The organism is Streptomyces sp. NBC_01017 (assembly GCF_045162795.1).
In the GTDB taxonomy this organism is placed as follows: domain Bacteria; phylum Actinomycetota; class Actinomycetes; order Streptomycetales; family Streptomycetaceae; genus Streptomyces; species Streptomyces machairae.
In genome coordinates this window covers 630,794-688,464 of the sequence record NZ_CP108683.1, presented here as the reverse complement: position 1 = coordinate 688,464, position 57,671 = coordinate 630,794, and the positions used below count along the sequence as shown (strand labels likewise).

42 protein-coding genes and 6 pseudogenes (2 of these 48 running past the window's edge) are annotated in these 57,671 nt (G+C 67.7%); 21 read left to right on the top strand and 27 right to left on the bottom strand.

Going from position 1 to position 57,671, the window contains the following annotated elements:
• Positions 1-355 (bottom strand): IS5 family transposase gene (locus tag OG331_RS03400; RefSeq protein ID WP_406209671.1). Its coding sequence is split into 2 segments (ribosomal slippage): positions 1-22 and positions 21-355, totalling 831 coding nucleotides; it reaches 474 nt to the left of the window's first position; the frame shifts between segments, so codons are not numbered across the junction.
• A 373-nt stretch (positions 356-728) separates the two neighbouring features.
• On the opposite strand from OG331_RS03400, the gene OG331_RS03395 reads away from it, so the two are divergent.
• Positions 729-1,919: an RNA-guided endonuclease TnpB family protein gene (locus OG331_RS03395; protein ID WP_406191429.1), complete on the top strand. Its 1,191-nt coding sequence runs from the start codon at positions 729-731 to the stop codon at positions 1,917-1,919.
• Here OG331_RS03395 and OG331_RS03390 read toward each other — a convergent pair.
• A pseudogene (locus OG331_RS03390) lies at positions 1,809-2,390 on the bottom strand (alpha/beta hydrolase); the annotation flags it as partial. The gene OG331_RS03395 and the pseudogene OG331_RS03390 overlap by 111 nt on opposite strands.
• A 325-nt stretch (positions 2,391-2,715) precedes the next feature.
• Here OG331_RS03390 and OG331_RS03385 point away from each other — a divergent pair.
• Entirely contained in the window at positions 2,716-3,000 is a 285-nt protein-coding gene (locus OG331_RS03385) for a WhiB family transcriptional regulator (protein WP_406191427.1), read from the top strand.
• Between the two features lie 450 nt (positions 3,001-3,450).
• Here OG331_RS03385 and OG331_RS03380 read toward each other — a convergent pair whose 3' ends face one another.
• Entirely contained in the window at positions 3,451-4,122 is a 672-nt protein-coding gene (locus OG331_RS03380; protein WP_406191425.1) for an HAD family hydrolase, read from the bottom strand.
• A gap of 72 nt (positions 4,123-4,194) precedes the next feature.
• Between OG331_RS03380 and OG331_RS03375 the strand changes: the two are divergent.
• From OG331_RS03375 to OG331_RS03350, 6 genes and pseudogenes are all read left to right on the top strand, one after another.
• A pseudogene (locus OG331_RS03375) lies at positions 4,195-4,770 on the top strand (IS607 family transposase).
• A complete protein-coding gene (locus tag OG331_RS03370; protein ID WP_406191423.1) occupies positions 4,689-5,267 on the top strand; it encodes a zinc ribbon domain-containing protein in 579 nt (192 codons plus the stop codon). The pseudogene OG331_RS03375 and the gene OG331_RS03370 overlap by 82 nt, the downstream one beginning before the upstream one ends.
• 1,396 nt (positions 5,268-6,663) lie before the next feature.
• Positions 6,664-7,857, top strand: coding sequence for an acyltransferase family protein (locus OG331_RS03365; RefSeq protein WP_406191421.1), 1,194 nt, complete (start codon positions 6,664-6,666; stop codon positions 7,855-7,857).
• Positions 7,858-9,054: 1,197 nt separating this feature from the next.
• Positions 9,055-10,899: a stealth family protein gene (locus tag OG331_RS03360; protein WP_406191419.1), complete on the top strand. Its 1,845-nt coding sequence runs from the start codon at positions 9,055-9,057 to the stop codon at positions 10,897-10,899.
• 1,453 nt (positions 10,900-12,352) lie between these two features.
• A complete protein-coding gene (locus tag OG331_RS03355; RefSeq protein WP_406191417.1) occupies positions 12,353-14,431 on the top strand; it encodes an N-acetylmuramoyl-L-alanine amidase in 2,079 nt (692 codons plus the stop codon).
• A gap of 329 nt (positions 14,432-14,760) precedes the next feature.
• Positions 14,761-14,964, top strand: coding sequence for a cold-shock protein (locus OG331_RS03350; protein ID WP_406191415.1), 204 nt, complete (start codon positions 14,761-14,763; stop codon positions 14,962-14,964).
• 693 nt (positions 14,965-15,657) lie between these two features.
• Here the strand turns inward: OG331_RS03350 and OG331_RS03345 are convergent.
• The gene (locus OG331_RS03345) at positions 15,658-16,104 is read right to left on the bottom strand and encodes a DUF402 domain-containing protein (protein ID WP_406191413.1); all 447 of its coding nucleotides are present in this window, start codon (positions 16,102-16,104) and stop codon (positions 15,658-15,660) included.
• Between the two features lie 907 nt (positions 16,105-17,011).
• Between OG331_RS03345 and OG331_RS03340 the strand changes: the two genes are divergently transcribed.
• Positions 17,012-18,004: a DUF3048 domain-containing protein gene (locus OG331_RS03340; RefSeq protein WP_406191411.1), complete on the top strand. Its 993-nt coding sequence runs from the start codon at positions 17,012-17,014 to the stop codon at positions 18,002-18,004.
• Positions 18,005-18,492: 488 nt separating this feature from the next.
• Here OG331_RS03340 and OG331_RS03335 read toward each other — a convergent pair whose 3' ends face one another.
• From OG331_RS03335 to OG331_RS03320, 4 genes are read right to left on the bottom strand one after another with little or no spacing between them, the layout of a single operon-like run.
• On the bottom strand, positions 18,493-19,773 hold the full coding sequence (locus OG331_RS03335) for a TIGR02679 family protein (RefSeq protein WP_406191409.1): 1,281 nt from the start codon (positions 19,771-19,773) through the stop codon (positions 18,493-18,495).
• Positions 19,770-23,879, bottom strand: a complete 4,110-nt coding sequence (locus OG331_RS03330) for a TIGR02680 family protein (protein WP_406191407.1) — start codon at positions 23,877-23,879, stop codon at positions 19,770-19,772. The genes OG331_RS03335 and OG331_RS03330 overlap by 4 nt, the downstream gene beginning before the upstream one ends.
• The gene (locus OG331_RS03325) at positions 23,876-25,102 is read right to left on the bottom strand and encodes a TIGR02678 family protein (protein ID WP_406191405.1); all 1,227 of its coding nucleotides are present in this window, start codon (positions 25,100-25,102) and stop codon (positions 23,876-23,878) included. The genes OG331_RS03330 and OG331_RS03325 overlap by 4 nt, the downstream gene beginning before the upstream one ends.
• The gene (locus OG331_RS03320; RefSeq protein ID WP_406191403.1) at positions 25,099-26,709 is read right to left on the bottom strand and encodes a TIGR02677 family protein; all 1,611 of its coding nucleotides are present in this window, start codon (positions 26,707-26,709) and stop codon (positions 25,099-25,101) included. Before OG331_RS03320 ends, OG331_RS03325 begins: the two co-directional genes overlap by 4 nt.
• 155 nt (positions 26,710-26,864) lie before the next feature.
• Between OG331_RS03320 and OG331_RS03315 the strand changes: the two genes are divergently transcribed.
• The 3 genes and pseudogenes from OG331_RS03315 (at position 26,865) to OG331_RS03305 (ending at position 28,799) form a co-directional block, all read left to right on the top strand.
• On the top strand, positions 26,865-27,029 hold the full coding sequence (locus OG331_RS03315; protein ID WP_406191401.1) for a type II toxin-antitoxin system VapB family antitoxin: 165 nt from the start codon (positions 26,865-26,867) through the stop codon (positions 27,027-27,029).
• Positions 27,026-27,388: pseudogene (locus tag OG331_RS03310) on the top strand (VapC toxin family PIN domain ribonuclease). The gene OG331_RS03315 and the pseudogene OG331_RS03310 overlap by 4 nt, the downstream one beginning before the upstream one ends.
• Positions 27,389-28,094: 706 nt before the next feature.
• The gene (locus tag OG331_RS03305) at positions 28,095-28,799 is read left to right on the top strand and encodes a L,D-transpeptidase family protein (protein WP_406191399.1); all 705 of its coding nucleotides are present in this window, start codon (positions 28,095-28,097) and stop codon (positions 28,797-28,799) included.
• Positions 28,800-28,828: 29 nt separating this feature from the next.
• Here the strand turns inward: OG331_RS03305 and OG331_RS03300 are convergent, their stop codons facing one another.
• Both OG331_RS03300 and OG331_RS03295 read right to left on the bottom strand, forming a co-directional pair.
• Positions 28,829-29,128 carry a reverse transcriptase domain-containing protein gene (locus tag OG331_RS03300; protein WP_406209669.1) on the bottom strand — a complete coding sequence of 100 codons (300 nt, stop codon included), beginning with the start codon at positions 29,126-29,128 and terminating at the stop codon, positions 28,829-28,831.
• A 330-nt stretch (positions 29,129-29,458) separates the two neighbouring features.
• The gene (locus tag OG331_RS03295) at positions 29,459-30,382 is read right to left on the bottom strand and encodes an NADP-dependent oxidoreductase (protein WP_406191398.1); all 924 of its coding nucleotides are present in this window, start codon (positions 30,380-30,382) and stop codon (positions 29,459-29,461) included.
• Between the two features lie 132 nt (positions 30,383-30,514).
• Here OG331_RS03295 and OG331_RS03290 point away from each other — a divergent pair, with 132 nt between their 5' ends.
• Positions 30,515-31,558, top strand: a complete 1,044-nt coding sequence (locus tag OG331_RS03290; RefSeq protein WP_406191396.1) for a GlxA family transcriptional regulator — start codon at positions 30,515-30,517, stop codon at positions 31,556-31,558.
• On the opposite strand, the gene OG331_RS03285 is transcribed toward OG331_RS03290, so the two are convergent.
• Together OG331_RS03285 and OG331_RS03280 are read right to left on the bottom strand one after the other, a co-directional pair.
• On the bottom strand, positions 31,544-31,972 hold the full coding sequence (locus OG331_RS03285; protein WP_406209666.1) for a zinc ribbon domain-containing protein: 429 nt from the start codon (positions 31,970-31,972) through the stop codon (positions 31,544-31,546). The two genes, OG331_RS03290 and OG331_RS03285, sit on opposite strands and share 15 nt — an antisense overlap.
• A 106-nt stretch (positions 31,973-32,078) precedes the next feature.
• A complete protein-coding gene (locus OG331_RS03280; RefSeq protein WP_406191394.1) occupies positions 32,079-34,889 on the bottom strand; it encodes an AAA family ATPase in 2,811 nt (936 codons plus the stop codon).
• A 106-nt stretch (positions 34,890-34,995) separates the two neighbouring features.
• Between OG331_RS03280 and OG331_RS03275 the strand changes: the two genes are divergently transcribed.
• Positions 34,996-37,650, top strand: a complete 2,655-nt coding sequence (locus OG331_RS03275) for an ATP-binding protein (protein ID WP_406191392.1) — start codon at positions 34,996-34,998, stop codon at positions 37,648-37,650.
• A gap of 448 nt (positions 37,651-38,098) precedes the next feature.
• Here the strand turns inward: OG331_RS03275 and OG331_RS03270 are convergent, their stop codons facing one another.
• The 4 genes and pseudogenes from OG331_RS03270 to OG331_RS03255 all read right to left on the bottom strand — a co-directional run bounded on the left by OG331_RS03270 (position 38,099) and on the right by OG331_RS03255 (position 41,455).
• Complete coding sequence (locus OG331_RS03270; RefSeq protein WP_406191390.1) at positions 38,099-38,629, bottom strand: PleD family two-component system response regulator; 531 nt, start codon at positions 38,627-38,629, stop codon at positions 38,099-38,101.
• Between the two features lie 905 nt (positions 38,630-39,534).
• A pseudogene (locus OG331_RS03265) lies at positions 39,535-39,675 on the bottom strand (DUF4158 domain-containing protein); the annotation flags it as partial.
• 143 nt (positions 39,676-39,818) lie between these two features.
• A complete protein-coding gene (locus OG331_RS03260) occupies positions 39,819-40,295 on the bottom strand; it encodes a hypothetical protein (protein ID WP_406191388.1) in 477 nt (158 codons plus the stop codon).
• 2 nt (positions 40,296-40,297) lie between these two features.
• Entirely contained in the window at positions 40,298-41,455 is a 1,158-nt protein-coding gene (locus tag OG331_RS03255; protein WP_406191386.1) for an RNA-guided endonuclease InsQ/TnpB family protein, read from the bottom strand.
• A gap of 25 nt (positions 41,456-41,480) precedes the next feature.
• Here OG331_RS03255 and tnpA point away from each other — a divergent pair, with 25 nt between their 5' ends.
• Positions 41,481-41,909: an IS200/IS605 family transposase gene (tnpA, locus tag OG331_RS03250; protein WP_406191176.1), complete on the top strand. Its 429-nt coding sequence runs from the start codon at positions 41,481-41,483 to the stop codon at positions 41,907-41,909.
• A 137-nt stretch (positions 41,910-42,046) separates the two neighbouring features.
• On the opposite strand, the pseudogene OG331_RS03245 reads toward tnpA, so the two are convergent.
• Positions 42,047-42,163 (bottom strand): annotated as a pseudogene (locus OG331_RS03245) (hypothetical protein); the annotation flags it as partial.
• A 95-nt stretch (positions 42,164-42,258) separates the two neighbouring features.
• A complete protein-coding gene (locus tag OG331_RS03240) occupies positions 42,259-43,053 on the bottom strand; it encodes a hypothetical protein (RefSeq protein ID WP_406191384.1) in 795 nt (264 codons plus the stop codon).
• Between the two features lie 294 nt (positions 43,054-43,347).
• Here OG331_RS03240 and OG331_RS03235 point away from each other — a divergent pair, with 294 nt between their 5' ends.
• The 3 genes from OG331_RS03235 to OG331_RS03225 all read left to right on the top strand — a co-directional run bounded on the left by OG331_RS03235 (position 43,348) and on the right by OG331_RS03225 (position 45,484).
• Complete coding sequence (locus OG331_RS03235; RefSeq protein ID WP_406191382.1) at positions 43,348-43,692, top strand: group II intron maturase-specific domain-containing protein; 345 nt, start codon at positions 43,348-43,350, stop codon at positions 43,690-43,692.
• A gap of 395 nt (positions 43,693-44,087) precedes the next feature.
• A complete protein-coding gene (locus OG331_RS03230; protein ID WP_406191380.1) occupies positions 44,088-44,747 on the top strand; it encodes an ANTAR domain-containing protein in 660 nt (219 codons plus the stop codon).
• Positions 44,748-44,752: 5 nt separating this feature from the next.
• Positions 44,753-45,484: an ANTAR domain-containing protein gene (locus OG331_RS03225; RefSeq protein ID WP_406191378.1), complete on the top strand. Its 732-nt coding sequence runs from the start codon at positions 44,753-44,755 to the stop codon at positions 45,482-45,484.
• Here OG331_RS03225 and OG331_RS03220 read toward each other — a convergent pair.
• Positions 45,444-46,253 (bottom strand): annotated as a pseudogene (locus tag OG331_RS03220) (transposase family protein). The gene OG331_RS03225 and the pseudogene OG331_RS03220 sit on opposite strands and share 41 nt — an antisense overlap.
• Positions 46,254-46,717: 464 nt before the next feature.
• Between OG331_RS03220 and OG331_RS03215 the strand changes: the two are divergent.
• Complete coding sequence (locus OG331_RS03215) at positions 46,718-47,368, top strand: hypothetical protein (protein ID WP_406191376.1); 651 nt, start codon at positions 46,718-46,720, stop codon at positions 47,366-47,368.
• A gap of 623 nt (positions 47,369-47,991) precedes the next feature.
• On the opposite strand, the gene OG331_RS03210 is transcribed toward OG331_RS03215, so the two are convergent.
• From OG331_RS03210 to OG331_RS03185, 6 genes are all read right to left on the bottom strand, one after another.
• Positions 47,992-48,243 (bottom strand): hypothetical protein, encoded by a 252-nt coding sequence (locus OG331_RS03210; RefSeq protein WP_406191374.1) that lies wholly within the window; start codon positions 48,241-48,243, stop codon positions 47,992-47,994.
• A 75-nt stretch (positions 48,244-48,318) separates the two neighbouring features.
• On the bottom strand, positions 48,319-48,636 hold the full coding sequence (locus OG331_RS03205) for a WhiB family transcriptional regulator (protein ID WP_406191372.1): 318 nt from the start codon (positions 48,634-48,636) through the stop codon (positions 48,319-48,321).
• A 1,216-nt stretch (positions 48,637-49,852) separates the two neighbouring features.
• A complete protein-coding gene (locus tag OG331_RS03200; protein WP_406191370.1) occupies positions 49,853-50,626 on the bottom strand; it encodes a GNAT family N-acetyltransferase in 774 nt (257 codons plus the stop codon).
• A 286-nt stretch (positions 50,627-50,912) separates the two neighbouring features.
• The gene (locus OG331_RS03195; RefSeq protein ID WP_406191368.1) at positions 50,913-51,116 is read right to left on the bottom strand and encodes a cold-shock protein; all 204 of its coding nucleotides are present in this window, start codon (positions 51,114-51,116) and stop codon (positions 50,913-50,915) included.
• 500 nt (positions 51,117-51,616) lie between these two features.
• A complete protein-coding gene (locus OG331_RS03190; RefSeq protein ID WP_406209663.1) occupies positions 51,617-52,123 on the bottom strand; it encodes an ATP-binding protein in 507 nt (168 codons plus the stop codon).
• 457 nt (positions 52,124-52,580) lie between these two features.
• A complete protein-coding gene (locus OG331_RS03185; RefSeq protein WP_406191366.1) occupies positions 52,581-54,386 on the bottom strand; it encodes a VanW family protein in 1,806 nt (601 codons plus the stop codon).
• A gap of 458 nt (positions 54,387-54,844) precedes the next feature.
• Between OG331_RS03185 and OG331_RS03180 the strand changes: the two genes are divergently transcribed.
• Positions 54,845-55,048, top strand: coding sequence for a hypothetical protein (locus OG331_RS03180; RefSeq protein ID WP_406191364.1), 204 nt, complete (start codon positions 54,845-54,847; stop codon positions 55,046-55,048).
• A 191-nt stretch (positions 55,049-55,239) separates the two neighbouring features.
• On the opposite strand, the gene OG331_RS03175 is transcribed toward OG331_RS03180, so the two are convergent.
• Both OG331_RS03175 and OG331_RS03170 read right to left on the bottom strand, forming a co-directional pair.
• Positions 55,240-55,671 carry a transposase gene (locus tag OG331_RS03175; protein ID WP_406209660.1) on the bottom strand — a complete coding sequence of 144 codons (432 nt, stop codon included), beginning with the start codon at positions 55,669-55,671 and terminating at the stop codon, positions 55,240-55,242.
• Entirely contained in the window at positions 55,590-56,120 is a 531-nt protein-coding gene (locus tag OG331_RS03170; protein WP_406191362.1) for a winged helix-turn-helix domain-containing protein, read from the bottom strand. The genes OG331_RS03175 and OG331_RS03170 overlap by 82 nt, the downstream gene beginning before the upstream one ends.
• Positions 56,121-56,492: 372 nt before the next feature.
• On the opposite strand from OG331_RS03170, the gene OG331_RS03165 reads away from it, so the two are divergent.
• Positions 56,493-57,671: the 5' portion of a hypothetical protein gene (locus OG331_RS03165; protein WP_406191360.1), read on the top strand. Its footprint extends 1,035 nt past the window's final position; 1,179 of the gene's 2,214 nt are visible here — the first part of the coding sequence; it begins with the start codon at positions 56,493-56,495; the stop codon falls past the right edge of the window.

Below are 57,671 nucleotides of genomic sequence, written 5' to 3'. Positions count from 1 at the left end.
CGCCGGGCTGCGGCGCCCCTTTTCGGGCCCCGGCCGCGTGCTGGTGGGCCCGGACGATGCTGGAGTCGACCGACACCAGCCAGTCGACGTCCCCGGCCGCGTCAGCCCGGGCCTGCGCGGCCTGCAGCATCCGGTCGAACGTGCCGTCCGCGGCCCAGCGACGGAAACGGGTGTGCAGGCTCGCCCAGGATCCGTACCGCTCGGGCACATCCCGCCAGGCCACCCCGGCCCGGAACTTCCACACGATCCCGTTGAGCACCGTCCGGTCATCCAGCCGAGGCCGCCCCATCGACGTCCGGGGCAGCAACGGCCGCACGAAGTCCCACTCGGCATCGGTCAGTTCATGGCGACGTATCACCCGACCATGATCCACCAATCAAGATCACATTGACGACAGACCCTAGCTCGCCACCGGGTTCCCGGATCCGTGAGAGCACGGCCCACGCCTATCGCCGGCGTGGTCTACGTCGCCTTCGTCGTGGACACCTTCTCCCGCCGCATCGTCGGCTGGTCCGCGGCCACTCGAAGGAGACACGGCTCGTCCTGGACGCCCTCGAGATCACTCTGTGGCAACGAGACCGGGACCAACGCCCCCGCCAGGAAGGCCAGTTGATACACCACAGCGACGCCGGGTCGCAGTACACATCGTTCACGCTCGCCGAACACCTCGAGCGGGCAGGCATCGCCGCCTCGAGCGGCTCGGTCGGCGACGCCACGACAATGCCCTGATGGAGTCCACGATCGACCTGTTCAAGACCGAGTTGATTAAGCCCCGTCGGCCATGGAAGGCACATTCCGAGGTCGAGCCGGCCACCGCCGAGTGGACCGACTGGTACTGCCACCGTCGACTCCACGGTGAGATCGGGAACATCCACCGGTCGAATACGAGACCAACTACTAACCCGAAACCACGAAACCCCAGGTCGCAGTCACAACCTAGAGTCTCGATCAAACCCGGAACGGTTCAGTGGCGCTCGAAGGCGCGTTGGGCGTCCTCGTTCCGTTTCCCCGCCGGGAATCTCATCACCGTGAAACGCCGCGGCCGTAAGTGGGGTCGCGGGAAGCTGCCCAAGTTGGGATGGGTCACCTTTAGGTGGTCACGCCCGCTCGGCGGTGAGGTATGGTCTGCGACCGTCAGCCGCAGGGGCGGCCACTGGTTCGTGTCGTTCCTCGTCAACGACCAGGCGAGAACGCCCGAGCAGCATGCCATGCCGGGTACGGTGGCCGGGATCGACCGGGGCGTGAAGGCGGCGGCCGTCACCTCCGACGGCGAGTTCTTCGACCGGCCCTTCATCACCGCCGGCGAAGCCGTCCGCTTCCGGCGGCTTCAGCAGCAGCTCGCCCGCACGAAGACGGGCAGCGCCAACCGGGTCAGGGTCCGCGCCCGCATGAACAAGATCATGGGCCGGGTCACGAGCCGTCGCGCGGACTTCTGCGCCGTCACGGCCGCGTACCTCACTGCGAAGAACGCACTCGTCGTCCTGGAAGACCTCAAGACCCGCAGCATGACGGCCGCCGCGTCCGGCACGCTCGCCGAGCCCGGCAGCCGTGTGGCCCAGAAACAGGGCCTGAACCGGGCCATCCTCGACAAGGGATGGCACCGCCTCGAACTCGCCCTCACCAGCGCGGCCCGGTACACGGGCACGCGCGTGGTGAAGGTCAACTGCCGCGCAGCCCGGGCTGTGGAGCGGTGCGGCAGGGTGACGGCGGCTGACTTACACGGTGGCCGTAACTGCCTTTTCGATCGTGTCCACTACGGTGTGCGGCTGGGATACGGCGACAGAGTGGCTGGCCGGGACGGACACCACAGTGGCGCCGATGCGCTCGGCGATGCCTCGCTGGGCCTCGGGAGTGACCGTCCGGTCCTGCTCACACAACACATACCAGGAGGGCAGCTGCTGCCATCCCACCTCGCCTGACGCCTCCGACAGACAAGCCGGTGCGGCCGGACCTTGGGAAACGGCCATCACTTCTGCCTCACGAGGCGGCACATCACCGGCGAACAGCTCCGCGAACCGCTCTCGGTCAAGCGTCAGGTATCCCTGCTTGTCGGCCACCACCGCACCCAGTCCCTCCGACGGCGCGAAGCCTTCCAGGACCGCACCCGCGCTCTCTCCCGGCCGGGTCGCGACCGCTGCCACATACACCAGAGCCGACACCTGCTCCGTTCCATGCGAGGCATTGGAGATCACCGCGCCACCGTAGGAGTGTCCCGCCAGCACCACCGGTCCGTCGAACTGTGCCACCGCGCGCCGTACGACAGCCACATCATCGGTCAAGGAACTCAGCGGGAGTTGCACACAGGTGACGCTGTGGCCACGGTCCAGCAGCTCGCGAGCCACCAAGCGCCAGCTCGAGCCGTCCACCCACAGACCATGAACCAGAACCACATTCGCCACAGCTAGTCCCTCACTTCTGTATTGCACTCAGAGAACGCCCATTATTGACCGGACTCCCCAGCGCATAGTGGGCTGCAGCAACCATTGCCCCAAGAGGCGGACTTCTAGGCAATGAAACGGCTTTCACTCGCTGCAAGACACCATCAGGGCAACCCTTGATGGCACGCTTCGACGAGCGTGGCCCCTTGCGTCGAAGGCTTCTGCTGCCCAGGCCCTTTGTGAACACCATCCGTCCGCGAGCCGCCGGCCGGACCGGCACATCCCGGCCGGACGGTGCTCGCGTCCGACCGGGCCGGCATCAGGCCTGCGGACTCCTGTGGAGATTGAGTTGAACATTCATGTCAAGCCTCTCCTGGCGCTGTGGGAGTGGCAGGGCGAGGCCGCCTGCCACGGCATGGACATCTCTGTGTTCTTCTCACCCGGGGCGGAACGCGGCAGCGCGCGGCGCGCTCGGGAGGCCACAGCAAAGGAAGTCTGTGCTGGCTGTCCTGTGCAACTGCCCTGCGCCGAGTTCGCCGTCTCCACTGGCCAACGCTATGGAGTGTGGGGCGGACTGACCGAGTCCGAGCGCAACCGCGTCCCCCGTCCGGATCGCCGCTGACTGCAGCCGCCACCCGCAGTCCTGGCTGGACCCTTGCGGCGGAAGGAAGACTCGGAGTGCCTACTCACCTGATACAGCGTAATACCGCTGCGAGGGCCTGCCTTTTGCGTGCCGCCCACGCCCGAGCCTCGCGGGAGCGACCTCCACCTCCGCCCTTGAGTGAAGACGGGCGGTCATCCCCGCCAGTGCGCAGGCCGACGCTTCGTCGCAGCAGCTCAACAGAGTCAGGTCTCGGCGAGCGAGCCTGAAGACCAGGCACGCAGTGTCGCCGACGTGGATCTCAGGCTCGATCGAGGTCCAGGGCCGGCTCACCTCTGGACAGAGATCGCGCTGGCCGATGCGCGTGAGCCGCGGTGACGTTGGCCTGGGGCCTATTTGCTCAGCGCGTGGCGTGCTGGTTCCGCCCCGTCCAACCGTATCGGCAGGGGCACACGTTCGAGATGCGCCGGTTCAGCCCCGGGGGAGGCCGTGCACGGCAACGCCCAGATGCTGAGGGGTCAATGAACCGAGCCAGCCGACCTGGCGGCATCCGTTCAGCTGGAGCGGGTCGGCCGCAACGCCGGTGACAGCCAGCCCTGCAGCATGAGCCGCATCAACTCCCGGCTGCGAACTCTCCAGAGCGTGGGCCTTCTCGGGCGCCACGCCCAGCAGCGAGCACGCGGCGCGGTGCACGTCGGGGGCGGGCTTGGGTGCCAGGTCGCCTCCCGCGCCGACGGCCACGACGAATCGTCCGCGGAGGCCGGCCTCGTCGAGGAGCCGTCCGAGGAGGGGCTCGGGCAAGTTGGAGGTTATGGCCAGTGTGGTGCCCGTTTCGTCGAGTGTGTCCAGCAGCGCAGCGGCTCCCGGCATCAAAGGCAACGACGCCCACTCGGTGGCCCTGCCGAAGTAGTGCAGCAGCTGGGCTGCGGCTTCGTCGTCGGGCATGTCCACGCCCGCCTCACGAGCGAGTAGGGCGGCGGTGTCAGGGATTGAGCGACCAGGGCTGAGTACATGGTGCCGGTGGTACCAGATGCCGCCGAGTGAGAGCAGGAAGCAGCGTTCTGCAAGCGCCTGCAGCGGCTCGGTGTCCAGCAGCAGCCCATCACAGTCGAAGAGCACGGCCTCGGCGTGTTGTTGTGCCACAGTCATGGGGTAGGGGTTGACAACCGCTGCGTTTTTCATCAGTGAGCCTCAGTTTTCTCATATCTTGATGGTGTGAAGTTTTCCGAGTGGGAGGCGCGCAATGGCGTGCGCTACCAGACCGCGCGTGGGCGTGGGTGAAGGTGGGCCGTATGCCGGTGCCGGTGCGTCGGACGCCGTCTGGTATGTGGCTGGTCGGCGAGCCCACTCCGCAGGTGCCCGGTCGCGTCGTGGTGTACTGCCGGGTCTCGTCGGCGGACCAGAAGCCGGACCCTTGACGGGCAGGCGGGCCGTGTGGTCCAGGGGGCCACTGGTCTCGGCCTGCCGGTCGCGGAGGTCGTGACGGAGGTCGGTTCGGGGCTGAACGGGCGTCGGCGCGAGCTGCATCGGGTTCTGTCCGATCCGTCTGCCGCTGTGATCGTGGTCGAGCACCGTGACCGGCCGGCCCGGTTCGGTGTCGAGCACCTCGATGCCGTGTTGTCGGCGGCCGGGCGGCGGTTGGTCGTCCTCGATCCCGCCGAGGCGACCGGTGATCTGGTGCGGGACATCACCGAGGTGCTGACCTCGATGTGTGCCCGTCTGTATGGGCGTCGCGTGGCGAGGAACCGTGCCGCCCGTGCGGGTGGCTGTGGCGACCGGCGAGGCCGTTGAGTGAAGAAGTTCCGGCCGCGGCCCGGCTGTGTGGTGCAGGCGTACACGTTCGCTCTCGATCCGAATGCCGGGTGTGCGCTGCGCTCGCATTGTGGTGCGGCGCGGGCGGGGTACAACTGGGCCGTGTCGTGGCCGACCGCTGGTTCCCCAGCTCAAACACATGCTCGGACTGCGGTGCGACGAAAGCCAAACTGCCGCTGCATGTCCGAGTCTTCACCTGCGATCTCTGTGGCCTGGTCATGGACCGGGACGAGAACGCAGCCCGTAACCTGGCCGCCCTCGCGGCGGCCCGCACGACTGGTACCGGAGTGGCTGGAGACCAGGACACGCCAGGCGTGTCGAAGCCCCGTGGAGCCGACCGTGAGACCCGTCGCCAACACCCCGGCCAAAGTACCGGCCGGGGCGGACGGGCAGGTGGCGCGAGCCTGCCGCACCAGCGGCAAAAGGAAACGGGAGACCGTCGTCAGGACACCGAAGCGCAACCCACGCATAGGTGACACCGTCACGGACCTTCCAGACGGAAACGTCTGGAAAGCTGAGAGTCATTGAGACTCTGAGCAACGGCCACCTGCAGTGCATCACGCGGGGCAAGCCTCCTTCTGGCGTCCGAGCGGATGCCCAGTCGCCTGAATGCCTGGCCGAACTCTGCGAGCGGGTAGGCGTGCGGGACGGCGCGCTCGGTGGGTATCCGTCCGGTCGCGATCAGGTTGAGCGCGGCAGCGAACCTGCCGTCCAGCGATTCGATGGAAGCGACAACCCGCTTGCTGTGATCAGCTGGCCGCGCCGGGCGAGACGGGTCAGGCCGGCCTGCAGGCCGGGGCGGGAGTTGCCGACGACGATGTCGAGCCCCCTCTCCGAGGGGCTGCTCCCCCTCCGCGGATAAAACATCGGACAGCGAAGGCATCGCCACTTATGGGTCTCCTTCCCGGAACGCCCTTGAAGAGGGCGGATCATCATCACGGACCGCACAACAGGCTTTGAAACAAGACGAGTTGTACCGCCCGGGCAGGCTCGGTTGCATCGAGATCTTGACTTCAATTCCCGGAGACGTCAATTCAAGACCGGGGAGCCGGAACCGCCGGTTCGCCTGCCGCACATGAACCGTTGACCTGCGGTAACAGCTGCTCAGGTCAGTAGTGAAGGGAGGTGCGCACCCCCGGGGGGTGCGCCCTTGCGCATCGGTGTGTGAGGAGGAGTCCGGTCGATGCTGCCCTTTCGGGCAGTAGGGCGTGGAGAAGTTCCGGACACCTCGTCAGGTCATCTACCATCGTCGGTGGGAGTTGCAGCGTTCCTTCGTTTCCCGGTGCTCTGCTTTCCGGCTGTTCACGGTCAGGTTCGAGTGAATGGCAACGGTGTGAGCTTTTCGGACCTGTACAGGTGTGACCCGGCTACTGAGACGGCATCTGCTGCAGGCGGTGAGGTATCAGCCGCGGCCACACGGCCGCACATCAGCTCGTGCGGGCGGCGGCCCCCGGCAGAGAAGGCCTTCCCTCCGGCTCGGCATGCCAGTTCCTGATCAACAAGAGATGCGTGATGTGCCAGGTGGCCCCCTCATTCGTCGCTGAACCCACCAACGCCACCACACGGAACTCGCGGACGAACGACCCGGCGCACGGTATACGACACGATTCGAACCTGCCCGTTCGCGGCCACGTACACACAGGTCAGAACACTTCTGACCTTGATCAGTGCACGCCCTGCGGAACCTTGGCGCAGGTTCGAATTTCCTACCGGCCCCCGTCTGTGAGGTGCCCACAGACGGGGCCGGGCAGCACCGCGCCTTCGCATATATGCAAAAGCCTCAGGCCGACTGAATGTGCCACGAACCTAGAATGATCCGGCCGTGCTCGTGGCGGCAGAAGTCGCATCCTGGAGAACTGCGTGCGAAGAGACATGAGATCACTGCGTCCGAAGCGGGCCGGTGTGCTGCGCGAGGTGCGAGGGCGGCAGGGGAGCACCGAGCGGATCGTCGTGCTGGACGGCCTGCGGCTCGCGGCCGCGCTGATGGTCGTCGCCTATCACTATGTGGCGTTCGGCGGGGGCTGGGAGGGCTCACAGGCGGAGCTGTTCCCGGTGATCTTCCGGCCATCCGCCTACGGCTGGCTGGGCGTTGAGCTGTTCTTCATGATCAGCGGCTTCGTCATCTGCATGAGCTGCTGGGGACGCAGCGTCGCGGACTTCTTCACCTCGCGGGTGATCCGGCTCTACCCCGCCTACTGGCTTGGCGTGATCGCCACCACGACGATGGTGGCCCTGGTAGCCGGCGGCATAACGCCGCTCGCCTGGCGCGATGTACTGGTCAATCTGACGATGCTCCAGCGGCCGATGGGGGTCGACCCCGTCGACAGCGTGTACTGGACGCTCTGGGCCGAGTTGCGCTTCTACCTGCTGTTCGCCCTCGTCGTGCGGGGCGGACTCACCTACCGGCGGATAGTCGCCTTCTGTCTCGCGTGGGCGACCCTGGCACTGCTGGCCGGCGGATACGACCTCGGTCCCCTCGACGACCTGATGGTCGTGCCGCACTGCTGGTTCTTCATCGCCGGCCTCGCTTTCCACCTGATGTACCGGTTCGGGCCCAGTCTGCTGCTGTGGGGCATCGTCGCCCTCTCCTTCGCCATGAGCCAGCACACCGTGATGCAGACCTGGCGCCAGACCCTGGAGCACGTCGGACACAACATCCCCGGCTGGGGCGTGGCCGTGATCATCACCGTCTTCTACGTCATGATGGCGGGCGTCTCCCTGGGCTGGTTCCGGCGGATCGACTGGCGATGGCTGCCGGCGGCCGGCGCGCTCACCTACCCGCTGTACCTGCTCCACCAGTACATCGGCTGGGAGATCTTCCGCCTATTCCAGCCCTCGGTCGACCGCTGGGTCCTGCTCGGCAGCACACTGGCGGCCGTGCTGGCACTGGCCCACCTGGTGCACCGCTGGGTGGAGCGGCCCCTCTCTCGTCAGCTCCAGCACGCCCTGCACTCGGCCTTCGCCCAGATCCGTGCTGACAGCGCCTCCAGCGACCGGCATCCGGGGCCCCAGACCGGACCGCCGCACGACCTCGACCAACCCGCCCGTTGCTCAGAGTCTCTGTGACTCTCGGCTTTCCAGATGTTTCTGTCTGGAAGGTCCGTGTGGGTGTCACCCCTGCGTGGGGTGCGCTTCGGTGTCCTGACGACGGTCTCCCGTTTCCTTTTGCCGCTGGTGCGGCAGGCTCGCGCCATCTGCCCGTCCGCCCCGGCCGGTGTTTGGCCGGGGTGTTGGCGACGGGTCTCACGGTCGGCTCCACGGGGCTTCGACACGCGTGACGTGTCCTGGTCTCCGGCCACTCCGGTACCAGTCGTGCGGGCCGCCGCGAGGGCGACCAGGTTGCGGGCTGCTCGCGCCTGCGCAGGTCAGTCATCGACGCGACCGGGAAGCTGCCCGCGCAGCCCCTGGAACCGGCACTGGGTACCTTCCGGGGCTGCGCGGGGGCACCCGACGTTCTCGATTCCGGTGGGGCGAAGCCGTCCGGGAACGATCAAAGGCCTTGGGGATCGCGATACATGCCTCGTCACTCCTTCCAGCCGACGGCCGCCGTCCGGCCGGCCACCCGCCCGGACGGCCGCCGAGCTCCCACGGCCCGGGCCGCTCGGAGGCGACCTGTACCCCTGCTGGGCGGCGAGGCAGAGCCGCGTGCGTCCGGCCCGCGGGGGGAGGCAGGGCGCTCGATTCAGTCCTCGTCACGCAGCCGGAAGTCAGAATGTCCGCTGAGAATGCTCGATCCGCACTCTGGGCGGTCCCTGGTGACCTGCCACTGAGCCAACACCGCCAGCTGATCCTCGCTGCCCGGCTTCACACGCGCATCCGCCGGCCGACAGCGTGCACCGATGACAGGGACTCACCACGAAGCAAGGTCAACCGCAGTTTCGTTTATGCGCGCCGTCATTCCCACACGCGCGCAACCTGCTGTGTGACAGCTCCCCTCCCTTTACATCACGCAGGAAAACGCAGAACCGGTTCTGACGTAGCGCACCCTTGACCAGAGGGGGGTGCCCCTTCTGCCAGCTGAGGGAGCCCACCGGGAGGAATCTCGTTGAGGCCTTATGTCGGCTTGATAAGCCGCTGCCGCCGACGGCGGCGGTACGCGAACGCCCTCTGCATGTGAACGATCACGGTCCTAGCCATGGCGTGAGCCGATGGCCTGACGGCTCGTGACGGTGACGCCGAACCGTCCCCGCCTGGCGACTCGACCTTCCCTGCCTGCTCGGCCGAAGGTCCGCTGCGTCCTTCGCTTCCCCACGGAGATAGCCGATGACCCACAACGAAACCCTCGCTCTCCCGGGCGAGGCCACTGCACAGTCGCCTCGCCGCTCGGGTGAGTACATCGGTGCGCGCTTCCGGGCCAATCCTGAGACGAGCTGGTGGATTCGTACGGTGCGCACGTTGCTTCCGGTCTGGTTGCGTCGCCGTATCGCCCATCGGCTGTCACCGCACTATCGCCAGCGCCTCAAGCGACTGCTCGCGGTCTGCCCTTCCCCTGAGAAGGTGCGAAATCGGGCACGCAGCCGGCTGGCTGTGTACCGCTACCCCCAGGCCTTCGCCGACGGACGCCGGCTGCGCCTGGAGCGAGGTGTGCCCAAGGCCGTTCTGACACGGCCGGACATCACACCCTTGGCCGCGCGCCGCCACAACCTCAGCATGGTCTGCTCCACTCTCCAGCAGGCCGGAATCGACTACTTCTGTGTGCGGGGAAAGCACGATGGATCAACCGTCGTCGCCGTGTCCGAAACCGACCGCCACACTGTCCTGCGTGAGCTGGCTTTGCTGTGCGAGCGGACAGCAGGTTACGTCTCACCGCTGGGCAACACAGCCATCACCCCGCGCTCGAGCAAACCCGGATACGCCCGGGCCACCTGGCGAGCTCTCTCACGCACCGCTGTCATCCGCATGACCTGGTACCAGGCGGACCCCACACTGCGCCTTGTCCTGGGCACTGCATACGGGTGCGACCTCGAATTCTGGACGGCTGACGGAGATTTCCTGCTCGCCCCGCGCCCGAACCGGATCACCGACCGCATTCCCCGCCACGACACGGCTGTCCAAGCTCCCGACGCCCTGTTCAGCCAGCTGTACGCTGCTCACCATCGGCAGACAAGCCTTCGCGTTCGTACCCGGCAGCAGTTCCAGCCCACGCTGCCCGACGACATCACCTTCCCCATCGACGCCGTCTACACCTGGGTCGACGGACAGGACCCCGCCTGGCTGCAGCGCCGTGCCGCAGCAGGTGGACAGCCTTACCACGCCGAGGCCGCAAACTCAGCCCGCTACGTCAGCCACGACGAACTGCGCTATTCCCTGCGCTCCCTGCACCAATACGCGCCCTGGGTACGTACCGTCTATCTCGTCACCGACCAGCAGGTCCCGCACTGGCTCGACACCAGCGCCCCCGGAGTGCAGGTGGTCAGCCACCACGACATATTTCGCGACCCCAGCATTCTGCCCACGTTCAACTCCCACGCCATCGAAAGCCAGTTGCACCACATAGACGGCCTGTCCGAACACTTCCTCTACTTCAACGACGACGTCTTCCTCGGCCGACCCGTCCTTCCCCAGCACTTCTTCCGCGCCAACGGCATCACAAAGTTCTTCCCCTCACCCGCCCACATCCCTCTCGGGCCGCCCAGCTGCGACGATCCGCCCGTATGCGTGGCGGGCAAGAACAACCGCACGCTGCTCCAGTCCCGCTTCAACGTCTTCATCACCCAGAAGATGAAACACACCCCACACGCCCTGCGCCGAAGCGTCCTGCAGGAGATCGAAGACACCTTCAGCGACCAGCACCGCACCACAGCAGGCAACCGCTTCCGCAGCCTCAACGACCTGTCGATCGCCTCCAACCTGCACCACTACTACGCGCACCAGACCGGCCGGGCCACTCCGGCCGAACTGCGCTACACCTACCTGGACCTGTCGCACCCCCATACCGCCGCACGCCTCGACAGGCTCCTCGCCAGCCGTGACCGCCACTCTTTCTGCCTCAACGACACCGTGTCCGGCGAACAGGACATCGCCGACCAGCAGGCGCTGCTCAGCCCTTTCCTGAACAGCTACTTCCCCGTACCGAGCCCGCTCGAGCAAAGGGCAGGCAGCTGTTGAGTAATCCGTCAGTGCGTCTCGGTCTCTGTTGTCTTGTGCCGTGACGGCGTGCAGTTCTCCGAGTGGGAACGGTGCCTCTTGGATGGGCGCCGCCGAGCGGTTCGAGCGTGGGGAGCGCATCGGAGCAGTCGCCGAGGAGTTCCGCGTCACCGTGCCGACGGTGCGCAAGTGGCGCGAGGGCGGGGCGCAGGCGTTGCGCTTCCAAGGGGCCGGTGTCGGCCGAGCGGCTCTCCGCCCTCCAATGGGCGCGCATCAGCGCCCTCGTGGCCTGCGCCTTCATCACCCTGTCGCATTGCCGTTTCCGCTTTGGCTGTGCGCCAGGGCGGCCAACAGAGACTCCGCCAGATTGTCGGCGGACGTCCCGGTGGCCAGGCGTCGCAACTGCTGTCCGAAGACCAAGGCCACAACGGTGCCGGCGAGCTGGGTGGAGATTCGGGCCGATGGCCAGCCAAATCCCGTGCCGCGTGGTCACTTCCTCCGCCTTGATCACCAGCAGCTTCTCCGGCACGTTGCCGCGCCAGGACACGCCGGTCGGGCTGGTGTTGTGATCCAAGGTGGCGATGAAGTCCGGTTGCGCGGTCCAGGCGGCGGCCACTAGGTCATCGACCGTCCGCTGCCCGTCCGAGTGGTCGCTGTGCAGATGGAGGTCTCCGCGCTACCAGCCGCTGCCACGGCCGGATATCACCGAGGGAAGGATGTCGTAACGGACCGCGGGCAGTAGGTCCCCATACTCCACGGTCACCTGGACCTGCCAGCCCCTGCCGCCCACCTCACGGACCACCGGCCCGAGCGCCACAGACCACTTGCCCGGCCGGATCGGCCTGCCAGGTAACCCGCGTGGCATCCGCACCGGACAGCGTGAAGTCACGCCTGGCCCTGCTTGACCAACCGCGGAACCCGGTCGGCCCGAAGATGCCGATGCCCAGGTTGTTCGACCAGGTGCCGGGCAGGGACGGAGACTTCACCGACTCGAAGCCGGTACTCACCCCGCGGCCGATGAAGAACTCCCAGTCGTTCGAACGAACGGTAGGCCACATTCGTTGCCTCGGGAAGTGCTCGGCCCCGCCAACATGCCCCCGTCGAGCGGGCTTTGGCTTCCAACAAGAGCAGTCCGTCGAGCTGCATATACCGGTCGGTAGCTGCGGCTCGCATCCCGAGCGGCTGCGTGAGCACTTCGAAGACGGGGATTGGCCGCAGCGGTGCGCAGGCGCATGCCAGATCCGCATGGGCGATGCCGCTGTGGCCGCGATCGGTGTCCGACAGGCAGCCGGATCGGGCAGCGGCTGCTGACTTTAGGGCCGTCATGGGATGCGAAGAGTCAGCTCGATGCCGGAAGCCCATACGGTGTGGATCCGGCGCACCGAAGGTGTGCCTCATCGCTTCTCTGACCTTTCATTTGAGCCTTACGGCCCTGCGTTGAGGTGGGATCCCATTGAGTCGTAGGACGCGACGTATGCGTCGTGCGCTGATGCTGCTCGGCGCGGTGGTCATGGGGAGTAGCGGCATGGCGTCGCACGCCCTGGCCGGCCCGGCCGAGGGACTCAGCGCCCAGGGCGTCGAAAAGCGGCCGGTGAAGGTCTACGACCTCGCGCTGAAAGGACCCACGACCGGCAAGCGGGAGCTGCCGCGCACGGAGACCACGCAGTTCTCGCTCGTCGGCGTCTCCTGGACCGGGGCCGTCAAGCCGCTCGACGGCACGGCGCAGGTACGCACCCGCAGTCTGCAGAGCGGCGTGTGGAGCGCGTGGCACGACCTTGAGGTGGATGCCTCCCGGGCAGAGAAGCCGGACGCGGAGATGCGCGGGGCGTCCGCGCCGCTGTGGGTCGGTTCGTCCGACGGTATTCAGGCCCAGGTTGTCCACGAGGACGGCACGACGGCTGCCCTGCCCAAGGGACTCGAGGTCAACCTGGTCGATCCGGGTGTGGTCACTGACGTCGAGGCGAAGGTGAGCAAGCCGGAGCCGGCTGCGTTTGCCGCCGAGAGGACCGCCTCCCAGACGTCCGCCACGGAGGAGTCCACCGTTTCCCAGCCGCCCGTCACTTCCCGCGCCGGCTGGGGTGCGGATGAGTCGCTCAGTCCGGACCCGTCGGAGTACAACGCGGACGTGAAGGCAGTGTTCGTCCACCACACCGACGGCGCCAACGACTACTCCTGCACCGAATCGGCCTCCATCGTGCGCGGCATCTACGCGTACCACACGCAGGTCAACAAGTGGAACGACATCGGCTACCACTTCCTCGTCGACAAGTGCGGCACGATCTTCGAGGGCCGCAAGGGCGGCATCGACAAGCCGGTGCTGGGTGCCCACACCTACGGCTTCAACCGTGAGTCCGCTGGCATCGCGGTCCTCGGCCGGCACACCTCTGCCGGCGCTACCGACGCCGCGCTCGCCTCGGTCTCGCGGGTGGCGGCCTGGAAACTCGGCCTGCACGGCGCGGACCCGGCCGGCACGGTGAGTCTCACGGCCGGTGCGACCCAGACGAACTACTTCGGCAAGAGCTTCACTGCGGGCACGAAGTACACCTTCCCGCGCATTCCGGCCCACCGTGACGGCTACAACACCCAGTGCCCGGGCAACTCCCTGTACGCCAGTCTGCCGACGATCCGCACCTGGGCGGCCGGCCCGGTGCAGAACCTGAAGGTCACCTCACTCAGCGGCGCAACCATCTCTGGCTCGACGTACTACACGAAGGGCACGGTCACCGTGCGCTGGTCGGCCACCACACCATCCTCGCTGATCAAGAGCTTCGAGGCGCTGGTGGACGGCACCACCGTGTCCAAGACCTCCGGTGCTGACACGGCGACGAGCATCACCCTGCCCGCGGGCAGCCACACGGTGGCCGTACGCGCCACGCACCAGTCGGGCAAAACGACGACCACCGCGCCGCTCACCCTGGTCACGGACACCACGCCACCGGCATTCACGGCCAAGCCGAAGCTCTCCCTGCGCACCGGAACCGTCAACACCACAGCCGTCCCAGTCACCCTCGGCTGGAAAGCGACCGACGACAAGGCGCTTCGGTACACCAAGCTGCTCTCCCCGGCGGCCACCACCTTCAACGCAACCGCCACCGCCTCCAGCCACACCGCCACCTCAGGCACGACCACCACCTGGTCCCTGCAGGCATACGACTACGCCGGCAACTACCGCACCGCCTCCGCCTCCGCCACCCCGGTGATACTCCAGGAGGCCTCGGCGGCCAGGTCCGGCAGCTGGACCGTCCGCTCCTCCACGAGCTACCTCGGCGGCAAGTCGTACTCCAGCCGTTCGAAGGGTGCAGCCCTCACCTGGACGTTCACCGGCCGCTCCGCCTCCTGGGTGGTCTCCCGCGCCTCCAACTACGGCCAGGCGTACGTCTACGTCGACGGCGTGAAGGTCTCCACGGTCGACCTGAAGTCCTCAACGACCCTGTACCGCCAGGCCATCTGGACCAAGACCTGGCCGACCAGCGCCAGGCACACCGTCAAGATCGTCGTGGTCGGCACCAGCGGACGGCCCACCATCACGACGGACGGCCTTGTCTACCTTTGATCTTGGTCAGTGCTCCGGTGTTTATGACTCTGCTGACGAATGCGTGATTCGGTGGTCAGGCCGCGAGCATCAGGGCTTCGAGGCGGGAGGTGCGGGTGCCGCCGAGTGGGGTGCCGGTCAGCTATCGGTCGATGCGGATGAGGTTGAGTGCGGTGGCGGCGAAGACGTGGCCGATCCGCGCCAGGTCGTAGAGATGCTGGCGACCGCGTCGCTCCGTGCTCTCCATTTCCGTGTGCCGCGGCCCTGATTTCCGGGGTGGCAAGCGGTCTCGTGGATCATTTATATGGCACAGTGCTGTGCTGCTCGATCATTGACGTCAGGAGAACGACATGCCTACCGGCACGGTGAAGTGGTTCAACGCAGCAAAAGGGTTCGGCTTCATTCAGCAGGACAGCGGCAGTCCCGACCTATTCGTTCACTACTCGGCCATCGCCGGTCACGGGTACCGGGAGCTGTATGAGGGCCAGAAAGTCAGCTTCGATGTCGTACAAGGCCAGAAGGGGCCGCAGGCCGAGAATGTCACCCCTGTATGACGCCTGACATCCTACCGATGCCCAAACCTGGACCCGTCACCATCGCCTGGACGCGCCGCGGTATCCGTGTGCCATGACGGAATACCGCAATCATTGCGGGATGCCGGGTGGCGATGGTTCGGCTCATTGGATCTCTGCTCCTGCCCCGCCTGCCCGCCGTCATTTCGGCCGACTGGACCGCGATGAGGTCTCTCACTCCGTGCCCGCCCCAGGCCCCGTAGCTTCGAGCAATGTCTCGGACGGCGGGGACGAATCCGGCCCAAGTGCGGGCACGCGACGGTCTCATCGCGAACCTGGCCTCATCCTCGAAGACGACGAAGACGACGAAGACGACGAAGACCCCGAAGGCCGCCGCAGTCATTTCCCCTTGCGGCTGCACATCCTTCCACAAGCCCATCACGCCTTCGCTGCGCTCACAGCCCCAGTCGCCCCGTCCACAACCGCGCACATGGAGACATGACCACGGCTGTCATGCGCCAGGACGAGGCGGTCTCCGGTGCTCTCGCATGTGGGAGTCTGCTGCCATTCGGCAACCGCCCGTCATCTGGCGCCTCTCCACTCTTCTCTGCTCTGTTGTGCATGACCACGCCATTTGCTGTGCCAAGAAGGAATCCTGTTTCTCGTCGCTGCGTGTGGCTGCAGGCGCGCTGACGTTATCGGCGTCATCTTTTCATCGAACTGATACCGAACGGCTCATGCGGCTTTGGTGCCAACAGCAGAGTCGGTGCCGAGCGGCAGCTTCGGCAACTCCCAGGAGGGCGACATGGTCCAGTTCGGCCAGTTGCCCGTGAAGGGCCCGATCCGCCTCCTGAGCAGTTCCAGCGCTCGTTCGCGTGCCAGACCGATGTGTTGATGAAGTTCCTGGTTGACCAGCCCCAGGCGGCGAGCGTGCGCATACTCGTCCTCGTCCTTCCAGGAGTAGGACGACAGGTCTGGCGTAACGACAAGATCAACGAACAGATCAAAAGTGTCGATCCCGATGGGAGTCCGCTGAAAGGGCTGTTCAAAATTGACGTACCAGTGGACCGGTTCACCGGCAGCATCACGATGCAAGTGGACGCTGAAATACTCGCCGGCCTCGTAGTAGCTGGCAAGTGCATTCCCCTGCCACACCCAGGAGTCCAACTCCCAGGAACCCACAGCCAAGTCTCTCAGCCCTCGCTCGCCTCCGATACACGGACCAGTGCGCGCTGCGATAAGCGTCGTCGGCGCAAGCGTCCTGATGCCAGGCCACAGTGCCAGCTGAAGGGAGGAGCCGTCATCCCGAATGACCCGAGTGGGTTTCGCTGTCCATATTCGCGAACGCAGGACATTCCGATGGACAGCCGTCGCGCCGGACTCGAATCGCGGAAGTTCACACGCCATGAAGTCATCATGCGGATTATCTGGCATCCCGCACTGGGGACTGACGGACACCAGAAAGGGATCGTTTGAATGCCCGATTGGTCCAGGGCCGGCCGGGAGTACTTTCCGTAGGTGAACCGGCCTCACGCTTGGTGACCTGCGTTGATGGTCCTACGAAAGAGCTGATCGGTCGGATCGTCTCGAGGTCGCCTTGCCCGGCCAGTCACCCGTGGCTCGGGGCCGGTTGACTGTCAACTTGACCCGGCCCCAATGGACGGGCTTGGAGGTAGAGCCCAGCTGGCTGCTGGGCGGTCTCCTCCGTCCGGACACCCCCGACGGGGTGGCAGGGACGTATGACTCAAGCCCCGCATTTCACAGCTGCCTGGGGGAGCGGGAGAGGATCGCCTTGGCGGAGGCGGTACCGGTGCGGATCGCGGTCGGCTTACGAGATGACTGGTCGTAGTTGACGTCGATCAGGTCCCGGCGGATCGGCCTTGCCTTCGTCGAAGACAGTGAGGACGTCGAGGCGGCTGTGGGGCCTGTTCGCCGGCCGCCCCGCACCCGCCGGCTGCGGTCGCAGCACCCCGATCGATGCGCACGGCCTCCGGGAAGTGCACGGTGTCCTGCCCTATGAGGTATGTCCATCGATGTTCTGATAACCGCACAATCGGGGGCGGTAATCGGCCGGATTGGCGAGGTGGGTATGGGACGCAGGGTGCGCACGAGGCGCGGCAGTGGAACGGCAGCGTTGCTGACAGCGTTGATGTCTGCCTCCCTGGCCGCGGGCTGCACATCCGGGAGTTTGCCGTCCGACGGGCGGGGCCCCTCGGACAGCGGGCGGGTCTCGCGCCAGCAACCTGCACCGAGTCCGACAGCCACAGGGCCCGTGCTCGCCGTGAAGATCGACAACGCTCCCCGCGCCCGGCCGCACACCGGCCTGAATAGCGCGGACATCATCTACGTCGAGCAGGTCGAGGGCGGCCTGAGCCGGCTGATGGCGGTGTATGCGAGCAAGCTGCCGAAGGCAATCGGCCCGGTGCGCAGCGCCCGCGAGAGCGACCTGGAACTGCTGCGCCAGTTCGACGAGCCGACGCTCGCCTACTCCGGGGCGCAGCGCAAGCTGATCCCCCTGATCGACGCCGCGCCGCTGCGGGCCGAGCCGCCGGGCAGGACCTCGGGCGCTTACTACCGCGGAACGGATCGCCCCGCCCCGCACAACCTGTATCTGCGCCCCGACAAGCTGAGGCCCAAGGCACCCGGCACCACGACCCTGAACACGGGCTTCACCTACGGCGCCGCTCCCGCGGGGGGCAAGGCGGACACCTCCGAGACCGTGAACTTTCCCTTGACCCGCTTCACCTTCACCTGGTCCGCGAGCCACGGCCGCTGGCTGGTGGCGACGGACGGCACGAGCGCCACCACGACCGATGCCGGGCGACTGACCCCTGCAACGGTCGTCGTGCAGTACGTGAAGATCCGCAAGTCCGAGTTGCATGATTTCCTCGGCAACAACACGCCCTACACGGAGACGGTCGGCACCGGCCGGGCGAAAGTCCTGCGTGACGGCAAAGCCTTCGACGTCACCTGGTCCCGCCCGGCCGCCGAGGACGGCACCCGGTTCACGACGAAGGACGGCAAGCAGATCAACTTCGCCGAGGGGCAGGTGTGGGTGGTGCTCGCAGGGGCGTCAACGTGACCCGGCCCTGAAGGGCCGGCTCAGCTCGGCGTAGGTGTGCTTGCGTGGCTCGTACTGTGCCGGAACATCCCGCGTGAACGCCACACTGGACACCCAGTTCGCGGCGTCGTTGACCGCGTGCAGGGTTTCGAGAAGCGCGGCTGTCTGGCCGGCGTCCGGTGTTGGTTGAGTTCAATGGCGAGCGCGATCACGTCTACCTCCTGTTGCAGTTGCCCACCGAAGGTCGCCCTGTCCCGACTGGCCGGTTCCCTCGCAGGTCGGTGTGGCGCTGAGGGGAGGGAGCGGGGCCGGGGACGTGCTGCACGAACGCTGCGCCGGTGTGGACATCAGCAGGAAGGACGCCAAGGCGTGTGTCCGCAGCCCGAAGTACGAAAAGGCAAGGCTCGTTCGCCAACGAGAGCATGGCCTGGGGCTCGACCACGAACGCCGTGTTCGCCCTGCGGGATCGCCGCACGGGAGACGGTTACGGCGCCGTGGCCGGCCCCCGCTCACGGGCCGAGGTCGGCCAGCAGGTCGTCGAGTACCGTCTCCTCCTCGATGCGCACGCCGAGTCCGGTAAGGGTCGCGGGCAGATCCGGGTCCCACGCGGCGGTGGTCGGTGTGCCCGTCAGGGGCGAGGCCAGTGGGGTGGCAGCGACCGCGGTGCGGTAGTCGGCGGCCGTATAGCGCCAGGGGTGCCAGGGGACGCGGCGCAGCAAGGCCGAGGCGATACGCAGGCCGCCCCAGTCGAAGTCGCCGTGGTAACGCAGCGTGGTTCCGTGGGCGTGCAGGTGGCGCAGCAGGGTGAGGGCAGCAGCCGAGGGCTGGCCCTGGAGGCAAACTAGCGGCGGGCAGGCGGCGCCCAGGGTGTCGGCCGCGGTGGCCAGGACGGCCGGGTTCTCGCAGACGCGGACGACAGGGGGTGCCGTGCGCGGCGGGTACCGGGTGAGCTGCCGTAGCGTCAGGACTGCCGGTTCGCCCTCGTCGGCCGACCAGTCGAGGGCGGGGGAGCCGCGCAGGCCCAGGGTCAGGACGGTGGAGGACAGGGCGTCCTTGAGGAGCCCGGCCGATGCCCAAGCCTCGCGGCGCCACTCGGAGCCGCTGCCGTCCGGGAAGCCGGTCAGGGAGCGGGCACCGGACAGGACGAGGGTGGCGAGCGGGGTGCCGTTGTCGAGGGCGTGCGCGTCGCCGAAGGCGGCGGCGGCGAAGGCGGGCAGGGACACGGCGGGCTTGGCCGGCAGCCGACGCAATGCCTTGGCGGTGTCCTCCAGCAGGCGCTTCGCCGCTTGCGGAGTGCGGGCGAGCCGGCGTACGAGGCCGTCTGAGACGATCCGCTCGGTCCAGTCGGCCAGTTCGGGCCTGCCGGTGCGGGTGAGCTCGTCGAGCGGGGTGTACGCGTCCCGCCAGGCGTGCTCCTCCCGCTCGCGTACGTCGGCCAGCCGGGCGACAGGTCCTGTGAGGGCGGTGACGGCTGCTGCCAGGCCGTCGGGGCTGATGAGGGAGCGGCGCAGGACGGCGTCCACGGCGTCGAGACGAACGCTCAGCGCACGTCCGGCGCCCGGGGTGCGACCCAGCAGCCGTTCGGCGGCGGCCCGCTGGCCGGCGGTGGGGGCGCTCAGGGAGACCGGGCCGGTGAGGGGTTCGTCCCGCGCCATGCGGCGGCGTATGCGGTCGATCAGCCAGGCGAGGTCGGGCCCGCCGAGCAGCCGGGTCAGGCGGTCGCGGTCGACGGGTGCCGTGGGCTGTCGGTGGGTGTCCCCGAGCTCGCTCGTGTCCGCCCGCTCGCTCATGTCCACAGCGTGTCCTCGGTTTCGGCCATGTCCGGCGTTGCCCGCGGACCGGTCTGCGCAGGGATGCCGCCTGTCAGGCGACCCGGTTCGCTGTCCCTGACCCGTGAGGTCCCGTCCCACTCCCAGCGGGTCACCAGGACGGCCGGGATCTCGTCAACGCGGGAGAGCTGGGCGATGGCGATACCGGGCACCTGCGGGTAGCAGGCCCATTCGCGTTCGGAGGTCATCACCACGTCCAGGTCGAAGGCGTGCAGCAGGCCAAGGCACTTGGCGCGGGAGTCGTCGTCGACCCCGGCGAACGCCTCATCCAGGGTGACCAGCCGCGGAGCATCGGACCCGGCCGTGGCGTAGTGCGAGGAGGCCGCGGCGAACAGCGGCACGCTCACGGCCAGGACGCGCTCGCCGCCGGAGGCGGGCCCTGTGGCGGGAACCCATTTGCCGTGCTGGTGCCGTTCGATGCCGAACTCGTGCCAGGCGCGGTAGTCGAGGGCCGCGGTGAGCACCTCCAGCCAGCTGCCCGCGGTGTCGTCGGCCTGGCGGCGGGCGATCTCGGCCTGCAGGAACTCGCCGACCGCGGCCCGGTCCTCGGCCGTCCAGGCGTCGGCGGACTGGCGCAGCCGCTCGCGGGCCTGCGTCAGCCCGGCCGGCGCCCTGCGGGAGGGGCGCCACAGGAGCCGCAGTCTCATGCCGGTGGAGGTGGGCCGCTCCTTCAGTTCGGCGTTCATGGCCTGTACCTGGCGCTCCGCGGCGCCGATCAGCTCCTGCAGGGTGCCGGCGACCTCGGTCAGCAGGTGGGTTTCGAGGATCTCCCGCTCGTGCGCGGACAGGATGCGGGTCAGCTCGGCGACTTCCACGGCGAGGGCCTCGGCGAGGTCGGGGACAGCACGCGTACGTCCCTGATAGACGATCTCGACGACCATGCCGTCCTCTGCCATCCGGGCCGAGGCGCTGTGACCGCCCCGGGAGAGAGCGTCCTGGAGCTTCTTGTACTCCTCGCTGAGCCGTTTTTGCACGCGCTCCCAGGCGCCGTCGGAGTCGTCGGTGCCGGACAGGTCGCTCTCGACCGCGCGGGCGAGCGCGATGGCCGGGGTGGCGGCCCAGGGCCCGGCGGCCGGGTCGGGCACGGCCGCCTCGGGCAGGGCGACGGCGAGCAGCCCGGTGGCCGCGAACCGCTGGAGTGCGGCGATGGCCTCGGCGCGGGCCTCGGTGGCCTCGCGGACGTCCACTTCCAGGCGTTCGATGTGGCCGAGTGCCAGGTGGGCGCGCCGGTCTGCGGCCGTGTGGTCCTCACGTGCGCGGCGCTGCTCGCGGTCGCACACGGTGAGCGCGTCGGCTGTGTCGGCAAGGCGCCGCTCCAGCTCTGCGACAGCGGTGCCGACGGTGGAACGCAGGGTGGCGTGGCGCTCGTCGGCGGCCGTCGCGATCCGGGCCGTCTCCTCGGCGCGTTGGGCCAGCTCGGTGACCTTCTCCTCGGTCCGCCGGGCTTCCGTGCGCTCGTCGGCCAGGGCCCGTGCCGCGTCGGCCCGCTCGCGCAGCGCGGGCCACAGCCCGGCGAGGACAGCGGTGTGGTCGGCCAGGGCCTGGCGGACGGTGGCGAGGTCCGCCCGGCCTGTGGGCAGGTTCACCGCGGCGGCGGTGTCGGCGAGTTCGGTGGCGGCCTCGGCCTCCTGCCGGGAAGCATCGGCGAGTTCGGCGGCGTGTTCGTCGCGGCGGGCCCGGGCCCGGTGCGCGGTGTCCGAGGCCGCGGCGGCGAGGGCGTGCGCGTGGCGCAGGGCGGCGTCGTCGGGGACGCCGGTCAGTTCGGTGTCCAGGGTGGTGCGGCGCCGGACGACCGCGGCACGTTCGGCGCCGAGGCGTGCCATGTCCCCGGCGTACGCGGCGAGTTCGTCGTGCAGGGCGGTGATCCGGACGCGGCGGGCCTCCTCGCGGGCGCCCTCGCCGACGTACACGGCGACCTGCTTCGACCAGGTGCCGGTCAGCGCGCCGACGCGGAAACGGCCGTCCGCGCTTACCCAGGTGTCACCGCCCGAGCCGAGGCCCACACCGGCGAGGAGGTGGGCGACGGTATGCTCGCTCACCGCCGCGGCCTGGGGGTCGCCGTGGTCCACGGCCGGGCGGAGCACGTCGGCGAGCGTGTGCCCGGCGAGCGGGTCGGCGGGCGAGATTAGGACGTCGTGCCCGTCCGCGTGCAGGGCGGTACCGTCCGGGCACACCCAGGCGTCCAGGAGCCCGGACGCCTCCAACGCGGACTCCAGACCCGCCCGTTCACCGGCAGGGACATGGTCCCGGAACTCGACCAGCCGCCACAGGGCCGCGCCCGGGACCTGCTCGCGCAGCCCAGGGGTACGGGTGTGCGGCTGCGCCGGCCCGCGCTGGCCGCCCGCCTCCAGCTCGGCCAGCTCCCGCTCGGCCTCGGCGCGCCGGGCCTCAAGGCCGACCAGTTCCTGTCCGAGGACGGCTGCCCGGTCGGCCAGATGCGCCGCTCGTGCGCGATGGCCCTGACCGGCTGTCTCCCGTGCCGGATAGGGGCCTTGGCAGTGGGTCACCCAGTCCTGCAGCGCGTCGAGCAGCCCGGCGGGATCGGGTACGGCGAGTTCGTCGCAGGCGTCCAAGTGGGCGCGGACGCGGGCGACGAGGTCCGTGCCCGCCGTATCGGCGGCTTCTTCCCCCTCGGCCTGCCGCCGCGCGGTGTGGCCGGCCTCGGTGTCGGCCTCGTCCAGGCGGCGGGCGGCGGCACGCCGCTCGGCGGCCGTCCGATCGGCGCGGTCCGCCAGCTCCGCCACGTGCTCGACGGTGCGCCGCCTGCGGGCCACCACCTCCTCGGCGGCACGCCGCAGTTCGGTCTCCGACGCCCCGTCGGTGCGCGGCGTGCCGTCGAGGCGGGCCGCCGCAGCCGTGTCCCGGGCGCGCTCGGCCAGGTCGGCGACGCGTTCCTCGGCCGCCGCACCGCGCTGCTCGGCCGTACCGACGCGGCCCAGGGCTCGGGTGTGCACCTGGGCCGCGTCCTGGCGGTCGGTCTCGGCTCGCCTCAGCTCCTCGGCGGTGCGGCGTGCCTCGGCCGCCGCCTGTTCCAGCTCCCGGGCACTGCGCATCTCGGGACCCTCGCGCAGGGCGGCCTGCTGCGCCTTCAGCCGCGTGGCCCTCTCCTCCAGCTCCGTGATCCGTCCGGCCGCAGCCTCCCGGTCCGTCTCGGCCTGCTCCCGCTGGGCCCGGGCCTGGGCCAGGTCGCGGTGCAGTTGCTCGTAGCGGGCGTGTTCGCTGCGGGGCAGCCGGGCGCGGCGGCGTGCGGCCACGCGGGCGTAGCGCCGGTAGTGGTCCAGGAAGGCGGAGGCGGCCCGCTCGGCCTCGCCCGCCGCCCGCAGCTCCTCCTTCTCCTCGTCCAGGGAGCGGAACGCCTCCGCCACGTCGGCGATCACGGCCTGGTCCATCGGCGGCAGCGCCTCGGTCAGAGCGCGGGACAGGGCGGCCTCGTTGGGCCGTTTCGACAGCTGTGGCTGGCGCAGCTGGATGAGCAGGTCGACCAGGGCGGCGTAGCGTCGCTCGCCGAGGCCGAACAGAGCCTCGTCGACCGCGCGGCGGTACGCCGTGGCCGTGTCGTACACCATGCCGTGACCGGCGAGAGCCTCCACGAGCCGGTCCCGCGACAGGGCGGTGCCGGTCGCGTCGAGCAGGCTCAGCTCCTGGCCGATCCGCTGGTCGGTGACGGCGTACCAGTGGCGGGCGATGCCGCGGCCCGCCACGGCCTTCAGCCCGCAGACCAGGGTGCGGAAGCGGGCGCGCCCGGTGTCCTCCTCGATGCGGCCGAACTCGATCCAGGTGTAGCCGAGTCGCTCGGGGTGGGGGTGTTCCCCGCCCAGCAGCAGGTTCCACTCCATGCGCTTGCCCGGGTCGGCGTCGGGCTCCACCCGACGCGGCGACAGGTCGCCGTCCAGCAGGAACGGGAGCGTGAGGGCGAGCACCTTGGACTTGCCGGTGCCATTGTTGCCGCGCAGCAGCAGGCGGCCGTCGCGGAACCAGAACTCCTCGGTGTCGTAGTAGAAGAGGTCGACCAGGCCGATGCGCAGCGGCCGCCACCGGCCGGGCACGGGCTGGGGCAGGGCCGTCACGGTTGCTGTGCCTTTCGCTGGGTGCGGTGTGCAGGGTCCACGACGATGGTCTCGCCGACCGCGTACCGGGCGAGCGCGGGCAGTGCGGCCACGCCGGCGGGCGTGCGCCTCACCAGGCCGAGCCCGGTCAGTTTGGCCAGCGCCTGCTCGACCAGTTCCCCCTCCGTGCCCGGCTGCTTGGCGCTCTTGGACCAGAACGCGCCGTGGATCGCGGCCAGTTCCCGCACTCGGCGCTCCAGTTCACCCCGGCTGACCTCGCCGTCCGCGGCGGCGAGGTGCTCGGCGAGCAGCAGGGTGACGTGCCCGTGGGTACCTTGTTCGGGCATGCGTACGTCGGTGAGGTCGTCATGGGGGTCGACCATGGCGATGCCCTCGGCCCGCACCTCGGGCACCAGGCCGGTCAGTTCGCTGATGCGTGCGGTGAGGAAGGCGCGCTGGCGGGTCAGGTAGGCCAGCTCGTCGTCGGTGAGTTCGTCGTAGTACAGCACGGGGTCGTCGAGGAGGAGGCGGGTGAGTTTGTGGCGGATCGCGCGGAACCGCAGCTCGTCGCTGTCCAGGGCGCTCTCCGCGGTGAGTGCGTCCAGCCGCTCCTCGAAGCTGTCCGCGTCGATCAGTGACGGGCCGTGGCGGGCGGCAAGCAGCCCGGCCAGGACGCGGCGCTCCACGTCGTAGAGCACGTCGCCGGCCCCGCTGACGTAGGCGTCCTCGTCCCCGGCCACCCGGCGCAGCACCCCGTACCGCAGCAGCAGCCGTACGACGGCGGCGAGGTCCAGGCGCTCCTCGCGCCGCTCCAGTGTGAACTCCACACCGGCGGCGACCAGGTGCGGATCGGCGGCGTCGAGCACCACCTGTTCGGCGAGGCGGCCGAGCGCGATCTGGGCCTCCCCGCGTTCCAGTGCGGCCAGCGCCAGGCACAGCAGGACATAGCGGCGGCGGGTGAACGGCACACCGGCGCGGGACGCCTCGCGCGCCGGGTGGGTCGCGTCGGCCAGGGTGCCGGGCGTCCTGCGCAACCGGGCGGACTCCGCGTCCACCCGCAATGACCAGCCGGTGTTGCGGTCGAACCAATCGCGCAGCTCGGCGGCGTGCCGGCGCACCAGGCGGTAGGCCTCGGTGCCAGGGCCGCGGGCGAGCAGCAGCGGCTCCTTCAGCAGGGCGCGGGCGGCCTTGTGGAACTCGGCGGTGCGCCGGCTGTCCAGCACCTCACCCAGGGATGTGGTCACAGCGTATCCCGCGCTGGGATGCGCTGCGTGAGGTCGGTGATCTCGACGGTGTGATCGGGGCCCAGGAACACGCCGCCCGGCGTGCGGATCTCGGCCAACGGCGCGTCGTCGAGGGCGGTGAGGCGGATCTCCATCGTGCCGTCGTTGCTGGCCGCCGTGGTCGTGGTCGTGCCGGGCCGCCAGCTGGCCAGGGCATCGCCGAGCAGCCTGAGGAACAAGCCAAAGGTCACCGGGTCCAGCTCGCCGAGCGCGGACAGACAGGTGATGCCGTCCGTAGCCAGCCGGGCGCGGGCTGCCGCGATCTCCTGCGCCTGCTTCTCGGCGAGCTCGGCCAGCTGCCGCCGCTGCTCGGACCGGTCCTGCACTCTGCGGGGCTTGCCGCGCCGCTCGTAGCTTCCGGTACGGCGCAGCTGCGGGCTGATCCGCAGCGGTTCCGCCTCGGCCCAGAGGGTGGAGGGCGCCACGGGGCGCGCCGCGCGATCGGCGAGAGTGTCGGCGTCGACGGTGAGGTGACGGGCGCAATAGACGCCGAAGGCGGCGCGCCACAGCCGATGCCGCGCCCCGTCGTCCGGGGCTTCGGCGAACCAGCGGGCCAGAGTGCGAAAGTCCGCCGACCGGTCCGAGCGTCCGGCCCGCCGCTCGTTCAACTGCCGCACCACTGCCAGCAGTTGCGGGATCGCGCCGAGCGCGCGCCCGCGCAGCAGGCGGGCCTGGGACTCGCGGCCGTCCCCCGACACGAACCAGGCGGCCAGTCCGGCCCAGCGCCCCGCCCACCGCTCGTACGCCTGCGTTTCGGCGGTGTCCGCCTCGTCCGGAGCGGCATCGGCGGCCTCCCGCACGGCCGCCAGCCGCAGCAGCAGCCTCACCCGGCCCTGGCCCTCCAGTTCCCCGATGAGCAGGGCGATCCTCCCGCCCAGAGTGATCAGATCCTGGATGAACCGTTCCAGGTACTGGATCAGCCGGTCCTTGTAGGCGAGGAACACGTCCACCTCGACGCCGTGCAGGTCGATGGTGCGCTGCAGCGACCCCATGAACGCCCGAGCGTTCTCCGCCAGCGCCTCGAACCGGCTCGTCAGAGCGGACAGCGCCAGATGCGCCTTGGCCGCGTCCGGCTCTTCCTCCGTGGCGAGCACGAGTAGCGCCCGCAGGTGCGTGACGATGTCGTGCAACGCCACCGCCTGGAGTGCTCCGCGCCGCCCCAGCGCCTCGTCGTACACGGACAGCGCCTGCTCCGCGGCTTCGCCGGCCCGGGTGAGCTGGTAGATGAACCGTTTGCGGTAGAAGTCCTCGACCGCGGTGACCCGGGAGGTGTCCGGATCCGCCCGCAGATTGCCCCACCCGACGAGGCCGGTCAGCGCCTTGACGACGGCGTCCGGGCCGGCGGGGCGATGCTCCGGCGCCAGCGCAGCGTGCACGTCCTCGGGTCGCAGATGCACCGCGAACCGCTCCTTTGCCGTCAGGAACACGTGCATCACCTGGCGATACAGGACGGCGTTGGGTGCGGTGAGGTGGGCGAAGGGAGCGTATGAAGTCTCGGACTCTGTGTGTGCGGACGCGGCGGGTCCGGTGGGCCTGGAGCTGTCCGGCTCGGCAGAATGCGGCGTCATCGTCGTGGCATTCTTCCCGATGAAACCCCCGCCGCGTCAACCGAGGCCAAACCCTTGCGCTGCGTCAACCACGTGCGTGTACCTCCGCGTAGAGCCCCACCCATGCATATCGGAGCATATGTATTGAAACATCACCGTATGCACAGGGGAGTGCCATGAGCCGCACCGTGATCGATCTCGACGACGATGCGCTGGAGGCCGCCGCCAAGGAGCTCGGCACCACGACCAAGCACGACACAATCAACACCGCCCTGCGGGAGGTCACCGCCCGCTACCGGCGGCTGCACGCTCTTGGAGAAGCCCGCGAACCGACTACCTGATCGACACCTCCGCGCTCGCCCGTGTCTCCCTCGGCCGGACCACGGCCGAGTAGGACGACAAGATCGCTGCGGGACTCGTCGCCTGTGCGACATCACCGAACTGGAAGTCCTCTACTCAGCACGCTCGGCGCCGGACCGGGAGCACGTGAAGCGCACGCTGAACGCCCACTACACCAGATCCCCATGCCCCACGGCATCTACCGACGCACGCGCGTCGTCCAGGAACTGCTCACCGCCAAGGGCGAGCACCGCAGTGCGGGCCCGTCCACCACGACGACGACCGCGACTTCGAAACGATCGCCCGCACGACCGGACAGCCCATCCGCATCATCGACCTCAGGGACAGAGAAGCGCCGTGAGCGGACACCGGGCCCGCACCTCCTTCACAGCCCGTACCGGTCGAGGATGTTCATCAGCTTGCGCCGGCGTTTCAATTCTGTCCGGAGGCCGGCGAGGTACTCGGTGAACGCCTGCTGGGTCCCTAGGGTCTGTCGTCAATGTGATCTTGATTGGTGGATCATGGTCGGGTGATACGTCGCCATGAACTGACCGATGCCGAGTGGGACTTCGTGCGGCCGTTGCTGCCCCGGACGTCGATGGGGCGGCCTCGGCTGGATGACCGGACGATGCTCAACCAGCGAAGGCTCCATGGCGAATTCAGCCACATCACCCCCGCCGAGCTCGAAGCCGCCCACTACACGCCCGAACTCCCAGCAGCACTCCAGAACCAGCTAACTCACTCTCCACCAAACCCGGGGCTTGGCAAGTAGCGATAGGGCGCTGATGGCTACCGGCCCTGCTTCCCTCTCACGTGCCTTCAAGGACGGCATTTGGCATGGAGGCGCGGGCCACACTGAGCCAACTGGGAGGCAGTCGAGTTGGGTCTTCTTGATCTTGCCGGTCCGCCTCAAAAACCTACATGAGATTTGCATGTGTCCTGCCCCGCCCCTGTCCGCCGCCGCTTTCGTCGCGGGCCTGGCTCTGACCGCGAGCCGCGACTGAGGCACTGCTGCAGGCGTCCCATGGTGGGGCAACCGCTCTGTAAACTCAGGGGAGTTGGTGGCCGTGGAACGTACAAGGACGAGGAGCTGGCGGAGACGGGGCGGTGTCGCCCTCGGCATCACGGGGATCGTGGTGCCGCTGGCGCTCAGCGCGGCCCCGGCGCAGGCCGCCTCGTGCAACTTGAGCACCGGCCCGTACCAACGGCAGGTCGAGCAATTCCTCGGCCTCCGGGTCGATGGAAGGCAGTCCGCGACAGACTGCCAGGCGATCAAGGCGTTCCAGGCCAAGCACGGCATCACGCCGACGATGGGATACGCCGGGCCGATTAGCTGGCGCACGATGAGCACGATGCTGGCCCAGCGGGCAGCGGGCAACAACCCCAACAAGGCCGGCAAGTGCCCGACCAACAAGGGCCGCATCGCCTGTGTGGATCTGACCAGGCAGCTGAGCTGGATCCAGGACGGCACTAGGCTGAAGTACGGCCCGGTGCCGGTGCGGACCGGCAAGGACGGCACCGAGACCCGGACCGGCCTGAAGAAGATCTACTGGCGAAGCATCAACCACTGGTCGACGATCTACCACGTGTCGATGCCGTACGCGCAGTTCTTCGACGGCGGGCAGGCCTTCCACTCGACGACCAAGTCGATGTGGAACCCGCCCGGCTCGGGCGGCTGCGTCAACATGCGGACGGCGGACGCGAAGGCGTACTGGAACCTGCTGAGGAAAGGGGAAGACGTGTATGTCTACGGGCGCAAGCCCGGGACCTGACCGTTCCTAAATGAGCTTCTTCAGCCCGGTCAGGAGCTGGGCAAACTCTGGAGGGCCGGGTGTAGACGTATCGCTTGCTCGTGCCACGTTTGGTCGATGTGGACCACGCGGGTCTTCTCTGCGGAGAGCCGCAGTCCGAGCGGGGCCAGGAGGTCGGCGACCTGCTCGCGCAGGGCCTCGGCCCGCTGGGCCGGACCGCTGACCAGGACGACGAAGTCGTCCGCGTAGTGGACCAGGCGCCAGTTCCCTGTGCCGGTCTTGCGGCGCTTCTCCCGTTGGTACTTGCGGCTCATCAGGCTCTGCCACTGGGCGTGGAAGTGTTCGTCCAGCGCGCTGAGCGCGATGTTGGCCAGCAGCGGGGAGAGGATTCTCCGCCCTGGGGAGTGCCGGTGAGGGTGTCCTTGGCGATGCCGTGGTGCATGACCCCGGACTTCAAGAACGCCTTCACCAGGGCCGCAGCGCAGTTGGTCCCCGCCGCCAGAGGCGGCGGGGAATGGCTCAACGCCGCCGCCTATCGGCGGGCCTGAAAGCAGGCTCCGTTGTTTTTGTCGGGCCCGGTGCTGGAGCGTGGAGGCAGGTGCGCTGACCACTGCGTAGTACGTCGTTGATGGTGTGACGCCGTTCGGGCTTGCTTTTCTTGGTGTGGGTTGGCTGTGGATTCAGGCGACGGTCAGGACGATTTTGCCGGTGGTGCGGCCCTGTTCGCCGAGTTCGTGGGCCTGGGCGGCCTGGGCCAGCGGCAGGACCGTCTCGACGATTGGCTTCACAGCGCCCTGCTCCACGAGCGCGGCGATCTCGCGCAGGCCGAGGTGGTCCGGCTCGACCAGGACCCACATGGCCCGCACCCCGTCCTGGGTTGCGGGGACGTCGTCCGGGCCAGGCAGGGTGATCAGCCGGCCGCCGTGGCGGAGGACCTTCAGGGAGCGCTCGGCCGTCTCACCGCCGAGTCCGTCCAGGACGACGTCGATGTCGGTTACGGCGTCCTCGAATCGTACCGAGCGGTAGTCGATCACCTCGTCCGCGCCCAGCTGTCGCACCAGGTCGTGCTTGGCGGCGCTGGCAGTGCCGATGACGTGGGCGCCGCGGGCCTTGGCGATCTGCACCGCGAGGTGACCGACGCCGCCGGCTGCGGCGTGGACCAGTACCCGCTCGCCGGGTCGCACGTCCGCCGCGTCCACCAGGGCCTGCCATGCGGTCAGCGCGGCGAGCGGCAGCGCCGCCGCCTGCACGTGCGTCAGGCCCGCCGGTTTGTGGGCGAGGTGCCGGGCCGGTGCCACGACGTACTCGGCGTAGCCGCCTGCCTGGCGCGGGAACAGGGGCATCCCGAAGACCTCGTCGCCGGGGCGGAAGATGCTTACGCCGGGCCCGACGGCCTCGACGGTGCCGGACACATCCCAGCCGACCATGGGTACGGCGCCCCATTCGATGAGGGCTCCGCTGGCGCGGGTCTTCCAGTCCACCGGGTTGACTCCGGCCGCGTGTACCCGCACCAGGACCTCGTTCAGCCCCGGCTCCGGCCGCTCGACCTCGCGCTCGATGAGGTTCTCCGGTCCGCCCCACTGCTCCACGACCACCGCACGCATCTCTGTCAGCCTCGTTCTTTCGTCTCGATCGGCCCGCTGCGGGGAGGTTCCCCGGCGCGACGCGGTCCACGATGCGCTATCCCGATCCCTCGTGGTATTGGCCGTCCGGCCAGCATGTGACAGGATCTGGCCATGAGTGAAACTGGGCAGGCATCGACGCCGGACGGGTGGCATCAGGCGCACAAGCCGCCCCGCAGGCCGCGGCGGCATCGCATCGCTGTGCTCGCTCTGGCCGGGGTGCCGCCGTTCGAACTCGGCATCCCCTCCCGGGTCTTCGGCAGCGTCGTGGACGACGAAGGCCGCCCGCTGTACGACGTCACCGTCTGCACGGCGGACGGCGCCCCCGTGCTCAGCGACGCCGGCTTCACGGTGCAGCCCGCGGCCGGCCCTGAGGCCCTGGCCGCCGCGGACACCGTGATCATCCCGCCCACGCATGCCATGCCCGAGCTGGGCCGCGGCGGCCCCCTGCCTCCCGAGGTCACCGCGGCCATCGCCGGCATCCGGTCCGGCGCCCGGCTGGTGTCCATCTGCTCCGGGTCCTACGTGCTCGCCGCGGCAGGGCTGCTCGACGGGCGGCCGGCCACAACGCACTGGAACCTGGCTCCCGAGTTCCGCCGCGCCTACCCCAAGGTCAAGGTCGACGAGGAGGTCCTCTTCGTCGACGACGGCGACGTGCTGACCTCCGCGGGCGTGGCCGCCGGCGTCGATCTGTGCCTGCACATGATCCGCCGCGACCACGGAGCGGCCGCCGCCAACCGGGCCGCCCGGATGTGCGTCGTACCACCCTGGCGGGACGGCGGGCAGGCGCAGTACATCGACCGCCCCGTCCCCGACCCGACCGTCGCCAGCACCACCGCCACCCGCGCCTGGGCCCTGGAACACCTCGGTGAGCCGCTCTCCCTCGCCCAGCTCGCCGAGCACGCCCGCATGAGCCTGCGCTCCTTCACCCGCCGCTTCCGCGACGAGGCCGGCATGACCCCGGTGCAGTGGCTCACCGCACAACGCCTCGAACTGGCCAAGCAGTTGTTGGAGACCACCGACCTGCCGATCGACCTGGTCGCGCACCGAGCCGGCTTCGGCTCCGCGAACTCGCTGCGTACGCACTTGAGAACCGCCTTCGGCGTCTCTCCGGCCGCCTACCGAAGCGCCTTCAGCCGTTGCTCAGAGTCTCAGTGACTCTCGGCTTTCCAGATGTTTCCGTCTGGATGGTCCGTGTCGGTGTCTCCACTGCGTGGGTTGTGCTTCGGTGTCCTGACGGCGGTCTCCCGTTTCCTTTTGCTGCTGGTGCGGCAGGTTCGCGCCATCTGCCCGTCCGCCCCGGCCGGTGTTTGGGCCGGGGTGTTGGCGACGGGTCTCACGGTCGGCTCCACGGGGTTTCGACACGCGGGGCGTGTCCTGGTCTCCGGCCACTCCGGTACCAGTCGTGCGGGCCGCTGCGAGGGCGGCCAGGTTGCGGGCTGCGTTCTCGTCCCGGTCGATGACCAGGCTGCAGAGATCGCAGGTGAAGACTCGGACGTGCAGCGGCAGTTTGGCTTTCGTCGCGCCGCAGTCCGAGCAGGTTTTTGAGCTGGGGTACCAGTGGTCGGCCACGATGGTGGGACACGCGTTGCGCCGGCCTTTGCAGAGCAGTTGGCGGCGGATCTTTTCCGAACCCGGCGTCGGCGACGTGGCGGGCGAGTCGCCGGTTGCGGAGCATTCAACCGCCGCTGTTGACTTGGTGGTCAAGAGCCCTGCGCAGCTGGCGGCGGGACGTGAGGCCCAGTTTCTCGAAGATGTGGCCGAGGTGATACTCGACGGTCTTGGGGCTGACGTAGAGGTTTTGCGCGGTCTCTTTGTTCGTCATTCCCTCGGCCACCAGCCGGGCCACTGCACGTTCGCGTGCTGTGAGTGGCTCCAGCAGAGCGTCGACCGTTTCTTCTTCCGGCGGACGGGTTGCCTGTGAGCCGGCCGATTCCGTGGTGACGCGCTCGGTGAAGGGGGTTGCGCCGATCGTCAGGTATGTTTCCCGTGCTCTGTGGAAGCAGCGCTGAGCGGTGGCCGGGTCGGTGGGGAGCAGCAGGCGGGCGTAGGCGTGATTCAGTCGGGCTCGGTGGAAGGGAATCTCGTCGGTGTCGGCGGGCAGTGCCAGCCCGCTGCGATAGGCCATCGATGCTGTGTCGGAGTCGCCTTTGGCCATGGACAGGTCCCCGCTCAGCCAGCGGGCGCTCACCTTCAGGCCGGCGACGTCCTCGGCGATTGCTTCCAGGCGTCCAAGAGCTTCGGCCGCTTCGTCCAGGCGTCCGGTTCCGGTGTATGCCTCCACTTGGAGGGGCAGCCACCAGCTCTGCCAGCCGTTGCTGGGAGCGGGAAGATGCTTGAGAGCCTTGTCCATCGTGTGGGGGTCGCCCTGCGCCTGGCCGAGGATGACGCGAGCCAGCACCGGGTAGACCTGATCCAGCGGCAGCTGGGTGCGCTCGGCTGCCTGCTCGCTGGCCTGCAGTTGGTCGAGGGCGACCTCCCGCCTGCCTTGACTGGCCGCAGCCATCGAAGCGATTGCGTGACCGGCGGCGAAATCAAACAACTGTCCACTGGAGGTGGCCAGAGTGAGCGCATGCTGCGCGGTGAGGGAGGCGTCGTCCCAGACGCCGGTGAGGTACTGGAACGCGGCGAGAGTGAAGTACTCCGAGACCTGTATCTCCTGGACCTCTCCGACGCGCTGGCGGCGTACCAGTGTCTTGAGGTCCTCCATCCCCGCATGGAGCTCCTTTGCCATCTCGCGGAGGATGCCGCGCGGGTTCAGCAGCAGACTGGCCGCAAGTGCGGCGCGGGCGCTCTCCTCGCCGTCGGTAAAGGCTCGGCGGTCGGGGGCGGGCCGTGTCTCGGCGAGCGTGTCGGATGCGAGGATCATCAAGTGGCGCGCGTAGTTGACCGCACGCGGCTGGGGGAGGTCCAGCCCCGCAGCGCGGAGCACCAGGGGCAGGGCCTTCTCCCACTGGTGCTGGCGGGTGTAGATGGTGCCCAGCCAGACACAGGCCAGTTCCGCGATGTGCACCGGGCCCTGGGTGTCGGCTGCTCGGAGGGCTTCCGTCAGGCGCCACTGTGCTTCCTGAAGATCGCCTTGTGCGTAGGCGAGTCCGCCCAGGACACATGTGCGAGTGGGCGACTCGGTGCACGACCTGACGGCATCGGTCAGGTCGAAACACCGGAGGTAATCTCGTGCCAGGAGAAGGCGGATGGCGCCGGTGAGCAGTCGGCGTTCGTGGTCGTCCCGGCTGTCGGACAGCTCCGCGGCCCAGAGAATCAGCGTTGCCGAGCGGGAGAGCTGCCCCAGGGAGGCGAGGCGATCGGCCTCGGCGTCGAGTTCGACTGCCAGGGCGGGGGCCGTGTGGTCGGCGGCGGCCACACGATGCCGCCAGGCGGCGTTCGCATCCACCAGTGAGGCGGCCGCCGAGTGCAATGCCCGACGTCGGGGCGGGGAAACCGTCTGGTAGATGGCTTCCTGCTGGAGCGCATGCTTGATCCGTACGCGGGCGGGGACTTCTCGCGGCCACCACTGGACAAGCCCCGCCTCCAAAGCGGGCTCCAGCGCCTCAGCGGATGCCGGCACTCCTGCGACCTGGGCGGCGAGCGGCAGCGGGACGGTCTTGCCGAGAACCGCCAGTGCCTCGACGAGGCTGACGCTGTCGGGCTTGAGGCGGTCCACAGCGCGCCGTGTGGTCGAGGTCAGTGATTCAGGTGCCGCAAGAGGACGGTGCAGATCGGCGAGGTCGCCGGCCGGGATCGCGGCCAACAAAGAGCGAAGATACAACGGGTGCCCGCCGGTGTAGTCAACGAGCCGCTTGACGGCAGCGGGGCTGATCGAGTCCCTACCGGAGGCCGGCACCATCTGGCTGGTCTCCGCCTCGTCCATTCCCGTCAAAGACATCCGTACATAGTGATCAGTACTCGTTGCCGCCCGCTGCCACCACTGCCCGCTCTCCCCGCCGGGGAGAGCCTCAGAACCGGTACGGGCGGTCACAAGGACGAGGACCCGCTGCGTCCACAAACGCCGTTCCAGGAAACCGAGGACCACCCTCGAAGCAGTGTCCGACCACTGCACATCATCGACCGCGAGCACGAGCGGACGATGCGCCTGAGTCGTCGTGAGGATCCGGATCAGCTCCGCACCCACCTCGGCCGGTGCAACATCCCTGAAGGCTGCCTTCGCCAGCATCGCGGAACTGGTGAGCATCTGCGGCGGGAACCGGCGCACGAGCTGATCCACCACCCCGAACGCCAGATCCTGCTCCATCGGATCGCACGACGCCCACAGGACATCGAAATCATCGAGGCTGCTCATCAGACGCTGGACAAGCATGGTCTTACCCATGCCGGCTTCGCCCTCGATGACCACGGTCCATGACGCACCGCCGCGCACCTCGGACACGCATGCCTGCAGCTGCTCCAGCTGAGGCACGCGGCCGATGAAGCCGCCGGCCTCCGACGCCAGCAGCTCTCCGGCAACTGTGGAGACCTCTTCGCCCGCCATATCTCCGAATTATCCGCCCAGAGCACACCCGCGCGCGACGTCGTGTTATGGGTGACGGCGTCCGCGCTGCACTCGTCACTGCTACGCCGATGCGCATACTGGGGAGATGACCTCCGCCGAGGAGCTCTACGAAAGGACCGCGGAACTCGACGCGCTGCAGTCGGGCCTCGCCCGCGCACGGTCAGGCAGGGGCCAGGTCATCGTGGCGATGGGCCCCGCCGGGATCGGTAAGACCAGACTCCTCACCGAGGCCGGACGTATGGCGGCTGCGGACTGCGACGTGGCGGTGGCCCGAGCGGACAGCCTTCACCAGCACCTGCCCTTCGCCGTGATGCGCCAACTGCTTCAGCCCCTGGTCACGCAGCTCAGCGCCTCACAACGGCAGTGCAGGATGTCACCCGCAGCCAGCCGGGCGCTGCAGGACGTGACCGACTCGGCAGCACTGCCGCAAGCCGAGGAAGGAGTGACCGAGAGCCTGCTGGCGCTGACATTCGAGCTGTGCAAGGACAAGCCGCTGGTCTTCGTCGTCGACGACCTTCAGTGGGCGGATACCGCCTCAGTGAAGTTCCTGTTTCACCTACTGCCGTTGATCGAACGCCAACGCTGTTGCGTGATAGCGGCGCTCGACGACAACGACGAGGATGCGCCGGCCCTGCTGAACACGATCACCGCCGACCGGCGCTGTCACCTGCTGCGGCTGTCATCGCTCGGCCCGCAGACCATCGCCACCATCGTAGAAGCGTCCTCCGCCTGCTCCGGCTCGCCCCCGCCGGACCCCTCCTTCCTGCACACCTGCCACAGTGCCACCGCAGGCAATCCCCTTTTCCTCGGCGAACTGCTGCGCCTTCTGGCCCGGGAACAGGCTGCGCCCAGCGCCGACACGGTCGCCCGCCTGGCCCCCGTCAACGCACAGACAGTGCAGGACCGGGTGCGGACAGCGCTCGAGCAGCTGCCAAAGGACAGCGGCAGCCTCACCCGGGCGGCCGCAGTTCTCGGTCCGAGCCCCTCCCTGGCCCAGGCCGCCCGCCTGGCGGACATGCCGCTGGATGCTGCACAGCAGGCCATGGAGGAACTCCGGCGCGCCGACCGCATCCTGGACCCCACACCTGGTGGCGATGTCCGCTTCGTCCATCCGCTGGTGCATGCCGCCGTCTACGACGCCGTCCCGGCCGACGAGAGCAGCGCGGCACACGGACGCGCAGCCGCGCTTCTGCGTGCCGACGGGCAGCCGGAAGAGGCGGCCGTCCACCTTCTACGAACGCTGCCGGGCGGCGGCTTCGAGACCGTTCACCGGCTTCTCCAAGCCGCAGAGCTGGCCTGGGCCCGGGGCTCACCGGAAGCCGCCACGGTGTACCTGCGACGCTGCGTGGCTGAACCCCCGGATGAAGAGCAGCGCGCGTCCATCCTGTACGACCTAGGCCGCAGCTGCCTGCTAAACGATGCTGCAGCGGCGGCCGACGACCTGGACCAGGCGTACACAGCCGCCACGCACGCCCGGCCGCGCGCCGAGGCAGCACTGGCCCTGGGAGAAGCTCTGCTGATGCAACAGCGCAGCCAGGAGGCCATGGAGGTGTGGCAGCATGCGCTGGCTGAGGTGGCCGAGGACACCAGCTTGTTCCAGCAGATTCAGGCTTGTGTGCTGTCCCTGCCCCTATACGATCCCAGTCAGCCCACGCTGCGCCGTGCCACTCTGCGGCAGATCGCCGAGGTCCGCTCGCGTGCTACACGCTTCCCGCCGGGCGGAACGGCCCTGGACTGCGTGGTGGCCGGCCACGACGCAGTCCTTGGTGACCCGCGAGCAGTCAGCCGGGCCCTGCACGCGCTGCACGGACCGTCCTGCGACGAACTGGCCGACTTGCCCGGCGGCGAGGTCGCACTGGCCCTGGGCTGGCTGGTCCTCATCAGCGGCGACCAGGACGCAGTCCTCGCCAGCCTGGACCGAGCACTCGCTCATGCGCACCGGACAGAGTCACTGACCAGTGAGGCAATCACGCTGACCTATCGCGCCATGGCCGGTCTGGCCCACGGCAACCTGGCCCAAGCCGAGACCGACGCACAGCAGGCGGCTTCGGCAGCACAGGCAGCCTCCGCCTCACTGCTGCGGAACGTCCTGAGCCCTGTGTGGGCGGACACCCTGCTGGAAAGGGGCCTCCTCGAACAGGCCGAAACAGCCCTGGCCTGCGCCCAGGCAGAACCTGCCCCCGTGACAGACCTGACCTACCACGTGCAGTGCAGCCGGGCCCGATTGCTGCGCCTGGGCGGTCACACCGATCAGGCACTGGAAGCGGCCCTCGCAGCGGGCCAGTCCTTCACCGCGGCCGGAGGAACGAACCCGGCGCTGCTGCCGTGGATGTCGGAAGCGGCATGGTGCCTGCACGCGCTGGGCCGCACCGACGAGGCGCTGGACCTCGCCTACGAAGAACTACGACAGGCACGCAACTGGAGCGCACCACGTGCCTGGGGCCGGGCGTTGCGCACCCTGGGACTGCTGCAGACTTCTGCGGCAGACGGCCTGAAGTATCTCGATGCGGCTGTGCTCAGGCTCCAGCCCTCCCCGGCACGGCTGGAGTACGCCAAGGCCCTGGCAGACTACGCCGCCGCCCTGGCGGCCGCCGGACGGCAAACAGAAGCGTCCCAGGCCACCGCAGAAGCCCTCACCCTCGCGCAGCGCTGCGCCGCACCAGCGCTCACCGGGCAGATCCGCAGCGGCCGGCCGGCCGACCCGACGACCGAGCCTGTATGGGCTGCTGGTCAAGGATGAGACGATCTTGCTGTGGGTGGTGGGATGCCGGCGTTGGAGCCGTGCTGGACGTCCCCTTCGCCGAGCTGAGAGTGCAACGGTTCGGCAAGCTGATCACCGCGCTGCGGCGGCCGGATCGCCGGGGTGCAGCGACTGCTCGACGGCTTGGACTTCATGGCGTCTGTCGCCCTACCGATGTCCAGGCCGTGGATGGCGCTGGCGTCGCTGACGTGCGTCTTTCGTCCGTCTCCGGCTGGTGGCCTGCGACACCGTTCGAGACATCCGGATGAGAGGCATTGCACGGGGAAAGCCGATGATGATGCTCCCAATTCGGCAACCGTCGGCCAGGGTGCGGTGCAGCTGTGCCGGCAGGGACAGGGACCGAACAGGACATTCACAGGTGGTGAAGCCTGTCAGCAGTTCATGCTCGCAGGAGTGGGCCGCATCGAGGACACCTGCATCAGGAATCTCACGCCTGCGCGGCAGGCTGGATTTTCTGGATTTCCCGGGCGAGGCGGCCGAGTCCGTCGGTGCGGCCGGCGAGGTCCTTGAGCAGTAGTGGGTCCAAGGTGCCCTGCACCGCTGCCGGCAGGGCGTCAGCGAGCAGGTTGGCCCAGGATTCGTAGTCCTCGTCGAGTCGACGCAAGCGGCCTTTGAGGAGGAGGCCTTCAACGCGTGAGGTCAGCAAGAGCCCGTCCAGGGGTTTGGGCAGGTAGTCCACGGCACCCAGTTCCAGGCAGCGCACCACGCTGTCCATCTCGCCCAGAGAGGACATCATGACCACGGGGACGTCGCGCAGCTTGACGTCGTTTTTGATCACCTGGAGGGTTCCGTAGCCGTCGAGCTCCGGCATCAGAATGTCGAGCAGAACGAGATCGAACGTTTCTTCGCGGAGCATCTGGAGGGCGACGGAGCCGTTCTCGGCGGTGGCGGTCTGCAGGCCACTGACCTCGAGCCGGTAGGTGAGCATCATGCGGTTGGTGCGGTCGTCGTCGACCACGAGGATGTGTCCATTAGCGCTGCTCATTCCCCATTTCCTCCCTACGTTTCTCGAGGGCCGCGCGGGCGGCCTGGTATGCCGTGGTGATGCGGTCGACGAGTTCACACAGCGTGGTCGAGGGCGTGCCGGGTACAGTCCTCATGACTCTGCAACCAAGGCGAGCCCCATGCTCCGAACCAGTGCGTGCATGAATGCGACACCCACTCCGGGCGAGCCTGCCGGCCCCGACATGCTCAGCGCCTGCTGCAGGTCGATGACAGCCAGCATCGATTCCTCCCGAGAGAGGCCAGCCAAGGGGCGGACCGCTCCAGCCGTCGCAACACCGGCCGGACTTGATTTCGGTTGCTGCTCGTTCGTCGCACGGCTGGTGCCACCAGGCTCGGAGGCCAGTGCCACGGCCACTTCCTCGCGGGGCAGGAATGTCCCCGACGTCCTCTCAGCATACTGGTAGGCCCCGTCTCGGCCTTGGCATCGGCATTACCTGACCTGCGGCTGAGCGGTGCCCGCTGTCAGCACGGCGGCCGATCTCGTGCGGCGGGTCACGGTGGGCAGGAGCGACAGCCGGTGCGGGGCGTGTGAGGCATGTACGTGCCGCTTGATATCGGCTCTGAGGCGGGCACATCATCAATGCCAAGTGGGGTGGAAGCGGGTCCGATGGTGTCCGCTGCGGACACCAGAGCCGTACCCCCTCCGACAGCTTGGCCCGCTCGGCGAGCACGTCGCGCAGCTTGATCCGGGCGCGTGACTCCGAACACCGACAGAGTCTGATCGAACAGCTGCACCACGGAGTCGAGGGCATCGACCGCGGACTGCGCGAGCAGCGTCAGCAGGATCGGGTGGCGCCGGTTGACCTCTTCAACAACGAGACCACACCCGACCGGATCACCTTCGCCGACCGCAGGTACTCACCCCAGCCGGAACAGCAGACTCGGCGAGTTGTGCTCCATGGCGCGGGCCAGCAGGAACTCGTCCAGCTCCTTCAACTCCAGCGCCTTCGCCGGCTTCCACCCCAGATAGTCGGCGATCTCCCGCAGATGATCGGCGCGGGTGCCGTAGCGCCCAGCACGTTCTGGGCCTGGCCAAAATCATGTCGGCAAGTTGCGAGTTCCGCTCAATACACTCGGGCAGCTCGGTCCGTTCAGGCGGCTTGGACGGCATTCCGGAAATGAGAAGCGCTGGACATGGAGTATCAACCGGTGCAGGCCGCGACCGTCTGCTGCCTGGCTCCCTTTTCCGCGGGCAGGCCATCGACGCGCCTGACCCGCGCTGAACACGCTGCAATGATCGCGGGTGTCACCTCGGTGAGGACTTTCGTGCCGGGCGCTGTGTTCACCTCGCAGATCGTAAAGGCACCGCTGGACTCGAAAAGCAGGTCGACGCCGGCGATCTCGGCTCCCACCGTAGCCGCAGCACGGCAGGCCAACTGCTCCGCCTCCAGATAGCGTCCCAGGCAGGGTTCGGCCGTGCCGCCCAGAGCCGGGTTGGACTTGAAGCCCTTGATGCTGGTGCGTACCTCTGCGCCGACCGCGTGCCCGTCGACCACGACCACACGCAGGTCACTTCCGGTTCGGAAGGAGTGGTACCGGTCAACTTGACCCGGGCCTAAAGGACCGGGCTTGGAGGTAGCGCCCAACTGGCTGCTGGGTCGGCTCCTCCGTCCGGACACCCTTACTGGGTGGCAGGGACGCGTGACTCACGCCCCGCATTCCACACGCTCTCGCCACCTGCGGCGATGTTGTGGGAAGCGTTCCGGTCGGCGTGGGCAACGACCCCGCACCCCCGGCAGATGAAAAGCCCCTGGTCGACACGGTTGCGCTTGTCGACGTGGCCGCACTCGGCGCACGTCTGCGACGTGTACGCGGGATCGACGAAGACCAGGGGCACCCCGGCCCGCCTGGCCTTGTAGACGATGAAGTCTCCGAGCTGGGCGAAGGCCCAGGAATGGAGTGCGACCCGTTGGGGCTTGCGGAGCCGTACCCTCTGCCGGATTCCCTTGAGTTCTTCCAGGCAGAGTCCGGCAAAGGTGCGTTCAGCCTCGGTCACGATCGTCTTCGCGATGATGTGGTTGGTGTTCCTGACGTGCCGCTGTTCACGGCGAGAACGCTCCTTGAGCCTGCGCTTGGCGGACTTGGTGCGCTTGGCCTGGAGCTTGGCCCGCAGGGCAAGTTGACGCTTGCGGTACCGATTCAGGCCGCGCCCGGCGGCCATGTAGCCGGTGGACGTGGTGGCGACGTTGACGATGCCGAGATCCACGCCGATGAAGCCGCCCGGCTCATAGGTCTCCGCTTCGACAACGTCGCACGTGGCGATCAGATAGAAGTCGCCGTCACGTTCGATCAGATCCGCCTCGCCCTTGCGGTACTCGCGCAGTGTCCTGAGCGCGTCGGTGGAGCAGGCGAAGCGGACGTTCCTGATGCGTCCGGCGGTGGTCCAGATGGACACGGTCTGTGCGTCGTACTGCCATGACAGGCAGCGATCGTCATACGGCTGCGCGGCACTGGGACGGAACGTGATCGGCTTCGAGACGGCCTTGGTCCGGCGCTTCGACTTCGGCTTGCCCAGGTTTCCGGCGCGCATGTTGGCATGCAGCGTCGTGTACGCGTCGCGCACCTTCTTGATCACGTGCTGCGCTGCCTGCGCTCCGAGCCCTTCGGCCTTGAGGTGCGCGTAGGTGTGCTTGCGCAGTTCGTACTCACGCGGCACACCGTTGGCGAACGCCACCTCGGACACCCAGCACGCCGGCTCATTGACCGTACGCAGCGTGGAGCGCAGCGCGGCGGCCTGGTCGGCCTCCGGCATCAGCTTCACCTGCGTCACGATCTTCATGCGCTCATCGTACTACAGTTGATCTATGTCACCACGCTGGGAGCCAAACCCCAATATTCGCAGGGGTCGTACGGTCGTCCACACCCTCCACACCCATTTGGTCTTCACACCCAAGTACCGGCGCGGACCGTTCACCGACGAGATCCTCACGCGCTGCGAAGAGATCATGCGGGCCGTGTGCGCGGACTTCGAAACCGAGTTGGTGGAGTTCAACGGCGAACGCGATCACGTACACCTGCTGGTGCACTACCCGCCCAAGGTCGCCGTCTCCCGGCTGGTCGGCTCCCTCAAAGGCGTGTCCGCCCGCAGGCTGCGCCAGGAGTTCCCCGGCCACATTCGCACGTACCTGTGGGGTGATCACTTCTGGTCCCCGTCCTACTTCGCAGCATCCTGCGGCGGAGCGCCGTTGGCGATCATCAAGGAGTACATCGAGAACCAGAAGCGTCCCGACTGAGGTCAACAGCGCAGACCCGTGCGCCTGTGCGGGTCACACCTATCTTGAGAAGCGATTCCTCCCGGGCGTGAACCTAAAGGAGGGCGGTTTCCGCCTGCCGCGCCGTTGTCGGGTGCGGCTTCGAGTGGGTTCCTGCTTCATCGCGCTGCGCCGGGAGGAGTCCCGGTCTTATCTGCGCTTCCACGGGCTGCGACGGCCAGTCCGGCCGCCTTGGCGACGTTGACCGCCGCGTTGATGTCTCGGTCCAGGACGGTCCCGCACGCTCCGCACGTCCACTCTCGGTCATCAGGAAGCCGGTCTCGTCACCGACGGACACGGCGCGGGTCTGCCGAGGGACACCCTCTTCGTGTCAGGGCGCGGTCCAGAACTGAGCCAGGATGCCCTCCTTGAATACGGCCGGGCTGACGCTGAGGTCGCCGGAGAACGGCAGGTCGAGGACCAGCACCAGCAGAACGCTGAGGCTGAGGAGCGCGGAGACCGAGCCCACGAAGATCGTTTCAAGGCGGCGATCCTCCCGGCCGTACATGAACGTCAGCGGAAGAATCACCAGCGCGCCGCCGAACACCAGCGTTTGCAGCAGAGCCGGCAGATCCTGGCCGCTCGCGGCGATCCGATCCCGTCGATGGTCGACCACATTGTCGAGACTGTTGACGGCATGTTCCAGGAAGATCTGCTGGCGGCTGTCAGTCGGCGCGAACGACCGCAGTGCCTCATAGATGCCGTCGACTTCTGATGCAGTGTGGTCGTGGCCGGCGTGTCCCTCGCGCATCACCGGCCACTGCTTCTCGACCACAGTATGGACGTACCGCCCGACTGCCGTGTTGATCCTGTCCCGAGGGCCGGGTGGCAGGGCCTGTGCATCGCGGACGATCTGCGCGACCGCGGTCGCCTCGCCGGCCACCACGGTCTCCGCGTCCTGCATCTGTGTCCAGAGGTTGACGATCACGAAGGCCAGAATCACACCGTAGATCGCGCCGAACACGGACAGCAGCAGGGCAACCATCTCGTTGTGGGCGCCACCAGAAGTACTCGGGAACCAGCGACGGCAGAGCTTGTCGCCCAGCAGCGACAACACCACAATGCCGCCCACCACCAGCACGGCCAGCACAGCAGTCGACAAGTGGTCCAACAACCAGACTTCCATCCCGGGAGCATAGGAACCCGCTGCTCCCTGAGCGGATGCAGTTTTGAAGCTCTCCCCCCACCTGACCCGCCTCAGCCAGCGAGGGCGACAGCGGTTATGGAGGTCTCTGTGGAGGAAAAGGCACGCACCCACTGCGGATGATGTGCCGCGTCGCGAGCACACCTCGGCCGAGCAGGAACTTGACGTTCTCGCCACTCGGGCGAGAGGCCGGACAGCACGGACGCAAGCTCATCTCATCGGGGCAGGAGCTGTACCCGCTCCGCCGCACAGGAGGCGTGGGGACGTACAGTCACGATGCCGACGTACAACCTCGGCCGCTACGGCGGCCGGCTCCAGGATGCCAACCGGCGTGCCTCGTACGAGCACACCGAGTTCACGTTCCTGGGACTCACCTTCCGCACCCGCTCCGCGGTCCGCAGAGACGGCCAGATGTTCCGGGCATTCCTCCCCGCCATCAACGGGGAAGCTCTGCGCAGGATCAGTTCCGAGGTGCGGTCCTGGCGGCTGCACCACCGCACCAACCTGACCGAAGCGGACCTCGCACGGTTCATCAACCCGATCATTCGCGGGTGGCGTACTACGGGGCCTTCTACCAGAAGGCCCTCCATCCCCTTCTGGAACGCGTCAACGCCTACGTGATGCGGTGGATGCGCAAGAAGTTCAAACGGCTGCGGGGCAGGAAGGGAGCGCAGACGGCGTGGAACCAGGCCGTCGCACGACGCCCCCGGTTCTTCGCTCCCACTGAGCCTGAACCACACGCGCCCCCGCGGCTGGTGACCAGAACGACAAGAGCTGTATGACGAGAGATCGTCACGTACGGATCTGTGAGAGCCGAGGAGTGAGAATCCCCTCGGCTACTCGGCGGGCTAGGGTGGGTTAGGTGGCCAATCAGGCGGCCAGGGGCCCACCGATCGAAAGGGCAACGTGGCAGCCAACTCGGTCATGACAGTCTATTTGCGCGGTGGTCGGCGATGATGAGCGACCGGATGGCTGGGCTGCAGCAGAGCCTGTCTACAGGCTCCTGGATCGACGCTGTGACCGAGAGCGCTGCGATCTTGGGCGTCGACGGTCTGGCGGTGTCCATCCTGGACCAGAACCAGGTCAACGAGGTCCTGTGGCACTCAGGCGATCTCAGCAGCACCTTCGAGGACCTGCAGTTCACCGTCGGACAGGGGCCTGGCACCGATGCGGCCAGCACCGGTGAAATCGTCCTGGTCGCGGACCTGGAGGCCACGCCGCTTGAGCGATGGTCCGCCCTGGTCTCCGAGGCATCTGCGCTATCACTGGTGCGAGCGGTCTTCGCCTTTCCGCTGGGAATCGGAGCTGTCAGGCTGGGCGTGCTCACAGCTGTGCGCCGTACCCCGGGTCCGTTGAGCGAGCAGCAGGCCGACGACGCCGTGGTCCTGGCCGCCGGCTTGACCGCGCGGTTCCTAAACGGCAGCGCCCCACACTCCATGGGTGCCGCCCTCTTGCGGCCCATGGACGGCCTGCACAGCGCGGTGGTCCACCAAGCCACCGGCATGCTCAGTGTCCAGCTCAGCCTGCCCCTGCCACAGGCCATGGCGCGGCTGCGCGCCCACGTCTACATCACTGGCCGCCCCCTGACCGAGGTAGCCCAGGCCATCGTCGCGCGGCGGCTGCGTCTGGACGACAACGGGGACGGCCGAACCCTCCCCACCACAGACAAGGACTGATCGCCATGGCCATGACTCGCGAGCAGCACGTGACCGAGGTTTTCGTGGAGGTTGCGGATTCCCTGACCGGCGAGTTCGACGTCATCGAGCTCCTGCACCGGCTGTCGGTGCACAGCGTGGAACTCCTCAACGTCTCGGCGGCCGGCGTCCTGCTGGCCGACGCGCACGACGAACTGCAGCTGATCGCCGCCTCAGACGAGCACACCCGCATCCTGGAAGTATTTGCCCTGCAGCACTCCCAGGGCCCCTGTGTCGAGTGCTACACCACCGGACGGCAGCGCACCAACATCAACCTCCGCAGCCCCCAAGCGACCGAGACCTGGCCGCTCTTTACCGCCAGCGCCCGCCGGATCGGCTTCGAGGTCACCCACGCCATCCCGCTCCGGCTGCACCATCGGGTCATCGGCGCCCTGAACCTGTTCCAGACTCAGACGGGTTCCATCAGCCCGGAGGACGTCATCCTCGCTCAGGCGATGGCCGACATCGCCACCATCACCATCGTGCGGCAGCGTACCTTGGAGCAAAGCCAGCTTGAACGCGTACAACTGCAGCAAGCGTTGAACAGCCGTGTCGTGCTGGAGCAGGTCAAGGGCGTACTCGCAGAGCGCTGGCAGTGCTCGGTAGACGAGGTCTTTACCGCTCTGCGCAGCTACGCCCGGGCGCAGCGCCTGCTCCTGGTCGAGCTCGGCCGCCAGATCATCGCCGGAGAGATCGACACCGACCATATCCCACATTGAGTCGGCCGCTCTTTTCATTCTGAATTTCGCATGTCATGGGGGTGCGAATGGCCTGGACGGTGTGGCTTATGCGCCGGGTCGAGCAGCGTGCCTTGCGCAGGATCCGCCAGGACTACAGCCCGGCAAAGGGCCCATTCGCCCTGGAACCCTAGCCCGGCATGATCATGATTGAACTGCTGGAAACCAGTAAGGCCGTACAGCGTACGGAATGCGGCGCCGGCACCCTGGTAGGCCCAATCGGCTGGCACTTGGATCTGGCGGGTGAGGCAGGCCGGGACGATACCGCGAGCACGGGCCGCGAACAGATCATGAGAGCGGCCGGACATTGCTTGGGACAACCACAGGGGTGGGCCGTTCGGCGCCGCGATGACCTGCACGTTCATGCCGTTGCTCGTCTGCCTTGATGCGGCCGGTGGGATCAGGGTGCCGTCGACGAAGTCGCCGTCGCCCGGACACACCAGAGCCTCGTGCCGGCCCGGCGCCCAGGAAGCAAGAACCTCGAGGGTTTCGTTCACGTACCGCCAGGCCGTCACCTCCGACACCCCGAACCCGGCACCGACCTGCCGACAGTCTCGTTCTGCGCACGTGGGCCAGCACCAGGGCCCGCTTGAAGCAACCGAGCTTCCACCATCGCGAGTTGACTTCACGCCTGCGGGTGTAGATAAGCCAGAAAACATGCTCCACCAGCTCGTGCCGGACGTCCAGCACGGCAGGAAACGAAGACCAACAGGGCCCCTACGGTCGCATGTGCAATGAGTGGTATCACCACGCCAACAACGAGACTCGGCATCACCCAGCTGACCAGGACGTTTCACCCTCACCGGACAGGATGAAAGAGGTTTATAGGTCGGGTTTTCTGATCACGAACAAAGCGTAGTACCGTTAAAGAACCAGACGTCCCGGCCCCCGACGTCGCGGACATACCGGCCCCGGTCGGCATGCAGTCGGGAGTAACGGTGAACCCATTTCTTCTCAGCGCGCGTCTCTCACCGCGACGAGGCCCAGGGCAGCCGTCGCCACCACGGCCACTGCTCGCGCCACGTACTGCAAGCCACAGACCATGACCAGGTGGTCACGAACGGCCGGCTCCGGTCCCTGGTCCCGCATCCGCACCGACCCAAGACGTGGCGTAGCCCGGCGGCGGGTGTTGCTGATGCCGTGCCCGCACGCGGTCGCACACGACCAATGGATCATCGGCGCAACACCCCCTGCTGCAGGATTTCGAGGACGAACATGAGGTCACTGCCGCACCGTGAGCCCACCACAACAGAGCGGGACAAGCTGATCGGCGATGCCCATGGTCTCGCCGAGGAGCTGGGCCGCCGACTTGCCGAAGGCCTCAGAAGCAGTAGCTGGAGTAAGGAACGCATGATGGCGGACCCCTCAAGTCCGCTGGCCTATCTTGAGGCGCTGGGTGAGCTTGCCGGCGCGGTGGAATGCTTGGCCGACAACGCGGCCAGCGACGCCCGCTGCGATGGCGCAAGCTATGAGGAGCTGGCCCAGGCATGGGGGACCACCCATGCCGAAGCGGAGCGCAAATGGGGCACACCCATGGCTTCCGAGTTCCTAACCGACCCCGACCCGCTCGCCGCGAAGAACTACCGGCTCGTGCAGGCGCTGGCCAACATGGCGACCATCAGCGGCCAGCAGCGAGCCCTGGAGCGCGGCCGAGTCGAACGGGACCGACTCCAGAACGAATTGAACAGCCACATCGTCATGGAACAGGCCATGGGCATCCTCGCGGAACGCTGGCACGTCTCTGTTGACGACGCGCTCGTCGCATTCGGCGCCTCCACCTGCGACGACAGCCGCCGACTTGCCCGCGAGATCGTCGACGGCGCCGCGCGTGGAGGAAGCGTTGCCCAGCGACTGCCCGAGGGGTGACCCGACCGGGGCCAGGGAAACGTCAGGGGGCTAGCAGCTGTTGAGCTCGCCCGCCACGTCGCCGATGCCTGGTTCGGAGAAATCCGCCGCCAAGATCACGCGGTGTTCCGGGCCCGTTGCTCAGAGTCTCAGTGACTCTCGGCTTTCCAGACGTTTCCGTCTGGAAGGTCCGTGTCGGTGTCACCCTTGCGTGGGTTGTGCTTCGGTGTCCTGACGACGGTCTCCCGTTTCCTTTTGCCGCTGGTGCGGCAGGCTCGCGCCACCTGCCCGCCCGCCCCGGCCGGTATTTTGGCCGGGGTGTTGGCGACGGGTCTCACGGTCGGCTCCACGGGGCTTCGACACGCGGGGCGTGTCCTGGTCTCCGACCGCGACACCGGGCCGGTCGACGCGGGTGATCTCCCGGGCCGTCTCCACGTTCGTGCCGGACGGTCGCGGACAGGATGCGGGCTGTGCCCGCTCGGATGCGGGGCAACAGCTTGACGGTGGGTTCGTGGGTGCGGATGGTGCCCAGCCGGGGCAGCGTGACATGCCGGCCGTCCGACTCGACACGGAGCGTGCCGGTGGTGAACCGGCACGCAAGGCGCGCCTTGCGCTTCGACTTGAACCGGGGCATCCCGAGTCGTTTACCCCTTGCGCCTGCCCTGCTTGGACCTCGCGTAGCTGTCGAACGCCGCGGCAGCATTCGCCAGCCCAGTGTTGTAGGCCTCTTTCGAGTTCTCCCGCCACCAGCCGGCGAACCTGGGGTCGATGGACTTGGCCCGGTTGAACTCCTTGCGCAGCGCGGGCAGCGACCACGGCCGCCACGGCGTCAACTCCTCATCCCCGATGCGGTAGGAAGCTTCCGCCTTGCGCTGCCACCACGAGGCGATCGCCATCAGGCACCGATCCCCACTCGGCGAACCGCACACCGTCACGGCACAAGACAACAGAGACCGAGAGGCACTGATGGATTACTCAACAGCTGCCAGCCCCTGACGGGCGATGCGGCGCTTGATGGCGCGGCGTTCCTCCTCGGACCGGCCGCCCCAGACACCGTGGTGCTGGTTGGACTCGAGCGCCCATCGGAGGCACTGCACGATGACGGGGCAGCGCCGGCAGAAGGTCTTGGCCTCATCGATCTGCAGCAGTGCAAGCCCGGTGTTACCGATGGGGAAGAAGAGATCGGGGTCTATGCCGGTGCATACCGCGTTGCGTCGCCAGTCGCCGCCGGCCTCATTGGCAGGCGCGTAGGCGGTGGAGGGACTGAGGAGGTCGTCGATGCCTGGCATAGGTTCTCCCATTGTGATCGCAGCGCGCAACCGCTGCCGTTCGAGAGCGGCGCGGCGCCGGCTCACAGCACGTCCTTGATGATGAGCGCCCGCTGAGCGCACCGGCGGTGCAGCAGGGCGCGTACTCGTCCCCCGCGATGCTGTAGATCGTGCCCACGGCCCACGGGTCGATCTCCTGGTCGACGAACTGGCGTCCGGGTGGGCCATGGCGACGCGTCCCTATTCGGCCTGCCTCTGCCCGGGCGTACCTGCCGTCACTAGATCTAACCGAGGATGGCGGACACGCGGTGTCCGGATGACCGGGCGATACCAGCCCACCACCTCCGCCTGTACTTTGCGCGTCACGCCTCGATGCCGATATCAGCGTCGGCGACCAGGCCGCACGGCCACTCAGCCGGCCATTCATCGCCTCTTCTCCTTGCCGACAATCCTGTCGATTTGGATGGCGTCCCGTCAGGTGGTGTAGGGGATCAAGGCGCTGGAATCCGCAGGCCAGGGACGGCGGCTCGGCCTGAACGGGCGCCCAACTCGCCCTACCAGGAGGCTTCGTGGAATGCCACCTCCGCACAGATCTCCCTGGACCTCGAACCCGGAACGCCCAGCGCTTGATCCCCTATACCACGTCGCGGGACACGACCTCGATTTGACTATTCTGTTGCTCTTCCGTCCGAGCTGTGTTGTCGGTGCCTGAAGAGGCAACGACGGTGCCTTTCCAGGCACCGACCGTGGGAAGGGCAGGGAGCCACTGGTTGTCAGGTTCGGTGGAATCTCTTCAGCAGCAGCGGCCGGCGAACGTCGTCGACCGCCGTCCTGTCTAGGTGGTGGACCATCCACACAAAAGAGCTGATCACTCGGCCCCTGGGGGATGCCCGTGAGATCTGCGGAGCCACCGGTGATGTCCGGGTGCATCACATCCGGCCCTCGCCCATGCCAGATGGCCGCTGTCCGACTGGACGCGCGTCATGCTGGACGGGCGCCGCACGATCGTCGTGGCTTGCGACGCCTGTCATGACCGCATCCGTAAGGCTCAAGCGGCCAGATCATTCACGCGCGCGTGATCACGGGGGAGCCGGATGACCGTACTGGCCCTGTCGGGCCCCGGCGCTGCACCTGTCACACATGCGGCGGAACTGGGCCACGGCCGAAGTGCCGAGCTGGTCGAGCGGGGGAAGGCCACTGCCCGTGTCAGCGTGGGGGAGCGGCAGCCCGGTTCCCCTCAGGGGCGGCGGTGGTGGATAGTCAGGGTGTCGACGGCGGCGAAGCCCGCGTGGGTGAGGAGGCGGGCGCTGGCGTGGTCGTCTTCGTCTGTGTGAGCGATGAGACTGGTGGCTCCGCGCAGGTGGGCGATTTGCAGACACTGGGCGAGCAGGTTGGAGCCGATGCCGCGGTGGCGGTACCCGGCGCGGACAGCCAGGTACCGCAACAGCCAATGACCGTCGTCGCTGCTGTGCAGGACGGCGGTGGCCAAGGGGCTGCCGTCCGTTTCGAGCAGGGTGAGCTGCACGCCGGGCGGGTCGGTGAGAGGGCGCACCTCGGCGAGGGGGAAGTGTGACTGGGCTGGCGTGGGCGTGAGCGGGTGGTGGAGGTAGAGGCGGCTGGTGGCGGGCGTGAAGCCGGCCGCGCGCAGGGCACGGGTGGTGGCCGCATGGTGGTGCTCGGCGATGCCTGGCAGAGCATGGGTAGCTACTTCGGGGGGTTGGGTGGGCCCGGTGCCGCCGTACAGCATCCGTACGGGGCCTAGGCGAGCGCGTGCCGCAGCGATCAGCACGGCCACTGCCTCGAAGTTTTCCTGGGCGTGCAGCCAGCCGATTAGTCCTGCGTGGTCGTGGCTGCGGAGCGCGACGTGGACTGCTCCATGGATCTGGCCGGCGCCGTCGGTCAGGACCAGGGTGGCCGTTTCTGCCAGGCCGTTGCGGGCCGGGCCCGATACCAGAAGCGGGTCGGGTGCGGGCTGGCCGGGCAGGCGGTCAGCTGCAATCAGGGCGAGCACGGAAGGTTGATCCGCTGTTTCCATCGCCCGTACACGCATACCGCCCGCCAGCTGAACCCCTGCTGTCTGCACCGGTTTTCTCCCTCAGGACGCCGATCATGCGGCACTCTATGCCCAGAAAGGCCATTTCACCTTGCGTCGCTATGCGCACGTACGAGGGAACCGCTGCTCATGCCCGCAGCACACCAGGCTTGACACCCTTGACCTGAAATCTTGGACCACTGACGTTGCTGGCGTGGGGTGCAGGTGACGGCGAGGGGCTTTGGAGTCGGTGCGGTGTCGGTGTTCATTCGGGTGTGACGTTCTCGGCCTCTGGCCCTTTGTGGCTCTGGATGACGTCGAAGGTGACCTTCTGGCCCTCGTGCAGTTGCCGGTAGCCGGGGCCGGTGATGCCTGTGTGGTGGACGAACAGGTCGGGCCCGCCGCTGTTCTGCAGGATGAACCCGAAGCCTTTTTCCGCGTTGAACCACTTCACCGTGCCGGTGGGCATTTACGTTCTCCTCCCGTCGATGGTCAACCAGCACGCACTGTGCCACGGAACCTGCTCACTCGGCGCCAGGTGCCGGCGCTGTGTCGTGCTGCACCGGCTAGTCCGTGCAGGCGCGCGGCTGCGTTCTGGTTGCAGGGGCCAGCGGAAACTGTCTATCGGAGCGGGGTGCCGGAGGCTGCCGCCGCCCCGCTTGAAGGCCCCCGCCCTGGGGTTCTCGGCGCCGCGGGCCCGCAGTGACAGTGGAGGGGTTCGGGCGCGGGGCCAAAGCCTGATGAGGTACCGCGACCCGAGGACGGATCCTGTTCGGTGTGATGTCGAAAGTGTGATCGGCGCGGTCAAATCCGGAGGGCCCCCGACTGTGGGCCGGTGCAGTCGGGGGCCCCTCGCACACGGAACCGTCACGGGAGACGTGCACGTGTGTCTGCTGGTACAACGCAACCGCCTCCACCAGGTCACGCACCAGCGCCTGACCCACATCAGACAATGACGATCTGACTGTTTTAGGTGGTGTGGAGTCGGGCCCAGTGGGTGGTGGCGGTGCCGTTGGTGAGGTGGTGGGTGCCGTGGGCGTCGGCGAGGGTGTCGATGATGCTCAGTCCGCGGCCGTGTTCGGCGTCGGTGCGGGGGGAGGTCCAGGAAGCTTCGTCGGGGGCGGGTCCGCCGTCGGTGACGCCGACCCAGACGCGGTTGCCGGTGGTCTCGCGGTGCAGGTGGAGCATCACTGGGGGTTGGGCGTGCTCGATGGCGTTGGTGACGAGTTCGGAGACCACGAGCACGACGGCCTCGGCGGCGTCGTTGCGGCTGTTGCCCAGGAATTGCTGGGTGAGGTGGCGGGCGTGGCTGACGGACTGGGGGGTGTGGTCGAGGTCGCGGGTGACGGGCGTGGCCCGCTGGTCGGGGCAGAGGCTTTCGGTGGACGCGGTGCGGGCGGGGTGGTCGCCGGCCCGGGTGTGCCGGGGGGCGCCTGCCGTCTCGGGGCGGGTGCTGTCGAGGTCGGTGACATACATCGCGTTCACTTCCGGGGAGCCTGTGGTGTGGTTCGTCTGACCGGATCACTGACTCCATACAAGAACATGCGCATATACCACACATCAGGGAAACTCCCTAGGCTTGACACGGCCCTGAATCCCTAGGGGGGCGGCAGACACCGGACAGCACAACCCAGCAGGGCGGACCGCGGGCCGGACCGCGCACCTCCACCCGTGCGTACACGCGTGACCAGTGGGTTGCTGGATCTGGTGCTGACGCGGCTACGCAAGGGCGGATCTGCTCAAGCGTCCTGGCGGGCGCCGCATCGAGAACTACCGCGTCCCGGCGGTGAGCAGCCTGTGACGCATACGCCGAGCAGACCGGCGCCGACGGCTGCGGCTCCTTGCCCTCGTCCATGTCTTCGACGCTCCGGCCGGGCTGTCCGGACTTCCGGCGGTGCAGACCTTGAGGATGTTTCCCTGGGGCCTCTGCAGGTCAGTCGGTGGCCTTGCCGCTGCAGATGATCTCGTTGCGTGGCACGTACCGCGTCTCGTAGGTCTCCCGCCCGACTTCTTTGCCGCCGTTCTTGAAGACCCGGTCGACCGCCACGTTGAAGCCCTCGAGGGGCGTCTGGGGTACGCAGTCGTCGCCGGAGTCGTGGCGGGTTTTCGGCTCCTTCAGGTGGGTGCGTGGGGCTGTGACCGATTCGATCTTGTCGTACTTTTTGTTGCCGAGGAAGGTGACTGTGACGGAGGTGTTCGTGGCGTGCGCGGCGATGTAGATGGCGTTGCCCGAGTCGTTTTTGAACTTCAGGTCGAGGCTGTTCCAGGCAACGGTCGCTTCTCGGCCCTCGGGGTAGCGCTCTATGTAAAAGGAGTGGGCCCCGTGCTCCACCGGCTGTACGCCGGCGAAGAAGATGGCGTTGAAGGTGGTGGCGGCGACCGCGGAGACGCCGCCTCCGGCCGACTTCTCGAACTTGTCGTTGTTGATGATGATGCCCTCGACGAACCCGTTGGCCTTGGTCCGCTCACCAACGGTGCGGTTGAAGCTCCACGTCTCGTCAGGTAGCACGACCGATCCGTTGATCAGTTTCGCGGCCCGGCCTATGTTCGTGGTGCGGTACGGGGCCCGCTCGAAGTTGACCGTGAAGGTCGACATTCGCTCGGTGATGCCCAGGCGGGCGAAGTTGTCGCGGGTCAGCTTGGGTTTCATCTCTTCGGTGGCCACCGCTCCGGTACGGGCGGCCGTCCCGGTCCTGGTCAGCAGCGGCAGTACGGCCTTATGAAGCGTCTTGGCTGTGACTTCCTGTCCGGGCTCGCCGTCTGAGGCCACCACTACGCGCCCGTGTCTCAGGCGTAGCTGTGCGTTGACCGCCTTGTCGGTGGCCTGTGCGAAGGAACTGGCCGTCGTCGGATCGGCCAGGAGGCCCTTGCTGTCGAGCTGCGGCTTCAACCGGTGGGCGCTGTCCGGCTTCATGGTGAGGTGCTTGCTGAGCGTCGCCGGGCTGATCTCGACTTTCCGGCTGCCCGTGACGAGTGTGACCGGCGCCGACATCGCGGGGGTGGCGAACTCCTTCATCGCACGTTCCACCTCGGCCGTCCCGATCACGGGTTCGGCTGTACGGACCGGTAGACGGATCGGTTCCTTGCTTCGGCCGGGGATCGCCGAACCCAGCGCTTTGATCGCTCCGTCCATGTCCAGGGACTGCCCGGGCCTGGCTTTTACTGGCGTCGCCGTTCCCCTGCGAAAGGTGACGGCGCCCTCTCGGACCTTCCGGTCGTGTGCTTTGGCCGTTCTGGCCAGTGCGGTGCGTGCTTGGGTCTCTTTCACGCGGATCACCGGTTCGACCTTATGGTCGTTGTTGGTGAACAGGCGGCCGATCACGGTGACCGGATCAAGCCTCGACTGTGCGGCATGCGCGACAGTCTCCGCGCTGTCCAGCGAGAAGCCTCTCGCGTTGATAGCGGTGGTGCGGTCGGCGATGCGTACCTTCACCGGCTCGGTCCAGGCGGTGCCCAGGGTCTCGTCCAGCTTGTGCTGTGCCTGTGGGCGGCTCAGCCCTTCGATGTTCACCCCGGCTACCTGGGTGCCTGCGGGTATTGCGTTACCGGAAACCAACAGCTCTCCCAGGTACAGTCCGCCGAAGCCGACACCTGCCGCCCCCGCCACGAGCGCGACACGGCCTATTCGACGGCGAGTCGGTGACCGGGTGTCGGTGGGGGAGACGGATGAGCCGTGATGGTCTGAGCGGGGCACTGGTTCTCCTCGTCTGATGGTGCCGTGGTGCGGGCAGACGGGCATGGCCCGACCGTATGTGAAGCGATGATATGAAGGCGTTTGCGATAATTTTGTAGGTGGTGCTGCCTGCCAAAGTTCCGGCGCGGTTGCTCCAGCCCCCTGTACTGCGAGCGGGAGCCTCCGCTGATCGCAGCGTGGAGATGGTGGCGCACCTGCCTCGGTCCGGATGATGGCGTCCACGCCGATCAAGAGTCCGGCTGGTCGTCGAGGCATCGAAGTCCGTTCCGAAGGTCTTCGGTCGCCCAGCGCCGTCGGTCCGGATCTACGGGCGTCCGTCCAGCCCGGTAGCTACCGTCCGGTCACCGGCTTGGTGCTGTTTCCACGGGCGGGCTGCTCACGCTCCAGCACGGCCGCCGGGCCGCCAGGGCGATGCCGTCTGCACCGTCCGCGAACTCCTGCGTCGCAACAGGGAAGACGTCACCGCCGAACAACACACCCTCCTCAAGACCGAGTTGGGGTACATGGGGACCTACGGCCGGCAGATCTACGCCGCCGGGCAGGCGAAGGAACTCCTGCGTGATCTCCTCGGGCAGGCCGTCCACCGCACCCACGTCACCCCCGGCCGCTCTGCGATCTCCGTAGCTCGCCACCGCTTCGACGCCCACGTCGCCGACCACGCCCATCTGCCTGAGCTCGTCACCCTCGCCGAGGCCGCCGGGTGTTGATGCCCGAGTTACATACTGATCTTTGACTACGGGCTTGACGCTGGTGGGGTGAGTTCGAGGCCCTGTTCCTGCTAGGAATGCCAGGAGGAGTTCGGGGTGGCGTTGGATGTACCGGAGGGCGCTGCGGGTGGCCCGGTGCAGCTCGTCAATCGAACGGAAGGCCGGTTTGCGATCTTCTCCCTGGTGTGGGCTCACAGCAGCTCCGCGGGGTTCAACTCCGGTGCGTAGGACGGCATCTGGATGATCGTGAGCCAGTCCTGCCGCTGCGCGTACTGCTTCACGTGTTCGCTGATGTGGCTGGAGTAGTTGTCCCAAACGACGGTGACCGGCCCCTCCAGGCGGCGGTGGAGCAGGGTCAGGAAGCGCGGGAAGTCCTTCTTCGTGGAGCCGCCGGACTGTTTGATCGCGTAGATCAGCCGGGGCTCGGCACCTTCCTTGAAGCACGCCCGGGCGACCATGCTGATCTTGTCGTTGTGCTTGCCGGACATCCGCAGCACCGGGGTGTGTCCGGCCTTGCCCCAGGTGCGGCGGACCGGGCCGTTCAGCCAGGCCCCGGCCTCGTCCTCGAAGCAGATCCATCCGCCGGCTGCCGTGACCTGCGCAGATGGGAAGCTGCCGGCCACGTCTGCGTGCACCAGTTCGCCTCCTCGTTTCGCTCGATGGCCCGCACCTTGGGCACCTGCCAGGACCAGCCCAGACGGTCCAGCAGCCGCCAGACCCCCGAGAGCTCGTATGTGACGCCGAATCGCTCCTCGATCAGTCTGCCGATCCGCGCCAGTGTCCACCGCTGGTCCTCCCAGCCGTGCTCCACCGGACCGGCCCGCAGCAAGACCTCCAGCTCCGCTTCCTGCTCGGCGGACAGGTACGAGTTGCCGCCCGGCCCCGTGGACAACAGCGCGTCGCTGGCGCCCTCCCGCCAGGCCCGGTGCCACAGGCTGACCGCCTGCCGACTCGCCCCGAGCACCTCCGCGACCTTGTTCTGCCGCATCCCTTGTTCGAATAAGTCGGCCGCCTGCAAACGCCGCTGCTCCGCCTCAACCAGGCTCACCGGCCTGCGAGTTCGAGCCCCCATACATCTGGTGTGCTGCACATGGCCGACTCGTCAACCACGGCCTCAAAGATCAGTATCGTGCCCGCCCTGAATGTCTGCTTGTCTGCAGTGCCCGCCCTGAATGCTGCCCTGGAAGGAAGACCGCAGAGGCCCCGGGCGTGCTGCACTCGACTGGGATGACCGTTCCGCCAAATGGTGTAGGGGATCCCCGGGATCCGCAGGGGAGGAGGGCTGCTCCACCGGGCCAGGTGTCGGGCTCGCCCGCATGGCTCTTGAGCTGCCGCCGTGACCGAGACGGCGCAGGCCGGGGATCGGCAACGCTAACGCGTGAGTCCGAACCCCGCGTCGCGGGATCACGACTGACTTCAAATACAGCATGACTGGAGAAGAATTATGGAATTGGACCCCGCTCGCCTTCCTGACGTTTTCAAGGTAACCAACGCCGCATTCAAGGCTTGGGAGACAAATCCGTACACTATGCCGGACTTCCGGGACATCATTCGAGAGCTCACCGAATCCTTCGGCTGCAAAGATGTGCAAAAGGCATTCGTGGAGTACTGCCAGGCGAACCGTATTGACCCGGGCCCCGATATCAAATTGGCCGTCTACGAGGACCTCAAGGCGAAGATCAAAACCAAGGCGGCATTGCAAGGGCTGAACCCCAGGTCAGTCCAGATGGTCCACCTGAGCCGGCAGCGGAAGGAAGAACTGGGCACCCGGACCGCCTATCTGAACTGGGCAAAGGAAGAGCACGACAAGACGTACGCAAAAAATATAGAAGCGGCGCATGAAGCGCTTAACGTAAAGACTTCCTCTCCACCACCAGAATTGGATGATCCGGCGCGGGACGCGGTCGGTAGGCTGTATGGTCAGCTGGAAAGTGTGGGTCTGTTCATTGATGACTTGGCGAGCCGCCATATCTCCGCTTCTGCAGAAAAAAGTCCTGAGTGCGCTTCCTGGAACATCGGTGAGGAGCCAGGACTCGCACTCTACAATGACTTTGTGAGCGCACGGAAAACCGCGTCCCACGAGAACGGAACCTGGAGCAGTCTTTCCCAGACGGTCCAGCAAGAGGTTCTATTTGTGCTGGATGAGGTGAAGCGGCTCGTGGAGGAACAGGAGAAGCCGCGGGACGAGGATAGGCTGCCGGACCGGAAATTGTGGCCGAAGTGGGAACGATGGCTCGACGAAGTGGATGCTCTGGTGGGGCGAATCTTCGAATCCGTGTACCCCGCCAGCGCCCTGTGGGACGAATGCCTCCTGCAACTCGATGCCGCCGCGCTCCTGGAGTATGAATTCGCAGCGCAGTCGATGGCGCTGGAAGATGATGAAGCCGCCCCGCTTCCGGACCTGCCGCAGCCGGCACAGGAGGAGCGGAAGAGGAGGGCGAAGGCGAGGGGCAAAGGGTACGCAGACCCGAGCCGGGACAAGGAATTCGACAGGGAATTCGAAAAACATCCCAAAAAGAACAGGGACTGGGTAGTCACCTTCAAGCCGACGGACGAGGAGAGGGAAGATAACTTCCACGGGCAGATTGTACGCGCGCCGGCCAAAGGACCGCACGGTCAGGAG

Bases quoted from the DNA above. Each gene is read 5' to 3' on its own strand.
- OG331_RS03240 (WP_406191384.1), bottom strand. From the start codon at position 43,053: ATGGAAGTCTGGTTGTTGGACCACTTGTCGACTGCTGTGCTGGCCGTG.
- OG331_RS03210 (WP_406191374.1), bottom strand. From the start codon at position 48,243: ATGGCGATCGCCTCGTGGTGGCAGCGCAAGGCGGAAGCTTCCTACCGC.
- OG331_RS03395 (WP_406191429.1), top strand. From the start codon at position 729: ATGGAGTCCACGATCGACCTGTTCAAGACCGAGTTGATTAAGCCCCGT.
- OG331_RS03205 (WP_406191372.1), bottom strand. From the start codon at position 48,636: ATGCCAGGCATCGACGACCTCCTCAGTCCCTCCACCGCCTACGCGCCT.
- OG331_RS03335 (WP_406191409.1), bottom strand. From the start codon at position 19,773: ATGAGCGAGCGGGCGGACACGAGCGAGCTCGGGGACACCCACCGACAG.
- OG331_RS03355 (WP_406191417.1), top strand. From the start codon at position 12,353: ATGCGTCGTGCGCTGATGCTGCTCGGCGCGGTGGTCATGGGGAGTAGC.
- tnpA (WP_406191176.1), top strand. From the start codon at position 41,481: ATGTCACCACGCTGGGAGCCAAACCCCAATATTCGCAGGGGTCGTACG.
- OG331_RS03225 (WP_406191378.1), top strand. From the start codon at position 44,753: ATGGCCATGACTCGCGAGCAGCACGTGACCGAGGTTTTCGTGGAGGTT.
- OG331_RS03315 (WP_406191401.1), top strand. From the start codon at position 26,865: ATGAGCCGCACCGTGATCGATCTCGACGACGATGCGCTGGAGGCCGCC.
- OG331_RS03340 (WP_406191411.1), top strand. From the start codon at position 17,012: ATGGGACGCAGGGTGCGCACGAGGCGCGGCAGTGGAACGGCAGCGTTG.
- OG331_RS03190 (WP_406209663.1), bottom strand. From the start codon at position 52,123: ATGTATGTCACCGACCTCGACAGCACCCGCCCCGAGACGGCAGGCGCC.
- OG331_RS03365 (WP_406191421.1), top strand. From the start codon at position 6,664: ATGAGATCACTGCGTCCGAAGCGGGCCGGTGTGCTGCGCGAGGTGCGA.
- OG331_RS03360 (WP_406191419.1), top strand. From the start codon at position 9,055: ATGACCCACAACGAAACCCTCGCTCTCCCGGGCGAGGCCACTGCACAG.
- OG331_RS03170 (WP_406191362.1), bottom strand. From the start codon at position 56,120: ATGGGGGCTCGAACTCGCAGGCCGGTGAGCCTGGTTGAGGCGGAGCAG.
- OG331_RS03350 (WP_406191415.1), top strand. From the start codon at position 14,761: ATGCCTACCGGCACGGTGAAGTGGTTCAACGCAGCAAAAGGGTTCGGC.
- OG331_RS03180 (WP_406191364.1), top strand. From the start codon at position 54,845: ATGGGGACCTACGGCCGGCAGATCTACGCCGCCGGGCAGGCGAAGGAA.
- OG331_RS03295 (WP_406191398.1), bottom strand. From the start codon at position 30,382: ATGCGTGCGGTGGTCGTGGAGCAGTGGGGCGGACCGGAGAACCTCATC.
- OG331_RS03320 (WP_406191403.1), bottom strand. From the start codon at position 26,709: ATGACGCCGCATTCTGCCGAGCCGGACAGCTCCAGGCCCACCGGACCC.
- OG331_RS03275 (WP_406191392.1), top strand. From the start codon at position 34,996: ATGACCTCCGCCGAGGAGCTCTACGAAAGGACCGCGGAACTCGACGCG.
- OG331_RS03235 (WP_406191382.1), top strand. From the start codon at position 43,348: ATGCCGACGTACAACCTCGGCCGCTACGGCGGCCGGCTCCAGGATGCC.
- OG331_RS03290 (WP_406191396.1), top strand. From the start codon at position 30,515: ATGAGTGAAACTGGGCAGGCATCGACGCCGGACGGGTGGCATCAGGCG.
- OG331_RS03255 (WP_406191386.1), bottom strand. From the start codon at position 41,455: ATGAAGATCGTGACGCAGGTGAAGCTGATGCCGGAGGCCGACCAGGCC.
- OG331_RS03280 (WP_406191394.1), bottom strand. From the start codon at position 34,889: ATGGCGGGCGAAGAGGTCTCCACAGTTGCCGGAGAGCTGCTGGCGTCG.
- OG331_RS03195 (WP_406191368.1), bottom strand. From the start codon at position 51,116: ATGCCCACCGGCACGGTGAAGTGGTTCAACGCGGAAAAAGGCTTCGGG.
- OG331_RS03215 (WP_406191376.1), top strand. From the start codon at position 46,718: ATGAGGTCACTGCCGCACCGTGAGCCCACCACAACAGAGCGGGACAAG.
- OG331_RS03185 (WP_406191366.1), bottom strand. From the start codon at position 54,386: ATGCCCGTCTGCCCGCACCACGGCACCATCAGACGAGGAGAACCAGTG.